This window comes from Granulicella pectinivorans (assembly GCF_900114625.1).
GTDB classification, from domain to species: Bacteria; Acidobacteriota; Terriglobia; order Terriglobales; family Acidobacteriaceae; genus Edaphobacter; species Edaphobacter pectinivorans.
The window spans coordinates 2,415,922-2,473,592 of sequence record NZ_FOZL01000001.1 but is presented as its reverse complement, the minus strand read 5'-3'; the positions used below and the strand labels follow the sequence as shown (position 1 = coordinate 2,473,592).

52 protein-coding genes (2 of these 52 only partly in view) are annotated in these 57,671 nt (G+C 61.5%); 15 read left to right on the top strand and 37 right to left on the bottom strand.

Going from position 1 to position 57,671, the window contains the following annotated elements:
• From gmk to BM400_RS09885, 8 genes are all read right to left on the bottom strand, one after another.
• Positions 1 to 359, bottom strand: the 5' portion of a protein-coding gene (gmk, locus tag BM400_RS09920; protein WP_089838924.1) for a guanylate kinase. The gene continues 310 nt to the left of window position 1, outside the view; 359 of the gene's 669 nt are visible here — the first part of the coding sequence; it begins with the start codon at positions 357 to 359; its stop codon lies off the left edge, out of view.
• A gap of 87 nt (positions 360 to 446) precedes the next feature.
• Positions 447 to 1,322, bottom strand: coding sequence for a YicC/YloC family endoribonuclease (locus tag BM400_RS09915; RefSeq protein ID WP_245781796.1), 876 nt, complete (start codon positions 1,320 to 1,322; stop codon positions 447 to 449).
• On the bottom strand, positions 1,319 to 3,175 hold the full coding sequence (locus BM400_RS09910) for an ABC transporter ATP-binding protein (protein WP_245781795.1): 1,857 nt from the start codon (positions 3,173 to 3,175) through the stop codon (positions 1,319 to 1,321). Before BM400_RS09910 ends, BM400_RS09915 begins: the two co-directional genes overlap by 4 nt.
• Before the next feature lie 253 nt (positions 3,176 to 3,428).
• Complete coding sequence (gene rapZ / locus BM400_RS09905) at positions 3,429 to 4,334, bottom strand: RNase adapter RapZ (RefSeq protein ID WP_089838923.1); 906 nt, start codon at positions 4,332 to 4,334, stop codon at positions 3,429 to 3,431.
• Between the two features lie 123 nt (positions 4,335 to 4,457).
• A complete protein-coding gene (gene hpf / locus BM400_RS09900) occupies positions 4,458 to 4,817 on the bottom strand; it encodes a ribosome hibernation-promoting factor, HPF/YfiA family (RefSeq protein ID WP_245781794.1) in 360 nt (119 codons plus the stop codon).
• 136 nt (positions 4,818 to 4,953) lie between these two features.
• Positions 4,954 to 6,531 carry an RNA polymerase factor sigma-54 gene (locus tag BM400_RS09895; RefSeq protein WP_245781793.1) on the bottom strand — a complete coding sequence of 526 codons (1,578 nt, stop codon included), beginning with the start codon at positions 6,529 to 6,531 and terminating at the stop codon, positions 4,954 to 4,956.
• A 276-nt stretch (positions 6,532 to 6,807) separates the two neighbouring features.
• Positions 6,808 to 7,536 (bottom strand): LPS export ABC transporter ATP-binding protein, encoded by a 729-nt coding sequence (gene lptB / locus BM400_RS09890; protein ID WP_089838917.1) that lies wholly within the window; start codon positions 7,534 to 7,536, stop codon positions 6,808 to 6,810.
• A gap of 2 nt (positions 7,537 to 7,538) precedes the next feature.
• Positions 7,539 to 10,061: an LptA/OstA family protein gene (locus BM400_RS09885; protein WP_089838915.1), complete on the bottom strand. Its 2,523-nt coding sequence runs from the start codon at positions 10,059 to 10,061 to the stop codon at positions 7,539 to 7,541.
• Between the two features lie 143 nt (positions 10,062 to 10,204).
• Here BM400_RS09885 and BM400_RS09880 point away from each other — a divergent pair, with 143 nt between their 5' ends.
• Positions 10,205 to 10,957, top strand: a complete 753-nt coding sequence (locus BM400_RS09880) for a hypothetical protein (protein WP_089838913.1) — start codon at positions 10,205 to 10,207, stop codon at positions 10,955 to 10,957.
• Positions 10,958 to 10,960: 3 nt separating this feature from the next.
• Here the strand turns inward: BM400_RS09880 and BM400_RS09875 are convergent, their stop codons facing one another.
• The 3 genes from BM400_RS09875 to BM400_RS09865 all read right to left on the bottom strand — a co-directional run bounded on the left by BM400_RS09875 (position 10,961) and on the right by BM400_RS09865 (position 14,732).
• Entirely contained in the window at positions 10,961 to 11,494 is a 534-nt protein-coding gene (locus BM400_RS09875) for a DUF2199 domain-containing protein (RefSeq protein ID WP_089838911.1), read from the bottom strand.
• A gap of 153 nt (positions 11,495 to 11,647) precedes the next feature.
• Positions 11,648 to 13,741, bottom strand: a complete 2,094-nt coding sequence (glyS, locus tag BM400_RS09870) for a glycine--tRNA ligase subunit beta (RefSeq protein ID WP_089838910.1) — start codon at positions 13,739 to 13,741, stop codon at positions 11,648 to 11,650.
• Positions 13,742 to 13,778: 37 nt separating this feature from the next.
• The gene (locus tag BM400_RS09865) at positions 13,779 to 14,732 is read right to left on the bottom strand and encodes a glycine--tRNA ligase subunit alpha (RefSeq protein WP_089838908.1); all 954 of its coding nucleotides are present in this window, start codon (positions 14,730 to 14,732) and stop codon (positions 13,779 to 13,781) included.
• Between the two features lie 189 nt (positions 14,733 to 14,921).
• Here BM400_RS09865 and BM400_RS22810 point away from each other — a divergent pair, with 189 nt between their 5' ends.
• Positions 14,922 to 15,377, top strand: coding sequence for a cupin domain-containing protein (locus BM400_RS22810; protein WP_089838906.1), 456 nt, complete (start codon positions 14,922 to 14,924; stop codon positions 15,375 to 15,377).
• On the opposite strand, the gene BM400_RS09855 is transcribed toward BM400_RS22810, so the two are convergent.
• From BM400_RS09855 to BM400_RS09840, 4 genes are all read right to left on the bottom strand, one after another.
• Positions 15,374 to 16,465, bottom strand: a complete 1,092-nt coding sequence (locus tag BM400_RS09855; RefSeq protein ID WP_089838904.1) for an acyltransferase family protein — start codon at positions 16,463 to 16,465, stop codon at positions 15,374 to 15,376. The two genes, BM400_RS22810 and BM400_RS09855, sit on opposite strands and share 4 nt — an antisense overlap.
• Positions 16,466 to 16,701: 236 nt before the next feature.
• On the bottom strand, positions 16,702 to 19,008 hold the full coding sequence (metG, locus tag BM400_RS09850; protein ID WP_089838903.1) for a methionine--tRNA ligase: 2,307 nt from the start codon (positions 19,006 to 19,008) through the stop codon (positions 16,702 to 16,704).
• A gap of 168 nt (positions 19,009 to 19,176) precedes the next feature.
• Positions 19,177 to 19,923, bottom strand: a complete 747-nt coding sequence (locus BM400_RS09845) for a FadR/GntR family transcriptional regulator (protein ID WP_245781792.1) — start codon at positions 19,921 to 19,923, stop codon at positions 19,177 to 19,179.
• A 193-nt stretch (positions 19,924 to 20,116) separates the two neighbouring features.
• Positions 20,117 to 21,469 carry an MFS transporter gene (locus BM400_RS09840; RefSeq protein ID WP_089838901.1) on the bottom strand — a complete coding sequence of 451 codons (1,353 nt, stop codon included), beginning with the start codon at positions 21,467 to 21,469 and terminating at the stop codon, positions 20,117 to 20,119.
• Between the two features lie 175 nt (positions 21,470 to 21,644).
• Here BM400_RS09840 and BM400_RS09835 point away from each other — a divergent pair, with 175 nt between their 5' ends.
• The gene (locus tag BM400_RS09835) at positions 21,645 to 22,694 is read left to right on the top strand and encodes a pectinesterase family protein (RefSeq protein ID WP_217644095.1); all 1,050 of its coding nucleotides are present in this window, start codon (positions 21,645 to 21,647) and stop codon (positions 22,692 to 22,694) included.
• Between the two features lie 275 nt (positions 22,695 to 22,969).
• Here BM400_RS09835 and recO read toward each other — a convergent pair whose 3' ends face one another.
• The 10 genes from recO to lon all read right to left on the bottom strand — a co-directional run bounded on the left by recO (position 22,970) and on the right by lon (position 31,653).
• Positions 22,970 to 23,701, bottom strand: coding sequence for a DNA repair protein RecO (gene recO, locus BM400_RS09830; protein WP_089838899.1), 732 nt, complete (start codon positions 23,699 to 23,701; stop codon positions 22,970 to 22,972).
• 3 nt (positions 23,702 to 23,704) lie between these two features.
• The gene (locus BM400_RS09825) at positions 23,705 to 24,157 is read right to left on the bottom strand and encodes a DUF1569 domain-containing protein (protein ID WP_089838897.1); all 453 of its coding nucleotides are present in this window, start codon (positions 24,155 to 24,157) and stop codon (positions 23,705 to 23,707) included.
• 71 nt (positions 24,158 to 24,228) lie between these two features.
• Complete coding sequence (locus BM400_RS09820) at positions 24,229 to 24,489, bottom strand: 4Fe-4S dicluster domain-containing protein (protein WP_089838895.1); 261 nt, start codon at positions 24,487 to 24,489, stop codon at positions 24,229 to 24,231.
• A gap of 115 nt (positions 24,490 to 24,604) precedes the next feature.
• Positions 24,605 to 25,048 (bottom strand): NUDIX domain-containing protein, encoded by a 444-nt coding sequence (locus BM400_RS09815; RefSeq protein WP_175528949.1) that lies wholly within the window; start codon positions 25,046 to 25,048, stop codon positions 24,605 to 24,607.
• A gap of 1 nt (position 25,049) precedes the next feature.
• Complete coding sequence (locus BM400_RS09810; RefSeq protein ID WP_089838891.1) at positions 25,050 to 25,946, bottom strand: inositol monophosphatase family protein; 897 nt, start codon at positions 25,944 to 25,946, stop codon at positions 25,050 to 25,052.
• A gap of 24 nt (positions 25,947 to 25,970) precedes the next feature.
• Complete coding sequence (locus BM400_RS09805) at positions 25,971 to 27,023, bottom strand: VWA domain-containing protein (RefSeq protein ID WP_089838889.1); 1,053 nt, start codon at positions 27,021 to 27,023, stop codon at positions 25,971 to 25,973.
• 2 nt (positions 27,024 to 27,025) lie between these two features.
• On the bottom strand, positions 27,026 to 27,466 hold the full coding sequence (locus BM400_RS09800) for a molybdenum cofactor biosynthesis protein MoaE (protein WP_089838887.1): 441 nt from the start codon (positions 27,464 to 27,466) through the stop codon (positions 27,026 to 27,028).
• Entirely contained in the window at positions 27,463 to 27,714 is a 252-nt protein-coding gene (locus tag BM400_RS09795) for a MoaD/ThiS family protein (protein ID WP_089838885.1), read from the bottom strand. Before BM400_RS09795 ends, BM400_RS09800 begins: the two co-directional genes overlap by 4 nt.
• A 20-nt stretch (positions 27,715 to 27,734) precedes the next feature.
• Positions 27,735 to 28,976, bottom strand: coding sequence for a sensor histidine kinase (locus BM400_RS09790; RefSeq protein WP_089838883.1), 1,242 nt, complete (start codon positions 28,974 to 28,976; stop codon positions 27,735 to 27,737).
• Positions 28,977 to 29,220: 244 nt separating this feature from the next.
• Positions 29,221 to 31,653: an endopeptidase La gene (lon, locus tag BM400_RS09785; protein WP_089838881.1), complete on the bottom strand. Its 2,433-nt coding sequence runs from the start codon at positions 31,651 to 31,653 to the stop codon at positions 29,221 to 29,223.
• A gap of 232 nt (positions 31,654 to 31,885) precedes the next feature.
• Between lon and BM400_RS09780 the strand changes: the two genes are divergently transcribed.
• On the top strand, positions 31,886 to 32,269 hold the full coding sequence (locus tag BM400_RS09780; protein WP_175528948.1) for a hypothetical protein: 384 nt from the start codon (positions 31,886 to 31,888) through the stop codon (positions 32,267 to 32,269).
• A gap of 53 nt (positions 32,270 to 32,322) precedes the next feature.
• A complete protein-coding gene (locus tag BM400_RS09775) occupies positions 32,323 to 33,324 on the top strand; it encodes a hypothetical protein (RefSeq protein WP_089838877.1) in 1,002 nt (333 codons plus the stop codon).
• Here BM400_RS09775 and BM400_RS09770 read toward each other — a convergent pair.
• A complete protein-coding gene (locus BM400_RS09770; RefSeq protein WP_089838875.1) occupies positions 33,321 to 34,142 on the bottom strand; it encodes a prephenate dehydratase in 822 nt (273 codons plus the stop codon). The two genes, BM400_RS09775 and BM400_RS09770, sit on opposite strands and share 4 nt — an antisense overlap.
• Positions 34,143 to 34,303: 161 nt before the next feature.
• On the opposite strand from BM400_RS09770, the gene BM400_RS21625 reads away from it, so the two are divergent.
• Together BM400_RS21625 and BM400_RS21620 are read left to right on the top strand one after the other, a co-directional pair.
• Positions 34,304 to 34,453 carry a lmo0937 family membrane protein gene (locus BM400_RS21625; RefSeq protein WP_141223864.1) on the top strand — a complete coding sequence of 50 codons (150 nt, stop codon included), beginning with the start codon at positions 34,304 to 34,306 and terminating at the stop codon, positions 34,451 to 34,453.
• 93 nt (positions 34,454 to 34,546) lie between these two features.
• On the top strand, positions 34,547 to 34,894 hold the full coding sequence (locus BM400_RS21620; RefSeq protein WP_141223863.1) for a CsbD family protein: 348 nt from the start codon (positions 34,547 to 34,549) through the stop codon (positions 34,892 to 34,894).
• A gap of 60 nt (positions 34,895 to 34,954) precedes the next feature.
• Here BM400_RS21620 and BM400_RS09760 read toward each other — a convergent pair whose 3' ends face one another.
• From BM400_RS09760 to BM400_RS09740, 5 genes are all read right to left on the bottom strand, one after another.
• Complete coding sequence (locus BM400_RS09760) at positions 34,955 to 35,821, bottom strand: UbiA-like polyprenyltransferase (protein ID WP_089838873.1); 867 nt, start codon at positions 35,819 to 35,821, stop codon at positions 34,955 to 34,957.
• A 66-nt stretch (positions 35,822 to 35,887) separates the two neighbouring features.
• Positions 35,888 to 36,643 carry a BON domain-containing protein gene (locus BM400_RS09755; protein WP_342714574.1) on the bottom strand — a complete coding sequence of 252 codons (756 nt, stop codon included), beginning with the start codon at positions 36,641 to 36,643 and terminating at the stop codon, positions 35,888 to 35,890.
• Between the two features lie 104 nt (positions 36,644 to 36,747).
• Positions 36,748 to 41,085, bottom strand: coding sequence for a translocation/assembly module TamB domain-containing protein (locus BM400_RS09750; RefSeq protein ID WP_089838869.1), 4,338 nt, complete (start codon positions 41,083 to 41,085; stop codon positions 36,748 to 36,750).
• Positions 41,082 to 41,810: a peptidylprolyl isomerase gene (locus BM400_RS09745; protein ID WP_141223862.1), complete on the bottom strand. Its 729-nt coding sequence runs from the start codon at positions 41,808 to 41,810 to the stop codon at positions 41,082 to 41,084. Before BM400_RS09745 ends, BM400_RS09750 begins: the two co-directional genes overlap by 4 nt.
• Before the next feature lie 2 nt (positions 41,811 to 41,812).
• Positions 41,813 to 45,127, bottom strand: a complete 3,315-nt coding sequence (locus BM400_RS09740; protein ID WP_245781790.1) for a POTRA domain-containing protein — start codon at positions 45,125 to 45,127, stop codon at positions 41,813 to 41,815.
• 259 nt (positions 45,128 to 45,386) lie between these two features.
• Between BM400_RS09740 and BM400_RS09735 the strand changes: the two genes are divergently transcribed.
• The 7 genes from BM400_RS09735 (at position 45,387) to BM400_RS09705 (ending at position 51,036) form a co-directional block, all read left to right on the top strand.
• Complete coding sequence (locus BM400_RS09735; protein WP_089838865.1) at positions 45,387 to 46,451, top strand: ThiF family adenylyltransferase; 1,065 nt, start codon at positions 45,387 to 45,389, stop codon at positions 46,449 to 46,451.
• Between the two features lie 196 nt (positions 46,452 to 46,647).
• A complete protein-coding gene (locus tag BM400_RS09730; protein WP_089838862.1) occupies positions 46,648 to 47,325 on the top strand; it encodes an RNA polymerase sigma factor in 678 nt (225 codons plus the stop codon).
• Positions 47,322 to 47,612: a hypothetical protein gene (locus BM400_RS09725; RefSeq protein ID WP_089838860.1), complete on the top strand. Its 291-nt coding sequence runs from the start codon at positions 47,322 to 47,324 to the stop codon at positions 47,610 to 47,612. Before BM400_RS09730 ends, BM400_RS09725 begins: the two co-directional genes overlap by 4 nt.
• 248 nt (positions 47,613 to 47,860) lie before the next feature.
• Positions 47,861 to 48,448, top strand: coding sequence for a shikimate kinase (locus tag BM400_RS09720; RefSeq protein ID WP_089838857.1), 588 nt, complete (start codon positions 47,861 to 47,863; stop codon positions 48,446 to 48,448).
• A gap of 57 nt (positions 48,449 to 48,505) precedes the next feature.
• The gene (locus BM400_RS09715; RefSeq protein ID WP_425432404.1) at positions 48,506 to 49,693 is read left to right on the top strand and encodes an AI-2E family transporter; all 1,188 of its coding nucleotides are present in this window, start codon (positions 48,506 to 48,508) and stop codon (positions 49,691 to 49,693) included.
• A gap of 28 nt (positions 49,694 to 49,721) precedes the next feature.
• A complete protein-coding gene (locus BM400_RS09710; RefSeq protein ID WP_089838854.1) occupies positions 49,722 to 50,279 on the top strand; it encodes a hypothetical protein in 558 nt (185 codons plus the stop codon).
• 37 nt (positions 50,280 to 50,316) lie between these two features.
• Positions 50,317 to 51,036, top strand: coding sequence for an RsmE family RNA methyltransferase (locus tag BM400_RS09705; RefSeq protein WP_089838852.1), 720 nt, complete (start codon positions 50,317 to 50,319; stop codon positions 51,034 to 51,036).
• A 5-nt stretch (positions 51,037 to 51,041) separates the two neighbouring features.
• Here BM400_RS09705 and BM400_RS09700 read toward each other — a convergent pair whose 3' ends face one another.
• The 6 genes from BM400_RS09700 to BM400_RS09675 form a co-directional block, all read right to left on the bottom strand.
• Complete coding sequence (locus BM400_RS09700) at positions 51,042 to 52,088, bottom strand: VWA domain-containing protein (RefSeq protein WP_089838850.1); 1,047 nt, start codon at positions 52,086 to 52,088, stop codon at positions 51,042 to 51,044.
• Positions 52,089 to 52,261: 173 nt separating this feature from the next.
• Positions 52,262 to 53,404, bottom strand: coding sequence for a molecular chaperone DnaJ (gene dnaJ / locus BM400_RS09695; protein ID WP_089838848.1), 1,143 nt, complete (start codon positions 53,402 to 53,404; stop codon positions 52,262 to 52,264).
• 90 nt (positions 53,405 to 53,494) lie between these two features.
• Positions 53,495 to 54,049, bottom strand: coding sequence for a nucleotide exchange factor GrpE (locus BM400_RS09690; protein WP_089841701.1), 555 nt, complete (start codon positions 54,047 to 54,049; stop codon positions 53,495 to 53,497).
• Between the two features lie 68 nt (positions 54,050 to 54,117).
• Entirely contained in the window at positions 54,118 to 55,188 is a 1,071-nt protein-coding gene (gene hrcA, locus BM400_RS09685) for a heat-inducible transcriptional repressor HrcA (protein WP_089841699.1), read from the bottom strand.
• A gap of 95 nt (positions 55,189 to 55,283) precedes the next feature.
• Positions 55,284 to 55,817, bottom strand: a complete 534-nt coding sequence (locus tag BM400_RS09680) for a cupin domain-containing protein (RefSeq protein ID WP_089838847.1) — start codon at positions 55,815 to 55,817, stop codon at positions 55,284 to 55,286.
• Positions 55,818 to 55,849: 32 nt separating this feature from the next.
• Positions 55,850 to 56,674: an Mrp/NBP35 family ATP-binding protein gene (locus BM400_RS09675; RefSeq protein ID WP_089841697.1), complete on the bottom strand. Its 825-nt coding sequence runs from the start codon at positions 56,672 to 56,674 to the stop codon at positions 55,850 to 55,852.
• A gap of 65 nt (positions 56,675 to 56,739) precedes the next feature.
• Between BM400_RS09675 and guaA the strand changes: the two genes are divergently transcribed.
• Positions 56,740 to 57,671: the 5' portion of a glutamine-hydrolyzing GMP synthase gene (gene guaA / locus BM400_RS09670; RefSeq protein WP_089838845.1), read on the top strand. Its footprint extends 646 nt past the window's final position; 932 of the gene's 1,578 nt are visible here — the first part of the coding sequence; the start codon lies at positions 56,740 to 56,742; its stop codon lies off the right edge, out of view.

Genomic DNA, 57,671 nt, shown 5'->3' with positions numbered 1-57,671 from the left:
ATAAAGATCGACACGGCCTCCGGGGCCTTTTCCATCACCTGCATCGCGCCCTTCACATCAATATCCAGCAGTAGATCCTTGCCCTTACGCTCCGCATGCTCCAGCGCCGAAAGCGCCGTGCCATAGTAGTTGCCAAACACCTCAGCCCACTCCAGAAAGTCGCCATCCGCAATCATCCGCTCGAAGGCCTCACGCGTCGTGAAGTGATACTCCCGGCCATTCTTTTCAGAACCCCGCGGCGACCTGGTCGTATAAGAGATCGAGAAGTCGAGTCCCCCCACCAGCGTCTGCAACTGGCTCACAATCGTCGACTTCCCCGAGCCCGAAGGCGCCGAAATAATAAACAAAATCCCTGCCATAAAACTCCCGCCATCACTCTCTTCTGCTGGTGCCCTTTTGGTTGCTATTCCCGAAGGGAATCTGCTTCTGCCTTTGCGTGTTTTTCTTTACTCCAGATTCTGAACCTGTTCCTTGACCCGCTCAATCTCCGCCTTCATCGCCAGCCCCACATCCGTCAGCCGAATCCCCCGCTCACCCAGAGCCCCGTTCACCTTCGAAACCATCGTATTCGACTCGCGGTTCATCTCCTGCAGCAGAAAATCAAGCCTCTTTCCCACCTCGCCGCCTTCCACGAGAATCGCGTGGAAGCTCTTCGCATGCGTCCGCAGGCGCACGATCTCCTCCTCCACATCGCTCTTCTCCGCCACAATCGCAGCCTCGGCCATCACGCGCTCTTCCGGGATCTCAAACCCCGCCAGCCTCTCGCGAAACCGTTCCATCTGCGCCTCGCGCACACCCACCCGCAGCCCGGCCATCTCCTCGGTCAGCTCCAGCAGCCGCTCCATCGAGGCCGACAACTCCCCGGCCAGCGCATCGCCCTCAAGACCACGCGACACATTAAACCGCGTCATCAACTCGTCAGCCGCCTCATGCACCAGATGCGGACCAAGCTCCACGACCTTAGGCCCGTTCTCCAGCACCACCACTCCAGGCACCCGCAGCAACACATTCAAATCCGGATCGCCCAGCAGCCCATGCACCTCTTCCGCCTCGCGATGCGCCTCAATCAAAGCCGCCAGCAACGCATCGTTCCGCCGGACGGTCACGACAGAAGACGCACTCCTCTCCACGTCCAGCGTTACCTCCACATGCCCGCGCTTCACCCGGCTCCGCACAATCCCCCGCAGCACCGCTTCGATCTCCTCACAACCGCTCGGCACCCTTACCTGCAGGTCTAGAAAGCGATGATTCACGCTCTTTGCGGTCAGCGTAAACCCTTCACCCGCCATCGTCGCAAAGCCCGTCATCGAGTACACGCTCACGCCACGCCCTCCACCACCGTCACCGGTTCCTTGTCCCCATCCTTGAATTGCAGATCGTGCAGCCGGCGATACGTCCCCGAGTGCGTCATCAGCTCCTCGTGCGACCCGATCTCCGTAATCTGACCCGCCTCAATCACCACGATCCGCGTCGCTCTCCGCACCGTCGAAAGCCGGTGCGCAATCACAAACACAGTACGTCCCTGCATCAGGTTCGCGAGCGCCGCCTGCACATACGCCTCGCTCTCTGTGTCCAGCGCGCTCGTAGCCTCATCCAGAATCAAGATCGGAGCATTCTTTAAAATCGCCCGCGCAATCGCCAGCCTCTGACGCTCGCCCCCGCTCAACCGCGCGCCCTTCTCGCCGACCACCGTGTCATATCCCTCCGGCATCCGCAGAATGAAGTCGTGCGCCAACGCCATCTTTGCTGCCTCGATCACCCTCTCCATCGGCACATCCGGCTGGCCATACGCAATGTTGTTCCGCACCGTATCGTTGAACAGCACCGTCTCCTGCGTGACTTTCCCAATCTGTTTGCGCAAACTCTCCAGCGTCAAATTGCGCACATCATACCCATCGATCCGGATCGCCCCCGACGTCACATCGAAGAACCGCGGAATCAGGTTCACCAGCGAGCTCTTCCCCGCGCCGCTCGGCCCCACCAGCGCAATCACCTCACCCCGCTCCACCTTCAGGGTGATGCCCCGCAGCACTGGCCTGATCTCGCCGTCGACCTCATAGCCAAACTCGACGTTGTCGAACTCGAAGCGGTCCTGGAACTCCTTCAGCACCGCGGCCCGTTTCTTCTCCCGCACATCGTCCTGCGCATCCATAAACCGGAAGATGTCTTCGCTCGCTCCCAGCGCCTGCTGAAAGCTATTGTAGAACTGGGCGAATTTACGAACCGGATCATACAGCGTAAACACGGCGATGATGAACGACATGAACGATCCGATCGACATCTCGCCGCGCAAAATCTCCGTCCGGCCCAGGTACAGCAGAAGCGCAATCGCCACCGACCCCAGCGCATCCATCAGCGGCGAGCTGATCGCCTGCACACTCACCGATTTCAGGTTGGCCCGGAACAGCTTCCGAGCCGCCCCGCGAAATCGGTCCATCTCCCAAAGCTCCATCCCAAACGCCTTCACGATACTGTTACCTGTGATCGTCTCGTGCAGGATGTTCTGAATATCCGCGAGCTTGTCCTGCCCACGCCGCGTTGTCTGCCGCACCCGCCGTCCAATGCGCCGTGCCGACGAGATGATCACCGGTACAAACAGCAGAAGCACCCAGCTCAGACGGCCGCCATAGAAGATCGCCACGCCGATCAAAAACACCAACGTAAAGAACTGCTGCAGGAACTCGCCCAGAACCGCCGACATCGCGACCTGAACCTTCTCGATGTCATTGATCAGCGTCGAAAGCAGTTGCCCCGTCGAATGCTTCTGAAAGAAGCTCATCGACCGCCGCAGAATCGCGTTATACAAGTCGTTCCGCAAATCCGTAATCATGCCGAACCCGGCATAGTTCACCAGGTACGTGCCCGCATAGTCGCACACCGACTTCACCACCGCAGACATCACCAGCGCATAGGCCATGATCGTCCACGCATTGTGGAAGTGCGAAGGCACAAGGAAATGCAGATCCAGCGTCCTGTGCATATGCGGCACCTCGAACACCAGCACTTCGTCGTTCGGAATGTCCGGCTTCAACACCTTGTCGAAGATGGGTTTGACCAGCAAGAGGCGGAACGCCGCCATCGCCCCCACGGTCGCCATCAAAACAACCGAGGCCAGCGAATACACCACATAAGGCCGCATGTACTTCAGCAAACGCAGGATGCGCTTCACCCCCATGACAACGCACCTCCCTGCATACTCATAACCATCATTCTACTGGGCCCAAAAGCGAGGCGGGCTAGGATAACGAGGACAAAACGACCGGTTCTGCGGACGCGATGCCCAGTTTACGGTCATTGCGGAACCTTACTCGACAGAACCGTGCAACATCTCCAAAGTTCAAAATTTGGAGTATGCGCCGTTGTCCTTGCTGTTGTCTGTAGTTATCCGTCTTTGATCCAGTCATCTTTGTCTTTAGTAAGCCACAGCCCTAAACGGGCATATCCCGGTGCGCCGCCGTAACTCGGTACCCCGCCTGGCTGAGCCTCTTCCGCATCTCCTCCGCGATCATCACCGAACGGTGCTGCCCGCCAGTGCATCCAAACGCCACCGTCAGATAGCTCTTCCCTTCCTTGATGTAATGCGGCAAAAGAAACAGCAGCAGATCCGTCGTCTTCTTCAGAAACTCCTCCGTCTGCGGAAACCCCCGAACATACTTCGCCACCTTTGGGTCCTTCCCTGTCAGCGGCCGAAACTCCGGAATAAAGTGCGGATTCGGCAAAAATCTCACATCGAACACCAGATCCGCGTCCGTGGGCACACCCGCCTTGAACCCGAAGCTCATCGCCGCGATCGTCAGATGCTGCTCATGCGCCGCGTGGTCGAACTGCGCATTGATATGCGCCCGCAACTCATGCACATTGAACTTCGTCGTATCCAACACGATGTCCGCGACATTCCGGATCGGGTCCAGCCTCTTCCGCTCGGCCCCAATCGACTTAAGCACCATTTCGCCACGCCCCATCGGATGCGGTCGCCGCGTCTCCGAGTACCGGCGCACCAGCGCCTCGTCGTGTGCCTCCAAAAACAGCACCTTCGTCGCCAACACCTTCTGTACTTTTTTCAGAATCGCCGGAAACCGGTCCAGCCGAATCCCCTCGCGCACATCGATCACCAGCGCTGCCCGTTCAATCTCACTCGAGCTTCGCACCAGCTCCGCGAACTGCGGAATCAGCTCCAGCGGCAGATTGTCGACCGCATAGTACCCAAGGTCTTCGAACGCCTTCAGCGCCGACGCCTTGCCCGCTCCTGACATTCCCGTCAGGATCACCAACTCTCCAGCGTTATCAGGAGACTTGGTTCCTGCCTTCTTCTTCGCCGCACGCTTCGTGGCCATGCAGGAATCCTAGCACTCGCCGACGGCATAAAGCCCAAAACGAAGCGGCGGGCTTCCGGCTCACTCTTCGAAGTCCATCTCCGAAGCCCGGAATACCCGCCGCTGCTCTTCTACCTCTGCGCGCTACGCTGAAAGATCCAGCGGTTCCACCAGCGCCGTCTTGATCGACTCCGCAGGATGCCTCATCCGAGCAGTCAGCTTCTGGTTATGCCTCACCCACTGCTGCTCCAGCTTCGTTAGCGCCCCATGAATCGCCGTTTCCATATCGGTCGATTGACACGTAGCCACCAGCGTCTGCCCGGAACAGAGCACCGCAATTTCAGCGATCTTCCTGTACTTGTCTTCGCTCAGAATCACGTGCGCGCTACAGAACGCACGATCCATCATGTTTCCTATCTGCTCCAGCCCAGCCTCTGCCTGGGCCTTCTGTTTGTTAGTGATCGTTGTATGACGTCCGGTGTACTCGATGTTCATTCCGTTCATTCATTCACCTCACACCAACATAAGACGCCTGACCTGCCCCCCGTGTCCACCCCCAACCGGTGCAAAAACTCACGGTCCATTCACAAAATTAACAAAACGGGACCTCATCCCTCTTCCCTGATCCCTGTTCCCTGCCTCACCGCACCCGCCTTTGGTGCGTCGACGGAATCGCCATGTCCTCCCGATACTTTGCCACCGTCCGCCGCGTGACCTTAATCCCTTCCTTCACCAGATCCGCCGCAAGCTGGTCATCCGTCAGCGGCTTACGCGGGTCCTCCGCCTCGATCATCGCCTTCACCTTTTTCTTCAAAAGCACCAGCGGCAGATCCCCGCCCTCCGGTCCGCCCACCCCCTCAGAGAAGAAAAACCGCAGTTCATACACCCCTTGCGTCGTGTGAACATACTTATTTGCCACCGCCCGGCTCACCGTTGAAGGATGGACCCCGATCTCCTCCGCCACCTCTTTGATCATCATCGGCTTCAGTCCCTGCTCGCCGAGCTCCAGAAACTCCGCCTGCCTCTCCACAATCGCCTCGCACGTCCGCACAATCGTGTTCTTCCTCTGCTCAATGTTCCGAAGCAGTTGGATCGCAGACTTATACCGTTCCTTGACGTACTCCTTGACCTCTTTCTCCGTCTGCTTCTCCTTCAGCATCTTGCGATAGCCATGGTTCAGCCTGAGCGTCGGCAGGTCCTCCTCGTTCATCAGCACGACATACACCCCGTCCCGCTTCACAAACGCCACATCCGGCTCAATGAGCCGCGTCTCCGCCTGGTTGTACCTCTGCCCAGGCCTCGGGTCCAGCGTACGGATAAAGTCCACCGCCGCCTGCACCTCCTCCGCCGTACGCCCGCAGCTTTTCGTCAGCTCCCGCATGTCCTTCTTCTGCAGCAGCACCAGAAAGTTCCGGACAATGGCTTCCGCCGTGGCAAACACATCCGTCCGATCCTCCACCGCCCTTCTCTGCGGAGCCAAAACCTCCCCATACTCCTCAAGCTCAAGCGAAGGATCCGAGTGCTCCATCTTCGCGGCCGTCTCATTCTCGTAAAGTTGGACATGTCGCCGCAGCACCATCTCCGCCTCGCGCCTCTGCGCTGACACCTGGATCAGCAGGCACTCTCGCAGATCCCGAGCCCCCACCCCCACCGGGTCCAGGTAATTCACAATCCCCCGCGCCGTCACCACGTCCCGCAGCGCCTGCTCCGGATCGCCATCCAGAGCCTCTGCCATCTCCTCATCCGAAGCCGTCAGATACCCGTTCTCATTCAGATTCCCCACCACCAGCTCAGCCGCCGCCTTTACCCCGCGCGTCAGCGTCAGCGCCCCCAACTGCCACTCCAGATGGTCGCTCAGCGTACTCGGCTGCGACAAAAAATGCTCAAACGAAGGCTTGTCCGACTCCTCGAAGTTCGAAGCCGTCTTATAACCAGGGTCCAGATACTCCTGAAAGTAGCTCCCGAAGTCGACCTCATCGAACGGATCTTTCTCCTCCGGAGCCCGCTCACTCTCCGCCACCACATCCTCCGCCGAACGCTCCCGGTCGCCTTCCATTCCCGACCGTTCATCCAGAGAGAGCGAAATCTCCTCCAGTTCCTCAAGAACCGGATTCTCGATCATCTCCGCGTTCAACATCTCCTTGAGCTCAAGCTTGTTCAGCGCCAGCACGCTGACCATCTGCACCAGCCCTGGCGTCAGCACCTGCCGTTGCGCCACTCGAAGATTCAGCTTAGGTTGCAACAATCTCGACCAACCTCACCCGAAAGCAATTCACGGGCCAAACCCAAAAATCGCCTTCTTGCACCAAAGTCTACACGCAGAATGGCATCTCTGACGCCATGGGAAAGAACCTTGAGCGCATCAAGAAAGTCCCAAATCGGAACTAAAAAGAAAGGCAACACCAGGAGCTCAACGCTGACCGCTCACCAACGGATGGCTCGCGGTGGAAGCAAACAAACGATCGCCCAGGCAAAGCGCCTATCGGAGCCCACCTCAATCCATCGAGAACTTCTCGCCCAGGTACACCCGCTTGACCTCTGGATCCCGGCCCAGTTCCCCCGGAGTTCCCGAACGAAAGATCTTCCCCTCATTGATGATGTAAGCCCGGTCCGTCACCGAAAGCGTCTCGCGCACGTTGTGGTCCGTAATCAGGACCCCAATTCCGCTCGCCTTCAACGCAAAGATAATCTGCTGCAGATCCAGCACCGCAATCGGATCGATCCCCGAAAATGGCTCATCCAGCAAAATAAATGCCGGCTGAATCGCCAGGCACCGCGCAATCTCCACCCTGCGCCGCTCGCCTCCGCTCAACGCATACCCCTGCGTCGTACGCACATGCCCCAGGTTCAACTGCTCAATCAGCTTTGCCGTCCTGGTGCGCCTGCTCTCCCAGCTCAGGTGCTGCGCCTCCAGCACCGCCAGAATATTCTCCTCCACCGTCAGCTTCCGAAAGATCGAAGGCTCCTGCGGCAGGTAACTGATGCCCTTCTTCCGAGCCCTCTGGTACATCGGCATCCGCGTAATATCGTCGCCATCGATCAGCACCCGGCCCGCATCCGGCCTCACCAGCCCGACGATCATATAAAAACTCGTCGTCTTTCCCGCCCCATTCGGCCCCAGCAGACCCACCACCTCGCCCTGCTCGATCGACACCGACACACCGCGCACCACCTGCCGCCCGGCGTACGACTTCCCAATCTCCTCCGTCTCCAGCCGCCGCATCGTCACTGCTTCACTCTCGTCTCCGTCCGCTTGCCCGCGGCCTTACCCTTCCCCTGTTCGATGCTCTCGCCCGTCACAACGACGCTGTCATCGCCCGAATGGAACCGGATCGACTCACCCGTCACCGTCCCGCGCGTCTCATCCTCCATTCTAGGCGGAGTCTCCTTCGTTCCCGTCAGCACAAACATCTGGTCGCTCGCCGTGTACACCAGCTCCTCACCCGCCCCGTGCTTACCCGGCTGATCGATCTCGACCTTTCCCACCGCCACCACACGCTCCACGCTCCCACCAAGAAAGGGCTGATCCGTCTTAGCGGTCTTGTCATTTCGTGGCGCAGCGGACGAACCCACTTCTAAGGTCTTCCCCACAGCTCCCGCCGTAGATGGTGGCTGCGAGAGATAAGCAGTCGCCTTCTGCGCCTTCATGCTTCCACCCGCGTCCTCAACCACCACTCCACCCGAAAACACCACCTCACGCAGCCCATCGGTATAGACCATCTCGCGACTCGCCACCCGTACCACACCAGGCCCCTTGCCGTCCTTCTTCGGGGCATCCGCCTTGGGCACAACGACAGCCTTCGCAGCCCCAACCAGAACCGTATGCACCACCATCCCCGGTCCAGGCCCATTCGCCGTGAGCCTCTTCACCCCCTCCTCAAACTTCAGCACCGGAGCCTGCACCTGCGATCCCCCCTGCCACAGCCGCGCCGGCTTCCCCGTCACGCCATAAAAGAAGGCCACATCGTCCGGAGCGTTCTTCGCACCCTTCACCACCGGCGTCCCCCGCTTCAGCTCTGCATGATCCGCCAGGACATGCACCGGCTCGCCATCCTTCCCATCCTTCGCCACCTGCGCATAGTTCACCCGAACCCCACCCTCGGCCGTAGCGTTCCCCGTCCCACGCTCGACCACCACCTTGCCGCCCCAAAGCGTGCTTCCCACATTCGTCAACTGCACACCGCCCGTCAGCGTCACCTGGTCCAGGTCCGCATCGAACGCCGCTCGATCCGCCGTCGCCCTTTCCTCCACCAGCACCGGAGCCGCACCCACCGTCTTCACCTTCATCCGTTTCCGCACCGTGGACACATGCCCCACCTGCACCGCACTCACCAGCTCCTCGGCTCCAGCCGCAACACTCGAAGCCGTTTTGGCCCTCCCTTTCACCGTAGCTGCGCGAAACAGCAGTTCCGTCGTATCCCCCGAACTCACCTCATCCACGCCCTCCGCATTCAACTGGTGCAATACCGTGTGCCCCGTTCCCTCCACCCGCTCCACCCGGTTCCCTGCCAGGAAGTGCGCCTTCAAATCGTCCCCCGTCATCTCGGTCCGCGTCTTCACTCCCTCGCTCACCGCAACAACCCGGGCTCCGCCTGTGGCCTCCGCATCTCGAATCTGCCTCTTCCCAGCCGGACCCGCGGCAGCTCCCAGCGCCACATCCACCGTCTGCCCACTCACATTCTTCTGGCTCCACGCATCGCTCGCCGCAGCCTTCTGCCGCATCTGCAGCTCAGCCCCACCCGTCATCACCATCCGGTCCGCCAGCCCCGCACCATCGAACACCACATGAGCCGCGTCGGACGTCCCCCGCGCATGCTTGGCGTCGTCATCATCCGTATAGACCACACCACCGTTGAACCGTGCGTCCTTGGCCTTCCCATTCGGCCAAAACGCCACGTCCGCCCGTGCCGACTGCAACAGTCCTCCCTCCGCCCGTGCGACCGACACATGTCCGTCCGCTTCCATCCTCTGCGGCTGCCCCGCCTGCGTCAGGTTCACCACCGCATGCTCAGCCTCGATCGTCTCCCCGGTCGTCACCGACTTCACCTGCGTCAAGTTCAGCACCTGCTGCCGGCGATTCCACTCCGCGCGGCTGGCCGTCATCACCACAGGCCCGCTCTTCGTCAGTCCATTCATCCTCACCGCCGACTGCAGCACCAGCACGCCGGAGTCCGCGTTATAGTCCGCCCCATGCGCCCAGCCCTTCATCTCCTTCTGTGAAAACTCGATATCCTCGCTCGTCGCCGCCACCCCCAGCTTTTCCAGATACACCAGCCCACTCGTCAGCACATGAATCATCCCGGCCTCGTCGCCCCCCACCGGCTGGTCTTTGCGCTCCCCATTCGCACTGGAGGCAGGAGCCTGCAGGTCCATATGCACCTCACCCACCCCCCTTACGATTCCCGCCTGCTGGTCGTACTCGAACTCGTTGCCATAGATCCGGTCGGTGCGGTCCTGCTTCCGCCCGTACAGCACGATCCCCACATCGTGCAGCGTGTACTTGCCATCCTGCTTCTGCTCCAGCTTGGCCGCATGCAGCGTAAACACGGTCCGCCCCTGCACCGTCTGCGACCATGTGTAGCCGTTGGCCTCCCGCGTAATATTCGCGCCCAACGTCTTCGGCAGGTTCTTGATAAAGTTTTTCGAGCGATAGTGCGCATAGGACAGAAATCCCGCGACCACCAGCACGAGCAAAGCCGCGACCGCGACCAGACCCAACCGAAGCTTCTCCACACTCGTACGCATCATTCGCCCTGACTATCTTCTCATCCGCATCCGATTGGACTCGTTTCGCCCCCTGTAGTTGCAGCCGCCATTAGTTTCCAGGCGGCTTTTCCGGATCCCTACTCCCGATCCAGCCTCCATGCCTTCACAGGAGTAAACTAGCCTCTATGGCCGATCAGCTCTACCTAAGCCTCTGGTTCCCGAACTTCCGCCTCGAAACCCTTCCGCAGGCTCTTACCGGCGTCCTTCGCCAGTTCGCGACCATCTCCGCCGACCCACGCGTCGCCGCGGCCTCGGCCTACCCCATCGACTTCACCGAGTCACCCACCTACCAGCGCATCTACGTCACCGACGACCGCGCCGCCGAGACCCCCGACACCCTCGCCGCAGCCATCGATTCCGCCGTCGCCGAAGCCACCGAGGGCCTTCACGACGACATGGCCTACGAGTTCGAGATGAAGTGGAACCTCTGGTTCCCCGAGGCCAAGGCTCCCGACGAAGAAGCCCCGGAACCCGACGATCTCCCCGACGACCTCGAAGACTCCTTCGAGGACATCGCCCCCCGCAAACAGCCCATTCCTTTCCCCTCCAAACCCGGGGAGGAAAAAACCATCGACGCTGGCTGGAAGCGCTACCCCACCAGCGTCCGCTTCATCGGATTCGGCCCGGAGTTCGAACAATCCGGATACGAGCAGAACGGCCACATCCGCGTCGACTTCGGCCTCGACACCCCCTGGGTGCTCGAAGACGAAGAACTCGACAAGAACGCCGCCAAGCACATCCAGCAGAACGTCGAGATGCTGCTCGCCTTCACCCTGCTCGTCGAGAAGCACTGCAACATCTCCAGCCGCCTCCTCTGGACCGAGTCCGGCGAACCCCTCGCCGAAAAACTCATCGCCCGCCTCCAGCGCCTGAACTAACCTTCAGTCGCTGGATTCCTCCCCGCGGTGCAGAATCATCTCGGCAATCTCCACCACCCGTTCCATCGACATCCCCTCTCTCTGGTCCCGCGCCAGCCCATGCGCCGGATCGATCACCGTGAAGTGCGGACGACGCCCCACAACCTGCGTCTCGACCATCACCTCCAGGTTGATCGTGTTCCCAAAGATAAACAGATCAGAGTCCAGGTATCCCTTGAATGCCGGCTCCACCTCGCGCCCCGGAGTCGACCAAAGCTCATTGCTACGGAAAAAGTCCTTGGGCCCAACCTCCGCCCAGACGCCCCAGATAAATGGCTCCTCCAACCCATGCACAGGCACAGGAATCCTCCCTCGGAGATAAAACTCCCTCCCATCGATCACGCACTGATCCGCCGTCATCACAATCCGCTCGTCGATCTCCTCCGGAGCCACCCGTAAAACCGCAAGCGGAGCCTTCACGCTATAGCTCAGCGGAAGCACATCATGGTGCAACCCGCACACCGAACAATCAAAACCCGTAGCCAGTTCACTTCCCATAAATCCCTCAAATCTCAAATCATCCCGACGGGTGCCCCATCCTGGCCCGGCTTTATCGAGCAGGGTGGGGTATCGAGCGCATCAAGCCCGCACTCCCTCAACCCGCCACAAACGCATGCCCCACCCGCGCTCAGGTGGGCCTAGCCGCAGAACCTACCCCGCCACCACAATCTCCGAAAACTCCGCGATCCCCGAGAAATCCCCCAGCACCTTACCCAGCAGCGCCAGCCGGTTCCCTCGCACCGCCTCATCCGGAGACATCACCATCACCGCCTCGAAGAACGCATCCACCTGCGGCCGAAGCCCGGCGATCGCCTCCAGCGCCCCGACATAGTCGCCAGCTCCACGCAGCGAAGCCACCCGCGGAGCCAACTCCGCCGCAGCCTCAGCCAGTGCCAGCTCCTCAGCATCCGTCAGCAAAGCAACATCGACCACCGCAGCAGCGGCGAAGCCCTTCTCCGCCGCCTGTGCAAGAATATTCTTCATCCTCTTGAAAGCCGACGACACCGCCGCAAAGTCCGCGCCGCCACGCACCGCCGTGACCGCCAAAGCCCGAGCCACGGCATCGCGCACATCATCCGCGCGGACCACCAGCACAGCCTTGACGACGTCGTAAGCCTGCCCCTTTGCCTCGCGCAGATAGAACTCCAAACGCTCCGCAAAGAAGACCTCGATTTTGCGCGAGAGCTCTTCCTGTCCGGAGGCAGCACGAAACGCCACATCGCCCAGCGTCAGACCAACGGGCATCTCAGCCAGAATCTTCACAATCCCGTTCGCAGCCCGCCGCAACGCAAACGGATCCTTCGATCCCGTCGGTTCCAGCCCCAGCCCGAACATCCCCGCAATCGTGTTCGCCTTGTCCGCAATCGCCAGCAAAGCCCCCTCGATCGACCGGGGAATCGAATCCTCCATCGACGTCGGTTTGTACTGGTCATAGATGGCCACAGCGGCCTTCTCCGAGATACCCTGAGCCCGCGCATATAAGCCGCCGATCACGCCCTGAAGCTCCGTAAACTCCTTTACCAATTCAGCCGTAAGATCGGTCTTCGCCAGCTTCGCGGCATCATGCAAAGCATTGAAGTCCGCCTGCACCCCACGCGTCTCAGCTTTCTCCAGCAGCAGACGGCAAAGCTGCCAAACCTGCTCCGACTTCTTCGCGTAACTTCCCAAATCCTTCTGAAACGTAACGTTCTCGAGCAGCGACATCCTGTCCAGCAAAGCCGTCCTCTGATCGAACTCCCAGAAGAACCGCGCATCGTTGAACCGCGCTCGCAGCACTCGCTCATTGCCATGCCGGATCACAGCCTGCCCAGCCTCATCGGCCTCCGTATTCAGCACCGCCAGGAAATAAGGAGCCAGCTTGCCCGCGGCATCCTCCACCGCAAAGTAGTTCTGGTGATCCCGCATCACCGTCACCAGCACCTCTTCCGGCAGATCCAGATACGCCGCATCGAAGCTGCCCAGAATCACCGAAGGCCACTCCGTCAGGTGCGTCATCTTGTCCACCAGCGCATGGTCCTCGCGCCACCGCATCGCTGGCACGGTCCTGCACACCCGGTCCAGCTCCTTGCGAATCCTGTGCCGCCGCGCCTCGACGTCGACGATGACCTTCGCCTCCAGCAGCTTCCCTTCATACTCCGCCGGCGCACTCAGCTCAACCCGCTCCGCGCCAAACAGCACCCGATGCCCATACGTAACATCGTTCGATACAAATCCCGCGAAGCCCACCGACAGCCCCTCGCCGCCCAGCATCGCCACCATCCAACGCACCGGACGCACAAACTTCTCCGGCTTTCCAGCACGCCAGTACATATTCTTCGCCCAGTAGATCCCCGCGAGCTCCTTCGGCAGTTCCGCCTGGATCACCTGCGCCGCCGTCTTCCCCGCCTTCACGACAGTAGCCGCCAGATACTCACCCTTGGCCGTCGTAACGGTCCTCAACTCCCCCACGCCTACGCCCGCCTTGCGCGCAAACGCCTCCGCCGCCGGAGTAGCCACGCCGTCCTTGTACGCGATCTTCGCCGAAGGCCCCATCATCTCCTCCGACAGGTCCTCCTGCTTCTCCGTAACATCCGAAACCAGCACCGCCAGCCGTCGCGGCGTAGAAAAGCTCTTGGCGACTGCGCCCGCCGCAACCAGCCTCTCCCGCTCCAGCAGCCCCGTCACCCGCTTCAACAACTCCGCCTCGGCACCCGCAATCATCCGCGCCGGAACCTCTTCCAAACCAATCTCAAACAAGAAATCCATAACCGAAACTCTCCGCCAGCCGTAGCTGTACTGTTCCCTAATCCCTTTTCCCTGCCGTCAGCGCCTCGCCCTGGCCCACATAAGCCTTAGCCACGCCCAGCACCAGCGTCCGAATTCGGGCCATCACACCAACCCGCTCCGTAACGGAAATCGCTCCCCGAGCATCCAGCAAATTGAACAGATGTGAGCACTTCAGCGCCAGCTCATAAGCCCCCAGCACCGGGAAACGCTTCGTCGTCAGCGCATCCATCCCGTCATAGCCCTTCGACGTCTCAAGGATCGCCAGGCACTCCTCTTCATACAGCTCCAGATGCTTCCAAAGCGAAGGCACGGAGGCATAGTCGAACCCATAGGCCGAAAACTGCTCTTCCTCCGCCAGCCGCATCTCCCCGTACGTCACTTCGCGCCCGGTATCCGGCTCCACGGCCCACACGATGTCATAGATCGAATCCACATCCTGCAGGAACCCTGCGATCCTCTCCAGCCCATACGTAATCTCCCCGCAGATCGGGTCCAGATCCATCCCGCCGCACTGCTGGAAGTACGTGAACTGCGTGATCTCCAGCCCGTCCAGCATCACCTGCCAGCCCACGCCCCAAGCCCCGCCAACCGGCCACTCCCAGTTGTCTTCCTCGAACTTGATGTCGTGTTCCTTAAGGTTGATCCCGATCGCCTCGAGCGATTCGAGATACATCTCCTGCACACGCGCCGGTGGCGGTTTCAGAATCACCTGAAACTGCGTATGCCGGAACAGACGGTTCGGATTCTCCCCGTACCGTCCGTCGGCCGGCCGACGCGAGGGCTGCGCATACGCAATCCGCACCGGCTTAGGCCCCAACACCCGCAGAAACGTATCCGGCGACATCGTCCCCGCGCCAACCTCCACGTCATACGGCTGCTGCAACACACATCCCCGCTCCGCCCAGAACCTCTGCAACGTGAACAACAGCTCCTGAAACGTCAACGCCTTCTTCTTCACTTCCACGCTCATAGTCACGCTTTCCAGCTCAAAAAGTTATCCCCTAAGTCTAGCGCACCACCGAAGAGATAGAGCCACCAACCTGGGTGCTACACGCTTGCCCTGAGCTTGCCGAACGGGTTTCGATTCTGAGATGTGGGTCTCTCCGCCGCGAACTCGTTCTCTTTCCCACCCATCCCACCCCGGCGTAAGATTCCACCCATGAACCGCCGCGACCTAATCACCAGCCTCTCCGCCCTGGCTCTAGCCCCCGCCGCCGAATCCCAGCCCCTCCCCAACCCCAGCGACCCCATCCTCGGCACCCCCCGCGTCTTCCTCTACGAAGATCTCCCCACCAGGAAGAACCCCAACGGAAGCGAATCCCGACAGGTCACCCAGGGCACCTTCCTCACCGGCGAGTACGTCTCCATCCACGAGTCCACCATCCCCGTCGGAGCCACCCCCAACCCCCTCCACCAGCACCGCCCCTCCGACATCCTCCTCATCCGCGAGGGCACCGTAGCCTTCGAGCACGACGGCAAATCGGAAAAAGTAGGCCCTGGCGGCGTCATCCTCGCCACCTCCATGACCGCCCACACCATCCGCAACATCGGCAACGTCCCCGCCCGCTACTTCGTCATCGGAGTAAGCCACGAGTCCCCCAAGCAACTCGTCTAGGCCGCGACCGGCGGAACCTTCTTCCGCATCGCGGCCGGCCGCCGCGCCGTCATCGCCTGCGTCATCCAGGCCCGCACCGGCCCATCGTAGAACCGGTCGAGAATCAGTGCCAGTCCCATCAGCGTCCCCAGGTAGAGCGTCCCGGACACCCAACTCGACGTGAGCTCCCCGTGTCCCGGAACCAGCATCCAAACCCGGTTCAAAAACTGGTACCAGGGCTCCTGCACCACATACACCGCGTACGAAGCCACACCAAGCGCACGAAACGTCCCCACCAACACCTGCGGTGGCTCCGTCGAAACCCCCAGCAGCAAAATCACAGGAAACACCACCACCACGCACACCAATTCATACAACGCTATCCTCGCCTGCGGAACCGGAATAACCAGCACGCCCAGCAGAAGAGCCACCACACACACCGAGGGAAGCTTCACCCTCACCCAGCCCGACCTCCACACCCGGTACAGCAACATCCCCGATGTATATCCGAACAGCAGACGCACCAGCCCCCACACTGCATGCGGATTCCGCACCCCATAGTTGATCGATCGAAAGTGGAACAAGAGCGCGCAAAGCCCCAAAAAACCCGCAACCGTGAACGCCGCGACAAACCGCCAACTCCGCCGCCGAAACACGGACGCATGCACCACATTCGCCACGATCTCGAAGATCACCGACCACAGCGGAAAATTCAGCGGATACAAAACCCAGCGGTTCCAGAAGATCGGCACCAGCAGCAGCCCCAGCCCCAGCCTGCTCAACGACTGCGCTTGCCACATCGACGCCATGCCGACCGTCGAGATCATCGCGTACGATACGCATCCCATCAGCATCGCCAGACCATACAACGGATACAACCGCACCAGCCGCACCTTCAGAAACTCCCTCGTCGGCCAGCCGCTATCCAGCCTCTTCTGGTACGCGAACGTCAACACAAACCCGCTCAGCAGAAAGAAAAAGTCCACCGCCAGGTGCCCATGGGATGCATGAAATCGTCCCAGAATTCCTGCACGATGAAGCACCACAACGCCCAGAGCGGCGATGCCACGCATACCATCGAGCGTCGTGAAAAGCCGAGGCTGATTCAAGCCTCTTCTTATAGGGAATCACGGCCAGGAAAGATGGTTTGTATTGCTCACTCTGAGAAAAGAACACGCCTCGCGTCTCTCCATGGAGGCCGCACCTCCCTACCCCAGAAGAAGAACGCGGTCGTCCTTACCGGCAAAAGAAGACGGGCAAAAAAGGCAGAGAAGAACCAGGCGTTTGCCTGTTTCTCTCTGCCTCTCATTCCATCGTACATTTCACTTACCGAAGCAGCGAAGACCTACCGCAGCCGGGTACCCACGGCGATCTCTTCCCCGAACGTAGCCAGCACCGGCTTCCCGTTCTCGCCCTCGCTCGCCGCCAGCAACATCCCACGCGACTCCAACCCCCGCATCTTCCGCGGGGCCAGGTTCGCGATAATCACGATCTTCCGCCCAATCAGATCCTCCGGCGTATACCACTCCGCGATCCCCGAAAGAATCTGCCTCTTCTCATACCCCAGGTCCACCTCCAAACGAAGCAGCTTGTCGGCCTTCGGAATCCTCTCCGCGACCACAATCTGCGCCACCCGCAGATCCACCTTCACAAAATCGTCAATCGCAATCTGCGGAGTATCCGGCACAGCCGAAGCCAACGCTGAGGCCGCAAACACCCCCGAAGCCACAGCCTCCGTATGCGAAGGCGTCCCCACCCGCTCCGTCGACTCTGCGGCCGATCCCCCAACATGCGCACCCGCGCCCTCTTCCCCAAACGTCCGTGGCCCAGCCGCCGGATGCGTCGCATCCACAACGGGAGCCGCCGGCACAACCTCATCGGTAAACGCAGACTTCGGAACCACCTTGTTCGCTTCCACTTCACTCATAACCTGAATCAATCCTTTATCCGCTCGCGGAAAAATAGGGGCAAGCACCCCAAGCTTCGTACCGGGCTTCAAACCGCCCCACTGCAAATCCTTCAACTCACCGTTTCTGGCGGCCTCTTCAATATCCCCAAGCCCAAGCTGCTCCCAAACCTTAGAAGTCGCATACGGCATTACCGGATACAACAATCCGGTAATGATCTGGATCGCCTGTGCGGAGCAGTACAGAACTTCTTCAAGCTCACGTCGCGCTTCAACGCTATCCTGTTTCGCCAATTTCCAAGGTGCCCTGGAAGAAATGTATCCATCAGCCAAGGCAATGATCTTTTGAATCTCTGCGAGCAGAGCGTTCAGTGCAAACCCAGAGTAGAGTTCGCTCTGAAATTTCGACAAGCTGACCGTGTTTCGCACTAATTGATAAAGCGTCTCAAAAGGCGTTTGGTTGCCTGACCACATCGCCTCAGGATTCGACCTTCCGAATGCATATGACTCCCAAGCTTCCTCATCACGATCTACGTCAGGAACTGCTGGAAGATCAACATAAGGAATCACAGATTGAAGGCTTTGTTCAATCAGCTTCAGCGTCCGGCTCACCAGATTCCCATACCCGTTCGCCAAATCCGCGTTATACCGCGTCACCAGCGAGTCGAACGAGAAGCTCCCATCCTGCCCAAACGGAATCTCCCGCAGCAGAAAATACCGCAGCACATCCGCCCCAAAAAGATCCTGCTCCTTCTTCGGCAGATCCGGCTTCAAACCACCAAACGCATCCAGAATCGTCTCCGTCCGAACGACGTTCCCTTTGGACTTCGACATCTTCGACTCTTCAAACAGCAGCCACCCATTCGCCACAATCGACTTCGGAATCGGCAGCCCAGCCGCCATCAAAAACGCCGGCCAATACACACAGTGAAACCGGATAATCTCCTTACCGACAAGGTGCAAATCCGCCGGCCAGTACTTCTCAAACTTGGCAATCTCCGCCGGCTCATCCGAGCCATACCCAACGCCCGTCATGTAGTTCACCAGCGCATCGAACCACACATAAATCACATGCTCTTCATCGCCCGGAACCGGCACGCCCCACTTGAAGCTCGTCCGTGAGATCGACTGATCCTTCAGTCCGCTCTTCACAAACGAGAGCACCTCATTCCGCCGAGCCTCCGGCTGAATCAGCAACTCACCCGACTCGATCAGCCCCGCCAGCCTCTCCCCATACTCCGAAAGCTTGAAGTAGTAGTTCGACTCCGTGATCGTCTCCGTCATGTTCCCGCAGTCAGGGCACCGCTCCCCCTGCGCAACATCGACGAACGCCTCATCCGACACGCAATACTGCCCCGTATACGTATCCAGGTAAATCGCCCCGCGCTCCTTCAGCGCGGCAAACAGCTTCTGCACGCCCTTCTTATGCCGCTCCTCGGTCGTGCGAATGAACCCATCATGCGTAATCCCCATCCGCTTCCAAAGGTCCGAGAACGTCTTCGACACCCCATCGGCAAACTCCTGCGGAGGCACACCCGCCGCTGCCGCCGACCGCTCGATCTTCTGCCCGTGCTCATCGGTCCCGGTCAGGAAATACGTGTCGTCCCCCAGCAGCCGGTGACGCCGCGCAATCACGTCCCCCACAATCGTCGAGTAGGCATGCCCGATGTGCGGCCGGGCGTTCACGTAGTAAATCGGGGTCGTCAGGTAAAACTTCTGCGGGGCGGACTGTGCAATATCAGACATGGGAACCCTAAGTTTATCAGTCCCGTCCAGAAGCACAGGTTGGACGTGATCGCCATGCAAAAAACCATGGTTGCATGGACCGAAAACTGCTGGTAAATGCCGAAAACACCACGGATGGGTCTGACCTGTTTGAAGGAGAGGATCGAAGCGGTCAGACCAAACGCGGCGTTAGACCGTCGCCGTCTCGGTGGCTGAAGCCCCCTCGAGAGCCGCAGCCTCGATCTCCTGCGCCGTCCTGGCCATCTTCAAATGCTGCTCCATCGTGGACTTCGCCAGCGCCGCGTTCTTTGCCCGGATTGCCCGGAAGATCTCCCGGTGCATCTCCGACGACTCCTTCAAATCGGCCGCCTGGCCCACCGTCGTCTGGCGCGAATCGTACATATTTGCCGTAATCGTCTCCATCAGCGCACCCAGAATCGGGTTGCCCGAGGCCCGCGCAATGGTCCGGTGGAACCGCACGTCGTGGATCAGATACTCCTGCGGATCGTCCAGCGCCGCGTACATCTCGGCGACCTCTTCGGCCAGCTCCGTCAGATGCTCCTCGGTCGCCCGCTCCGCAGCCAGGGCCGCCACATTGGCCTCCAGCACCAGACGCGCCTCGAACATCTGCTCGGCCTTGAAGCCATGCAGCGTCCCGAGGATATTCAGCGAGCTCGAATCCAGCGCCGGTGGCCCCGAGGACACGAACGTCCCCGCGCCATGCCGCGACTTCAACACACCCATCGCCGAAAGAAACCCAATTCCCGCCCGCAGCGACGAGCGCGAGATCTTCAGTTCTCTCGCCAGTTCCCGCTCCGGCGGCAGCCTGTCGCCCGGACGAAGCTGTCCCGAACCGATCAGCGCGCGAACGTGCTCGACCACCTGGAGGGTAAGTTGGCTGTGAGAGGCGGGCTCGTCATGGTGCTCTTTTTTCACGGAAGTCAGTGCTCCTGAACACAATCGAAATCAAACAAAACAAGCGCGCACTCGCGCCCCGGAACCGGTAGAAAACGACACGGAATCGAGGGCAAAATCGAGTGAACCAAAGGGTATCACGCGACTGTCGTCTCTGGCGAAGCAGGAAAGGGGCGATTCCGAACCTCGGTCGAAACCGCCGCCCTCCACGCTCCTAAGCCTCGACCATCTCTTTCCGCGCGCCCAGCTTCGGAACCAGCAACTGGAAGATCGCCAGCGCCACCACATACGCGCCCGCGGCCATCGAGAAGACCAGCAACTGGTGCAGCGAAAGGTTCTTCTTGACGATGTACGTGAAGATCGCGCCGCCGATCGCACCCGCCGCGCCGCCCAGGCCCACGACCGTCGAAACCGCCGACGACGGGAACATATCCGCCGGCGTCGAGAACAGGTTGGCGCTCCAGCCCTGGTGCGCTGCCGCCGCCAGGGCAATCAGCAACGTCGCCGGCCAGGCGTTCGAGGGGAACAACGCGCTCATATGCGGCACGAAGACCACCGGAATCACGCACACCGCCATGAGCGCCATCGCGAACTTGCGCCCGCCATTCACCGACGCACCACGATTCATCCGCCATCCCGAAAGCGAGCCGCCCGCGATCGAACCCACCGAAGAAACCAGGTACACGGTCACGATGTACCAGTACGCATCCTTGAGCGACAGTCCATAGTTGCGATTCAGGAACTGCGGCAGATAAAAGAGATAGAACCACCACACGCCGTCCGTCAGCCCCTTGCCGACGCAAAACGCATACAGCCCGGGCGTCGAAAACAGCCGCAGATAGAACTTCAACCCTGAGTTCGCGCCGCTCAGCACGGGAGCCAGATTCGCCTGGGTTTCGGTCGATCCCCTGCGCAGGCGGTTGTATGGAAACAGCAGCCAGACCACCAGCCAGAGCATGCCCAGCGAGCCCGTCGTGATGAACGCCGCCTGCCACCCGTACTTTGCCGTCACGAACGCGACCAGCGCCGGAGCTACCAGGGCCGAGGCGTTCGAACCCGAGTTGAAGATGCCGACTGCCTTCGCCCGTTCCGCCGTCGGGAACCACTCCGCCACCGCCTTGATCGCCGCCGGGAAGTTGCCCGATTCGCCGATTCCCAGGAAGATGCGTGCGATGCAGAAGCCAAGCACCGACGTCACCAGCGAGTGCCCCATCGACGAGATACCCCAGATCAGGATCGCAATCGCATAGCCGACCTTGGTTCCCAGCTTGTCGATGATCCGTCCCGCGAAGAGGAAGCCAAGGCCATAGGCGATCTGGAAGTAGATCAACACGTTGCCGAAGTTGTTGTCGAAGACCGGCTGGTGAAACTTGTCCGCGGCATGGTTCCAGCCCATGAACGCCGCATCGTGCAGCATCGGCTCAATGTAGCCGAAGACGTTGCGATCCATGTAGTTGATGGTGGTCGCGGCAAACAGCAGCGCACAGACGAACCAGCGCGTACTCGGAGCAGCCGGAGCGTCCTGGGTATATCCGGACGGCGGCAGGGAAACAGTTTTACTGGACATGAGGCGTACGCTCCGGAAAGTCGCTCGAAAAAAAGTGGCTGGAAATTGGTCCGATCACACAGGTGTCTGCGGTTGAGCATATCTGCTCTCACGCCACACATGTCAACCCCTCGCCTCCCGCGCTGCCCGCGCACCCGTATCTATGGAAGAATAAACGCGGTAGACAGACACCACGATGATGCTTGCAACCCTGAAAAACCGCTCCGTTCTGCTCCTCCTGGCGCTCGTTGCGCCCGCGCTCTTCGCGCAGAAGTCCGACCAGATCCGCACGCGACTTCCCTCCCCCACCGTCACCTTCACGGTCGGCGGCGAGCACAACGGCTTCACGCCCGACTACGGCTCGATCCACGAAGCGGTCGAGGCCGCCCCTGCCAGCGGAGCCATCATCCTCATCCGGCCCGGGGTTTACCGCGAGGTCGTCCACGTCGACCGCCCCAATATCCAGCTCCGCGGCGTCGATAAAGATCCGACCAAAGTTGTCATCATCTACAACAACGGCGCGGCCAACACCTGCGGCACCTTCTGCTCCGCCACCATGTTTGTGACCGGCGACGACTTTTACGCCGAAAACCTGACGATTGCCAACGATTGGGGCAAGACCGGCAAGCCGCGCACCCAGGCCGTCGCGCTCCAGATCACCTCCGATCGCGCCATCCTGCGCAATGTCCGCCTGCTCGGCGAGCAGGATACTCTGATGGCCGGCTCCAAACCCTGCAAGGGAGGGCCGTGCCAGGCCTCACGCCAGCTCTTCCAGCACTGCTACGTCGAAGGCGAAGTCGACTTCATCTTCGGCAACGCGAAGGCAGCGTTTGAAGACTGCGAGATCCACTCGGTCCCGCATCCCGCGGGAGGCTACATCACGGCACAGAGCCGCCAGCAGGGCGAAGACTCCGCGTATGTCTTCGATCGCTGCCGCCTGACGGCCGATCCCGGCGCGGGCAAGGTGTATCTGGGCCGTCCCTGGAGGGACTACGCCACGGTGATCTTCCTGAGCACCGCGATGGGCCCCCACATCGCCCCGGAGGGCTGGTCCGAGTGGCACAAGGGTGAGACCGACCGTCTGAAGACAGCGACGTACGCTGAGTTCCACTCCACCGGCCCCGGAGCGAATCCGTCCGCCCGCGAGCCGCTCTCCCACCAGCTCACGGCCGAGCAGGCCCAACCGTGGCAACCCGCAGCTTTTCTGGCCGGCGACGACCGATGGGATCCCTCGAAGATCCACTAGAGGTCCGACCACGCACCGCGAGCGTGGAGCTTTGGGAGGACCTGTCGGAGGGCGGCGCGATCAAAAAGCGCAGACAAGGAACACCCGTAAGTGATTGAAAATAATCAACTTTGGCATTTGTGGGGATTTGTGGTGCGTTTTAGGGTTTTCTTGGGGTTTTATGTCTGTTTCTTTGGCATTTCCCTGTAATTTTCGGGACGGTAGAACGTGGGAAAATGCATGGAAACTGTGGCCAAATGGATGGAAGATGTGGCCATTGGACCGTACCCATTCCATTAGCCTCGATTGAGGGCGCGGGCCGAGACCAGACGCCGCTCCAGGTGGCGTTCCAGAATCTCGATCGCAAATCTCCGCAGGTCAGCCGACCGGGGCCACTCTTCGGCGGCAAGCTCACGCACCGTGCCGCGAAAGATGCGTCCGGCCAATGCCACCGACGCCGCGTTCAGGGGGAAGCTGCCGGGACGCCGGTCGTCGTGACAGGTTACGCCGTCGCTGGTGGGGGAATACCAGACCGTTTGCCCTCTGAGATCGATGCCGCAGACGACGCAGTGGCCGAGTGCGGGCATCCAGCCCATAAGACGGTTCATCCAGAGGGCGAAGTAGGTGATGGGGAGGATAACGCGACCTACGGTCAACTCGTCCAGGACGGCGAGGGCGAGGCGAAAGACCGCGTCGTCGGGGGCGCCGTCGGGCATGGACTCCTCCAGGACCTCGGCGACGAACTGGAGGGCGGCCGTGCGTTCGTAGTCGATGGCACGCGAGAGGGGGGAGCTGACGATCTCGAAGGCGTCGAGCCGGACGAGCTCCTGGCGGGGCCGCTCGGCATAGGTGGCTCGGACGTGGGTCATCGGCTCCAGTGCGCCACCGAAGCGTCTACGGGACTTCAGGGCGTGGCGCGCCACGCCGCGCACACGGCCCGCATCGCGCGTGAACAGGCTGACGAGCAGGTCCGCCTCCTGGAACGGCCACACGCGCAGCACGAGCGCCTCGCCAACCCGCTGGATCATCGTCTACCGGCCAAACTGGCGGAGGTGGTGGTCCGCGTGCAGGTAGCCCCAGCGCAGCCAGTCTGCGGGCTTCATGGCACCGAACATGGGGTGCGACGGGGCGTAGCGCAGTCCGCTGGCGAGTTCCTCCATCCGGGCGGCAGTCTCCATGATGTCGGCGTCGAGGGAATCCTGCGGGACCGCTTGTTGGATCGCTCGTTTCAATTCAGGCGTGGTCCTCACGTTGGGGGGCCAGTTCATGTTCACCTTCAGGGCGGCAAACTTCAGGAGCCAGGGCGGTGGTCCCTTTACCGGCGCCGCCACGAAATTGCCAAGGGACATGTCATAGGCCAGCCCCAGATGCCGGATCATCTGCCCTACCGACATCGTCCCCCATCTTGGCAGGTCGCCGGGCTCAACGGTCCACAGCCTCTCGCGCACTGCGTGCAGGGTTTCCGGCTCGCCGAGATTCTTCATGCGGGATCGCCCTCAAAAGCGAAGACCGCGCAGCCAGGGGCCACGCGGTCGTTCGATGCTCGATGCCTGGACTAGCGACCGAAGTGGGTCGCGGCCTTTTCCTGGAAGGCTTCCCACTTTGCCGGCAGGTCGTCGCCGGCGTAGATGGCCGATACGGGGCAGACCGGGACGCATGCGCCACAGTCGATGCACTCGACCGGATCGATGAAGAGCTGGTCGCTGTCCGCGTGGCCGGTCTCATCCTTCTTGGGGTGGATGCAATCTACCGGGCACGCATCCACGCAAGCTGTGTCCTTCGTGCCGATACAAGGTTCCGCAATTACATACGCCATCTTTAGAATCTCCCTTTTGCTTTCGTGCTTGAACTGAACTTAGAAGACGATTCTAGCAGTAGATTTCGCGAAAATGCGCGGAAAAGGCTTGACACCCTATGGACATTGGCCGTAACTATCGGGGACCAAAATGGTCGCGAATCAACTGCGGCAGCGATGCGGGATAGATTCTTTCGTTGGTGATTTCGAGTTCGCCGGCACTCCACCAGCGAATCTCCTTCATGATGGCGATCTCGTCGGCGGTGAAGCCGATGAGGACCGGCGCGTCTGGGTCGCAATGGGCGGTGAAGAAGAAGTCGGTGTTGGCTCTCCACTCCCCGAGGTGGACGAACTGGTTCGAGTCTTCGAAGACGGGTCCACGCAATGCGAGGTCGAGGCCGAGTTCTTCGCGGAGCTCGCGCCGGGCGGCCTCGAGTTCGGTCTCGCCCTCTTCGATCTCGCCGCCGGGTGTGACCCAGAAGACGAATTCGCCGTCCGGTTGCGGGACGGCGAATCGGATGAGCAGGACCTCGCCGGTGGGCGCGAAGAGAAGTACCCGGGCGGAGCGGCGTGGCCGCACGTTATTTTGCCCGCTCAGCGCGGCGGGCGGCGAACTCAGCCGGGGTGGGGATGCGCTCGAGTTCGCGGCCGGCGAAGAGTTCCGTGAAGACGTGCTGGATCTCGTCGTGGATGAGGCCGTTCGAGGCGAAGACCTCGACGGAATCGAGGGTGAACTTGCTGCCATCGAAGTGGGTGATCCTGCCGCCGGCCTCTTCGATGAGGAGATAACCCGGTGCCGTATCCCAGGGGTTGAGCTTGAACTCCCAGAAGGCGTCGAGACGGCCGCAGGCGACATAGGCGAGGTCGATGCCAGCGGCACCGGCGCGGCGGACGCCATGCGAACGCAGGGTGATCTGCTGGTAGAAGTGAATGTTCGGGCTCTCGTGGCGCTTCTGGGAGGGGAAGCCGGTGGCGGAGAGGGCTTCCTGCAGCCTGGCGGTCCTGGAGACGTGGATCCGGCGGCCGTTGAGCCAGGCACCCTTGCCCTTCTCGGCCCAGAACATCTCGTCGCGGAGCGGGTCGTAGCAGACTCCGGCTACCATGACACCATCTTCGTCAGGCTGGAGGCCGGGGGCGCGGTGTTCGAGTCCCATGAGGACGCAGAAGACCGGGAAGCCGTGGGCGAAGTTGGTGGTGCCGTCGAGCGGATCGACGTACCAGCGGTACTCGCGCTCAAGGCCGTCGCGGGTACCCTCTTCGCCATAGACGCCATGGTCGGGGAAGACCTCGGCGAGGCGCTGCACGATGAGCTTTTCGCTGGCCTTGTCGGCGACGGTGACGATGTCGACGTCCCCCTTGTACTCCGCGGTGACGCCCTGGTGCCAGTACCCTTTGAGCAGTGCTCCTGCCTCGCGTGCGATGGTGCCGGCGGCCTCTACAAACTGAAAGGCTGGTTCTTCAGAAACAAACTCGGACATCAGCATTCTCCCTGCGCGAAAAATCTAGCGCGCATCCGCATAGTACCCGTTCCGGTAGCGCAAGTTGAATTTGGCGGCGAGGCCGGGGTCGATGAGGGTGAGTTTGATGGAGCGGAAGGAGGTGTCCGCACCGCGCGTGGGCGCGTAGTAGCCGAGGAGGTACTGTGTCCGCAGATCGTCCGAGACGTGCTGCAAGGCCTCCACAAGATCTTTCTTATCCTGCACATAGAAGTACTTGCCGCCGGTATCCTGCGAGAGCTGGATCAGCGCGTGCTCTCCGCCGGTGTTGCGGCCGGCGTCGGACCAGATGGGCACGATGATGAGCGAGTAGACCATGGCACCCACGCGCTGCGCCTGCTCCAGCGCCTGGGCGTACCGGGTGCCCTTCTTGGTGTTGTCGCCGTCGGAGATGAGCACGATCACGCGGCGGCGGCCACCGGCGGGGTTAGTGTCCTTGAGACGGTCGGAGGCGAGGTAAATAGCCTCGTAGAGGGCGGTCTCGTCGCCGTTCTGGAGCTGGCCAAGGCCTTCATCGATCTTTTTAGCGTCGTTGGTGAACGGGACGACTTCGCGGACGGTGTAGGCGAAGTCGAGGAGGGCGATCTCGTCCTGCTGGCGCACGAGGGCCTTCACGAACTTCTTCCCGGCCTCCCGCTCCAGCTTGTGATAGCTGATGAGGCTCTCGCTGGAGTCGATGCAGAGGACGATGGAGAGCGGCGTGGCGGATTCGCGCTCGAAGATGGCGATCTTCTGTGTCTTGCCATCTTCTTTGATCTCGAACTGATCCTTCTCGAGGCCGCCTACCGGTGCGCCCGACGCATCGACGACGTTCAGGGGGATGTTCACCAGACGCGTCTGGACACGGAGGGTCTCGACCTGGTCGCCCTGATCGACGGGCTTCTGCGTCTTCGGCTCTTCGATCGGAATCTCGTTGCCGGTGGGGGCCTGGGGCGGCTTGCGCACCACGGGAGCCTGCGCGAGGGACGTTGCGAGGAGCGTGGGAACGATGAGGCACGCCAGAAACCCATGTCTCCAAAGCGAGACGTGATACACCCGGGGTTGCGGCTGGTTGCGCATTGCTAGACCTCGACCCGCAACGCTTCGGGGAAGGGTTCGCCATCGGCCCAGACCGCGCCATCGATGAAGTGTTCCTTCTTCCAGATCGGCACCGTCTTCTTGAGGGTATCGATCAGCCAGCGACAGGCCTCGAAGGTGACTCCGCGATGCGCCGACGCGACCGCGATGAGGACGCTGGTCTCGCCGATTTCGAGCTTTCCCAGACGGTGAATCAGCGCGACGTCGCGCACGCCGAACTTCGTGACTGCCTCGTTTGCCAGCGCCTGCATCTGTTCGAGGGCCATTTCACGGTAGGCCTCGTAGACCAGATAGAGCGTCTCGCGACCGCGGGTGTTGTTGCGCACGATGCCGTCGAAGCAGCAGACTGCTCCGTCGGCCCCGGCTTTGACGCCGGCCATCACGGCGGCGGTGTCGATGACGCTGTCGACGATCTCGATTCTCATGCGGTGCCCCCGCTTACGGGCGGCAGCAGTGCGACCTCGTCGCCCTCCTGGAGTGCGTGGTCCACGCCTACATATTCCCGATTCACGGCCACGGCCAACGCCCTCCAGACCACACTGTGTTTAGACGCGTTTTTTTCTGAAAGTCGCAGCAGACCACCCACCGTCTCGCCCTCGGCGAGTTCCAGGGTGGAACGGTCGCCGGTAAAGAGGTCCTTCAATACTCCGAAATAAAGCACGGTCACTCGCATCCAGCCAAGGATATCCTCCGCTAGCGGCTTCGCGAAAGTGTGCCGCCATCGGAGGCGATCGCGGTGAGGCCGGGACGCTCGACTGGCGAGCCGAGGGGAAGCCACACATTGAAGACGGTGCCGTGGGTCGCGCTCTCGGCGGCGGTGCGCGACCGGAACCGGATGCGGCCACCGTGCTTTTCCACGAGCGACTGCACGAGCCACAGACCGAGGCCGGTTCCGTGCTCCCCCTTGGTGGTGAAGAAGAGGCTGAACAGCCGCGCGCGGTGCGCCGCGTCGATGCCTGAGCCGGTGTCGGCTACCGTGAGGGAGTAGCCTGCGTTCGCGGGGTGGACACGGACCAGAATGCGCCCGTTCGCGCCGATGGCTGCTGCCGCGTTCTGCAGCAGGTTGATCAGAATCTGCCGCAGTTCACTGGGGTAGCCGTACATCTGCCGCGGAGCATTCACGCGGGTCTGCACATGGATGTTGTGCTTCACGAAATCGCTGGTCTGCAGCTCGATGACGCTCTCGAGCAAAGGACCGAGGAGGACCGGCATGGGCGCGGACGACTCGCGATAGAGCGACAACGTGCTGCGGGCGATGTGGCCGGCGCGCACGATCTCACTCTGCGCCGTGTCGATGAGCGAGAGAGCTTCTTCCGGAACGGCGGGGTCGAACCGCAGGACGTACAGCAGGTTGCCGACCGTATCGAGGGGGTTCTTGATCTCGTGCGCGATCGAGGCCGAGATGCGTCCGGCGACCGCCAGCTTCTCGGCCGCGATCAACGATGCGAGGGCCTGATCCTTCTCCTTCTGGGTGGTCGACAGCATGAGCATAAAGCGCTCGATGTTCGCCGCGAGGTCCGGAGCGCTGCGGATGAAGAGCACCGCGGTCGGCACGGAGGCGAGCGCCGCGATCACCTTCATGGCGGCCGAGACGCGATAGACCGCCCACCAGATCGTCACCATCTCCATGACGTGGGTGAGGCCGCAGGCGATGATGAAGGTTCCGAAGGCGATGAAGATCCAGAGATAGCCGCGCAGATCCTCGACGCCGCGCAGCTTGAACGCCATCCAGAAGAGGGCCAGAAAGATGGCCAGGTAGGAGGCTGCAATCAGCCCGTCCATGACGACGTTCGTCCACACCAGGCCGGGCTGCGCCAGATAACAGAACTGGTGGGGCAGGTAGTTGGCCGACATCAAAAACGAGTATCCGCCCGCATATCCCACTGCGGCGACCACGACGAAGAAAGCGACAATCGACCAGACGATCTTCTTCACAGGCTCAATAGGCTCGACAGTTACTCAGACGGGAATGGGAGACAAGTGTGTACGGTTGACTTCAGTGATCATACTCCTCCACAAGCCGCCTGAAAGTCATGGGCCCGGCACTTTTCGTCGCTACGCGGCGGCAGCCAGCGATAAGAGTATGTGGTGGAAATCGACCGGGTCATGCGTCGATTGCGCAACAAAAAAGGGCGGCCCGCTTTTCAGCGAACCGCCCCCATTGATCCGAACTTAAGCGTTACAGGGCTGCGCTCAGGACTTCCTCACGGACTTCTTCGTCCTGCACCACATCCTTGTTCGTCTGCGGCAGGGCCACGGCGAGTACATCCTCGATCCGGCGTGCGTAGTGGATCGCGATGCCCTCGGTCTGGTCGGGCGTCAGGTCCTCATCAACCTGCTGCTTGCAGTCCGCGGGCATGATGACGTCGCGGACTCCGGCGCGCTTGGCGGCGAGGAACTTCTCTTTGATTCCCCCTACGGGTAAGACATCTCCCGAAAGGGTGATCTCGCCGGTCATGGCCAGCAGAGGCCGGACGGGCTTGTCGGTGAAGAGGCTGACGAGGGCGGTTGCCATCGTCACGCCTGCCGACGGGCCGTCCTTGGGGATGGCGCCGGCGGGGACGTGGATGTGGACGTCGATATCCTTCATGACGTCTTCGTCCAGGCCCAGCTTGAGGGCGTTCGAGCGGACCCAGGTGAGCGCGGCCTGCATCGACTCCTTCATCACGTCGCCGATCTGGCCGGTGATGTTGAAGCTGCCCTTGCCCTTCATCTTGTTGGCTTCGATGAAGAGGATGTCGCCACCGGCCGGTGTCCAGGCGAGACCGACGACGACGCCGGCCCGCTTGGTGCGCTCGGCGATCTCGGTGTCCACGCGGACCTTGATGCCACCAAGGAACTCGTGGATGATCTCCGGGGTAATCGTCAGGGGCTCGGTGCGGCCCTCGGCGATCTTGCGCGCCAGCTTGCGCAGGACGGTGCCGATCTGCTGCTCCAGCTTACGGACGCCGGCCTCGCGCGTGTAGTGACGGGCAACCATCGCTACGGACTCGGTCGGGAAGACGATCATCTCCACTGGGACGCCGTTTTCCTTGATCTGGCGCGGGATGAGGTACTTCTCGGCGATCGCGACCTTCTCCTCCTCGGTGTAGCCGGTGAGCTCGATGATCTCCATGCGGTCCAGGAGCGGGCCGGGGATAGTGTCGAGCTGGTTGGCGGTGCAGATGAAGAGCACCTTGGAGAGATCGAAGGGCTGATCGAGGTAGTTGTCGCGGAACGTGTTGTTCTGTTCCGGGTCGAGCGTCTCAAGGAGCGCCGAGGCGGGGTCGCCACGGAAGTCGCGGCCCAGCTTGTCGATCTCGTCGAGCATGAAGACGGGATCCTTCACCTCAACACGCTTGAGATGCTGAATGATCTGGCCGGGAAGAGCGCCGATGTAGGTGCGCCGATGTCCGCGGATCTCGGCCTCGTCGTGCATGCCGCCGAGCGAGATGCGCGAGAACTTGCGGTCGAGGGCGCGGGCGATGGAGCGGCCAAGCGAGGTTTTACCCACGCCCGGAGGTCCGACGAAGCAGAGGATCGGGCCCTTCATGTCCGGCTTGAGGCGACGCACGGAGAGGTAGTCGAGGATGCGGTCCTTGACCTTCTTGAGGCCGTAGTGGTCCTCATCGAGGAACTGCTTTGCCTTGAGGATGTCGACCTCTCCGGAGCTGGTTTTGGACCAGGGGAGAACGGCCAGCCACTCGACGTAGTTGCGGGTGAGGCCATAGTCGGCCGCGGCCGGGTTCATGCGGCTGAGGCGTCCGAGTTCCTTGAGGGCGTCCTTCTTGGTCTCTTCCGGCATGCCGGCGTTTTCGATCTTTTCCTTCAGTTCGGCGATGTCCTTCTGGGTATCGTCGACGTCGCCGATCTCCTTCTGGATGGCCTTGAGCTGCTCGCGGAGATAGTAGTCGCGCTGCGACTGCTGGACGGCGTCCTGGACCTCGGTCTGGATCTTGTTGCGGAGCTGCTGGACTTCGAGTTCCTTGGCAAGATGCTTGTTGACGCGCTCCAGACGGGCAGAGACATCGACGGTTTCGAGGAGTTCCTGCTTGTCGGCGGTGGTGAGGAACGGCAGGGACGAGGCGATGAAGTCCGCCAGGCGGCCGGGCTCGTCGATGTTGATGGCGATGGTCTGGAGGTCGTCCGAGAGGGTCGGGGACGAGGTGACGATCTGCTGGAACTCGCTGACCACATTGCGCTGCAGCGCCTCCAGTTCGGGGGTTTTCTCGGGCTCAACCTCGGCCAGAACCTCATATTCGGCGGTCATGAAGGGCGAGACCTGGGCGAAGTCGCCGAGTTTGACGCGCTCATTGCCTTCCGTGAAGACGAAGAGACTTTGGTTGGGCATCTTGACGACCTTGTGGACGGTCGCGCGCGTGCCGATGGCGTGCAGGTCGGTGCCGACGGGAGCATCCTGTCGGGCATCGCGTTGCGCGACGACGAGGATGGTTTTTTCCTCACCGAGCGATTGGATCAGCTGGATCGAACTCTCGCGGCCGACGGTCAGCGGGAGAACGGCGTGTGGAAAGAGCACGGTATCGCGGACGGGCAGTACGGGGACTGGCCGTGACGAGCCTTTTTCGCCTTTCGCTGCGCTGGGTTTGATTACACTTACAAAGTCGTTTGCCATTTGAGTGTCCTTCTATCAGATTTCCTGATTCTTTTGATGCAGCCCGTCTCAGATAGTTTCAGCCCCATGACAACCCGCCGTCAAATCGCGGCAGCGTCTAACAGGTAGGATGAACCTTACGCCTTAAAGAGTCATCGGCGCATACGACGAGATGCTTCAGGAAAACCCATTGCGGGAACGTGTCAAGGTCAGGAGCGGGTCGCGACGTCCGTTTGCCATTCGACTGACCCTTGTGCTGCTCGGACTGCTGGCGATGCTTTCGCTGGCGGCGTGCGCGGTGGGGGTGATGACGGAAGGAAATCTGATCCCGCTGGTGCTGGTCGTTCCGGCGGTGTGCCTTTTTCTTGTCGCGATGGGGATTTCGAAGTACCGGGGCTGGGCTCGCGGGGTGATTCTGCTGATCGCAGGGGCGCTTGCTGCGTTTTGCCCGATCGCGATTGCGATCGACGCGGTGGTGCTGGGTAAGCAGCTTTACCTTGGACTTCCTACCGTCTATCTGGTGACGTACGCGGCTGCGAATGTGATCTATATTTTTCTGGCGGTGCTGGGAATCTGGTGGCTGGTGTACTTCAACCGGCGGTCGACGAAAGCGCTGTTCGGCAAGAGTCCGTTGTAAGCGCGAAAGTTCCTGCTGGACGTTCGCGTTTCCGCGCTACACTGCTCGCACCCATGAGACGCCCAGCCGGCCTGATCCTCGCACAGATCGCCCTTGCAGCTCTTGCGTTTTTCGAGCTTTGCGGCGTCGTGGGGATGGTGGCGATGGCCGCTTTCGGCTCGCGCATGCAGCCGCCCTCATCCGCAGCGACCCACCTGCTGCTCGGCATTGCGGCGGTCTTCGGTCTTCTGTTCTCCGCGCTGACGACCTGGTCTATCCTGACCATCGTCGGACTGGGCCGCCTCCGTTCCTGGGCGCGCTACTCGATCCTGGTGCTTGGAGGGCTGCTCGCTCTGCTTGGCGCTCTGTTTTGTGCAGGAACTCTGATCGTGCGTGCCCTGGCCCCCACACTGCCACACCCGCCTGGACAGACGCCGGAAGCCATGGCCGTGAACTCCTACATCCTGCTGGGGTCCGGCATCTTTTACGCGCTGGTCGCGGCTGTGGGCGTCTGGTGGCTGGTCTACTTCAACCTTCGCGCCACCCGCGCCCTGTTCACACCGCAACCGCTCTTCGATTCCGCTTACCCGCCACCACCACCGCTGCCACCTGGGCCGCTGGAGGGCATTCCCACGCCGATTCTTGCGCTTTCCATCCTTTATGGGATCTCGGCGGTGGGCACGGCTATTCCCGCCTTTCTCCGGTTTCCGGCTTACCTGATGGGATTCATCGTGACGGGGTTTGCCGCGCATGTGGTGTATGCCGTGTTCACGGTGCTGTGCGGCTATGTCGCCTACGGGCTGTTTCGCCTCGACAACCGGGCTCGGATCACAGCTCTTGCGTACTCTGCCTTTGGGGCCGTTCACCTGGGGTTGAATATGCTGCCGTCCTCGCAGGCACGCATGCTCGTTTACCTGCAACAGGTGAACGCAAGGATGGGAGTTCCTCCAAATCCGGCCACGACGAACCTCAACGCAAGCTACCAGCTTTTTATCAGCGTCTTTGGGCTGGTGCTGATGGCGGTGGTCGTCTGGGTCCTCATCCGGTACCGTCCAGCGTTCAAGCCAGCCGCCTAGCTGCCGATCGCGGCCTTGTAGCGTCCGAGCACCTTGAGCCATGAGCAGTGGTGGCGCAACGACGCGACGGCTGCGTCGGCCTTCTCTGCATCTTCGAAGCGCACGTCGACGTAGAAGTGGTACTCCCAGGGGCGGGAGACGACGGGGCGCGACTCGATCTTGGTGAGGTTGACGCCGGCGTCGGCAAGGAGCGTGAGCGCGGCGACCAGCGTGCCGGGGCGATGCTCGACCGAGAAGGCGAGGCTCATCTTGTTGGCTTCGGGATCGGGGCTCGCGGCTCCGCGTTTCTTCAGGAGGTAGAAGCGGGTGAAGTTTTCTTCGTGGTCCTCGATGCCCGCCTCAAGGACCTCGGCACCGTATTGCTTCGCGGCGAGCTCCGGGGCGAAGCCGGCCGCGTCGCGCCAGCCCTCGGCCATGAGCTTCTTGACGCTGCCCGCGGTGTCGTAGACGGGAAAGACCTCGATGCCGGGATGCGCCACAATCCACTTGCGGCACTGCGACAGAGCCACGGGATGCGACATGACGCGCTTCAGGTCGGCGACCTTCACGCCCGGGGCGGCGATGACGCAGAAGCGGATGCGCAGCAGGCTCTCTCCGCAGACCTCGACGGCGCGTTCCCGCAGCAAGTCGTAGTGCTCGGCGACCGAACCATGCAGGCTGTTCTCGATGGGCAGGACGGCGGCGTCGGCGCTTCCATCCTGGATACGGTCGAAGACCTCGGCCGACAAAGCGCACGGGACGATTTCTACGTCGCCCAGCATCCCCAATGCAGCCATGTGGCTATTCGATCCAAGCTCTCCTTGTATGGCAACGCGCAATCGTCACAACTCCTTTTCAAATCGGTACCTTCGCTGGCAACCAGATTCCATTTTGCCGCAACTTATGGTATGTCGGCCGAGATGGCCAGCGAGTTATACGGGCTTAGTTACAACGCTTATGGAAGAGATCATTTCCGAGCGACTCAACAGGAGAACGATACATGCTTTGGACGATCACCATTGTGCTTTTTATCCTTTGGATTTTAGGCCTTGTCAGCAGCTACACCCTGGGCGGGTGGATCCATGTCCTTCTCGTCCTCGCCATCATCGTTCTTATCTTCAATCTTCTTTCGGGCCGTCGAGCTCTGTAGTCTCACGGCTCTCACACTCACGCCGCACGCAACCGTAGCACAAGTCTAAACGCCCCTCCGCAGGGAGGGGCAACCGACTGAAGGGACAGGACCATGAACAAGGATACCGTTGCAGGAGCACTGAAGAACGCAGCAGGACACATCAAGCAGGCAACCGGCGAAGCGATTGGAAACGAGAAGCTCGCGAACTCCGGAGCTGCCGATCGCGTCACCGGCGCAACGCAGGAAGCATGGGGCAAGACGAAGGATGCCGCGCAGGCCGTTGGCGATCATGTCCGCACCAATGAGACCGTGGCCCGCGACGAGAGCCACGACACAGCGCATAACGTGCGCGAAAAGATTGCTGAAGCTGCCGAGCATGCGAAGGATTCCATCAGCCGCGGCGTCGACAAGTTGAAGGCTGACCTGCACCGTGACCACGAGACAACCAACTCGCGCTAGTCACTCCGGATGCGAAAAGAAAGGCCCGCTCTCCAGCGGGCTTTTCCTTTTTGGACTCGCTTATCTGCGCAGGAGAACATCGCCTGCGAACGCCAGAAAGAAGACGACCGCGATGACACCGTTCAAGGTGAAGAAGGCGGCATTCATGCGGCGGAGATCGGTTGGCGAGACGATGGCATGCTCGTAGATCAAGAGCGCCGCAACGATCGCCAAGCCTACCCATGCGACCGGGCCGAGCGCGAACAGCTTGACGAGCCAGAGCAGCAGAATGAGAGCGGCGACGTGCATCGTGCGCGCCATGGTGAACGCGGTCTCCATGCCGAAGGCTGCCGGCACGCTGAAGAGGCCCACGGAGCGGTCGTGGGCGAAGTCCTGGCAGGCGTACAGGACGTCGAATCCGGCGACCCAGAAGAGCACAGCCGCCGTGAGAACGATGATGCGGGGATCAAGGCTACCGCGTACGGCAACCCATGCGGCGGTGGGTGCAATGCCCAGAGCCAGCCCAAGCACCACATGCGACCAGCGGGTTACGCGCTTCATGTAGCTGTAGCCGAGCACCACGATGAGCACGATGGGCGCCAGTTCCAACGTCATGCGATTGAGCAGGGCGCAACAGGCCAGGAAGACGAGCACCATGAACAGCGTGAAGCCGCCGACGAATCCCCTGCCGAGCGCGCCGGCGGGAATGGCTCTCATCTTCGTGCGCGGATTGGCTGCGTCGAGATCGGCGTCAGCCAGCCGGTTGAAGGCCATCGCCGCGGACCGCGCCGAGACCATGCACGCCACGATCAAGAGCAGCACGCGCCCTGTCGGCCACCCGCCCGCCGCGAGCACGGCGCCGGTCAGCGCAAACGGCAGAGCGAAGATGGAATGTTCCCACTTGATCATCTCCAGCGTGGTCGCGGTGCTCTTCCATAGATTCGTCATAGATCTATCGTAAAAGAGAAAGGCCGTCCGCACGAGGCGAACGGCCTTTGTAAGGCTGGCAGACGGTTATCCGCGGGGGCGCTTGCCGGCCACTTCGAGGTTGTTGGTGACCTTGAAGACACCCGGGACACCGTTGGCGCGAATGTTTGCGATATCCTTGTCGCCCTGGCTATCGACGACACCCGAAAGCGTGACGTTGCCGTTGACGACGGTGATCCGGATGGGTTTGGCGGGATCCATGGCGTAGCGATTCAACTGCGGTGCGCCATAGACGGCACGAGCGGTCGCGATGCGGATGCGGTCATCCATGGGCGAAAGCGGGGCCACTTCGATGTTGTCGACCACATCCTTCACACCCGGGTAGTTGGCGACCAGGCTGAGAGCGGAATCCTTATCCATGGGTCCGTAGGCTACACCGCCCAGCGTCACCACACCGTTCTGCACGCCGATGGTCAGGGCGTTGAAGGCCGTCGTGCCATAACCGACACGGTCGTAGGCGAGCTTCTCGGCCAGCTTCGCGCGCAGGGTTGCATCCTCAACGGGTGCGCCGCCGACCTGGATTTCGTTATCGACTGCCTTCACGTTCTTGCGATGATGCACCTTACGGTCTGCATCTTCCTTCTCGCTGTACACGTCCACCGTACCGGTCAGCGTGACCACGCCGTCGTGTACCGCGGCCTGGACATCCTTGAACTGCTTCTTGTCCAGAGCCTTCATCACATCGCTCTGGATCTGCCCATCGTTGTTCTCCTGCGCACGCGCGACACTGCTGAAGAGCAGCGATCCGGCGAGCATCAGGCTTCCGGCAAACATTGGTTTCATGGCTTTCATAAAAGCTCCTGCACCGGGTCTCTCCCGGCAAAGGGCTCGGACAATTCAGGCCCTTTCCTCTACCTGATTAGACGCAAAACGGGCCCAAAAGATTCCTAGCGGTAGCGCTGCCGAATCTTGTAAACGATACTGAATACACCGGTTTCGTCGCGTGTCGCCACCACGGACATGCGGGGGTTCAGTTGGTATTGCACCTGGATCAACTGCTGCGCCGAGGAGTTCACGTTGGTCGCGTAGGTCAGGGTCAACTGCCGCGACAACTGCTGTTGCACGGTGATGCGCGCGGCCGATGTGCCGAGCGTACCGACGAACGCCGGATCGATCTTCACACTGCCCACGCCGAACAGCTTCTCGACACGATTCGAGACAGTGGCGTTCAACGCGCCACCCAGGAGAGCGCTCGTGGTGGGATCGGTGCCAGCTTGCACCTGCTGTTCCTGGTAGAGTTGCGCCTCCTCCTGCGTGCGTCCAAGCGCCAGCAGGTTGAAGACGTCGGCCTCGCTGAGCGGCGGCTCGGAGCGGTAGGTCGGCTTCAGGCTTGTGGTCGTGCCGTGGAGGCCGATGGTGACGTCGTAGTTCTCCACGCGGGCGGTCGCGTCGAGATCGATCACGGGATCGATCCGAACCGGATTGGTGAAGTAGATATCTCCGCGCTGGAGCTGGTACTTGGTGCCGGCGAACGTGGCGCTGCCGTCGGTGATCTGAATGCGGCCAAGGACCGTGGGCACGGCAATCGTGCCGCGTACGGTGAGATCCACGGTGCCGGCGAGCTTCGCGTAGGAGTTCTGGAAATCGAGCTGCGGAGAGCTGGTGACATGGACGTCCAGCTGGATCTTGTTCGTCGCCGCGTCAGGGTCTGGCGGTGCCGCGACACCACCCGCGCCAGCGAAGGCGGCGAAGTCCACATCCGCGCCGATACCGAAGCGCGTGAGCAACACGGTACCGCTGAGCAGGGCGTTCTGCGCACCACCCTGCAGCCTGAACTTCGCGTTCGCCGTGGCGCTCAATCCATACAGACGGACACGGACCACGTCGCCTGTGGCCGTAAGGTCCGCATAGACGCCGTTGCGGTAGGTGAGGAAGCCGCCGATCTTCAACTGTCCACCACCGGTGGTCGCCGTCAGGCTCTGCACCTCAAGGCGGTCTTCATTGAAGATGAGGGTGCCGTTCATGTTGGTCAGGCCGTTGGGGATTCCATCGACCGCGGCGTTCACCTGGTCGAAGATCACCTTGCCGGTGAGCGCGGGACTCTTCATCGTTCCACCCGCGGCTACCGTGAACGTGACCTTGCCACTGGCGATGATGTCCGGATCGAAGGTGTGGGCCAACTGCGGGCTCACCGATCCCTTCGCGTTCAGGTTCAGCGTGCCGCCCTTGGGATTGGTGACGCCCAGCACCTGCGCTGTGCCACCCAGATGCAGGTCCGTATCCTGCCCGGTGATGTGGACCTGCTCAAGCAGGGCGACGCCGTTCTTCAGGCTCACGCGCAGAGGCTCCGCCGCCTTCAGTTCATACCCGTTCAGCTTGACGACGAAGTTCTCGAAGTTCGCCGAGCCCGCCATGGCCAGGGGCGTCTTCGCCGGCCCACTCACGTCGACCACGCCGTTGATGGAAGAGCTTCCCTTCAGGCTCGAGTCGCCAAATAACGCGAGCGGTTTACCGACATCGAAGCCCGCGACGGTCAGCTTGGCGGTTGTCTGATAGTCGCCGGTCAGGGCGGTCTGGCCATCGGCCGTTACACCGGCACCCAGCACCGTGGACTTGGCCGTATAGAAGACGGTGCTGCCCGCGCTGTGGAGGTCGGCTGTCAGTTCACCCACAGGCTTGCCCTGTATGGTGACGTTGGCGACGCTGACATGCGCCTTGAGATTCGGCTCCGTCATCGTGCCGTTCGCATCGGCTACGAGACTTACTGTGCCATCGCCGTTCAGGTTCGCCTTCTGCACCGTCGTGAACTTCGACAGCATCAGGTTGTTGCCTTCGAGATGGCCATGCAGGTGCTTCGAGCTGAGATCGTATCCGCCATTGCCGGCGATCGTCATGCCGTGCAGTTGCAAGGCAATCTGGCTGGCTTCGATATCCTGGCCGGTCACACTCATGGTCACATGGGCAGCTTCATAGGGCTCGCCATAGGCGACACCGTTGGCGAGCGAGACATGGCCGCTTCCGCTGAGGTTCTGGAAGGTTCCAACGAGGTGGCCGTCGATCCCGACCGTGCCCGTCACAGGAATCTTGTCCTGCTGCCCTGCAATCTTCAACAGGTCGAGTATGGGTGCCGTCGCGAGTTGCACATTCGCGTCGACGGTGGTGCCTTCATCCCAGACCCAGTCCTCCACGCCACGCTTCGAGACGATGCGCCGTGGTCTGAACGATCCACCGAGATGCAGCACGGCCGCGCCCTGCTTGATGGTGGACGATGCTACTGAAAGCCCGCGCGGCGAGTAATCCGCATCGCCCACCAGGGAGTCGATCTGCACGTTCGCGGCGGTGCCCAGCTTGACCTGCAACTGGTCCCCTTCAAGGTGTCCTTTCACATCGAGATTCCTGATCGGTCCCGATGCGGTTCCATGAAACACGAGAGCACCATGCAGATCGACGGGGATGGCCGCGCTTCCCTTCTTGCCATTGGCCTCGAAGCCAAGCGTCTGCAGCAACTGGTCATACTCGCCGATATCGCGCACCGTCGCATCGGCCTGCAGGTTCGTGAGGCGATCGCCAAGATTGACGCCCAGCACGCCACTCGCGTTCAGGATGGTTCCCGGCGTCTGCAGCAGGATGTGCTGGATGTTCACGACCTCGGTGCGTCCGTCGTAGTGCGCCAGAGTCTGGCCCGTGACGGGAATGTTGTTCAACGCGCCCTTGCGCACGACGCCGGTTGGAGCGAACTTCAGATCGCCCTGCACCTGCACGGAATCCGCGATTTGCGCAGCGGGCCCGCCCCACTCCACCTCCACCGGTCCCGACACCGCGGTATCGAAGCCCAGGTCGCCATAGCCCTTCGGAGCGGTCACATCCATGATGGTGCGCAGGGGAATCCTGTCGATCGTCGCCTTGAGATAGGCATGCGCGTACTGTACCTGCGGGATGTTCGTCGAGAGCTTGACGGGAGCCTTCGCACCCATCGCGACGGCTGTCTGGTTGGTCGTGGTGACCGCGGCCTTGGCAGTCGGTGAAGCCGTGGGCGTATTCGCCGGCACTTCACCAAGCCAGTTCACAATGCGCAGCTCTCCCATGGCGCTTCCGCCGCCGGGAAGATATCCCGTCAGCGCCGTCAACAGGAGTTCCGTGGGAGTGATATGCAACTGCGCTCCGCCATTGATGTCATGCAGGCGCACATACTCATCCTGATAGGAGGCGCCATGCACCTTCGCCGAACCGATCAGCAGGTACCCCGCCTTGCAATCCGGATCGGGAGGCAGGGTCTTTACGGAAGCGTTGATCTCTTCGTTCTTTCTCCTGCGAAAGATGCCCGGCTTCTTCTGCGCGGTGGCGGGACTCACGTTGCAGTTGTGCCCCTTGATATCCAGGTCCACCGTGCCCGGGCCGAGGCCGTCGAACCCAGACAGCACCGAAATCTGCTTCAGTTCGAGCGTTCCATCCGCGGCGGCCCACCACTCCGGATTCGCGAAGTGCGTGATGTTCGCACTGGCGCGCAGGTCCGAACTCTTGCCGGTGTGCAACTCCAGCTTGTTCAGCGCCGCCATGTCGCGACCGAACTCGGCCTCCACATGCACCTTCGACTGCGCTTCGGGCTCCTTCGCCATCTTCGTGCGCAGGTCGTTCAGATCGAGAACGATGCCATAGCGGTCCGTCGACGTGATGTAGTTGACCTTGGCCTGTAGATCGTTCGCAGAAAGATCGAAGGGGATCGCTCTGTTGTTCAGGAGCACAACGCCGTTGACCAACTCAACATCCTTCGCTTTCAGGTCCAGCACCGTGTCCTGGAACGGCTCGGTGCTGGTGCTTGGATGCTTTGGCGTCGGCTGATTGGTCTTGCCATCTTTATCGACGATGAGGTGCGCATGCGGCTGCTCGACACGCAGCAGATTCAGGCCGATGTGCGAGGCAAGACCACCGGCCGTATGTTGGAAAAAGCTGACGATCTTGAGACGAATGAGGATCTTGTCGGCGGCGAGATAGGGAGCTTCTCCCGGACCTTCGAGACCATGAATCACGAGGCCATCTGCCTCGATTGCAAGATGCCAGAGGTTGAAGGTGATTCGGCCCAACTCAACGCGGCCGCCGGTTGCGTCTTCGAGCACGCTGACGACCTGCTTGCCGACACGCCTTTGGAAGTCTCCGGTGGTCGTATACCAGGCGCCAAGGCTGAGTACCACGAGAAGAAGGCCCACCACCCCACCAAGCACCCATGCGCACTTGCGCCCGATGTGGAGACTCTTCCTCTTTTTCTGTTCTTCGTTCGTTGCGCTCACGGTGCCACCTCACCGGGCTTCAGAATCTGTACCGTTCCCTGTACCCTCAGACTCGTCAACCAATCCTGCAACAGCTTGCTTACCTGCTGCTGGAGGAGAATTTCCTGAATACGATCGCTCAGTTCATCGAGAGGCGGTGCCACCGCCTTTGCCTTCGCATACTGCGGCAATAAATCCTTCTTGTAATAGTCGCTGATCTCTTCCGGCGTGACGCGGATGCCCATGCGGAAGCGGTTCTCGATGTACGAGAGCACCTCCATCCTCTGCTTCCAGCGCTGCTGCAACTCCGTCTCCGTAAAGCCCTGGTCTGCAACGAACTTCTTCCATCCCTCGTCCGTTTCGCAGTGATACTGTTTGCAGGCCGGGATGTCCTTGCGCAGCGTCTGAATCTGCGCTGCCACAGCCTCATCCTTCACGCCGCCGATTGTCTGTAACCGCGACTGTTGCAAGATCAAGGTTCGGTTGATGAGCCGCTCGACTGCCTTCTCCCGGGTAAAGTCCTTGCCGCCCGTCGAGAACGGCTGAAACGCGGCGAAGCGCTTCTCTTCATCGACATCGCTTTCGAGGATGAGATCCCCATTGACGATCGCGATCACCCGGTCGATGGTCTGTCCGGCTTGTGCCGGCGTTACGGGCCGTACAGACTTGTTGGCGGGCACCTGCGCGACGCACGCCTCTGCCAGGATTGCCAGCATCGCCACACGGATTAGCACATGTTTTGTCATGTTCAGAAGCTCTGTCCGATGCTGAAGAAGAAGTTGAAGTGGCTGGCTGTGCCGTAGTGCGGGACGCTGCCGTTGAAGTCGTAGATGACCGGGTAGATGGGCGGGTTGAGATTGTAACTAAAATCGACACGTACTGGCCCGACCGGCGTCTTGTACCGTGCGCCGACGCCCACCGCGTGTGAGAAGTAATTGAAGTTGCAGGTGCCGACCGACTCGCCCGGATTGGTGACGACCTTGCAGGTATCACGATCGGGCTGCGAGAACCGCTTGGCGCTCGAGAGGACTTCATTGACGTTCTGGAATACGTTGCCCATGTCGTGAAAGAGGACGAAGTTGACGCTATCGCCGACATAGGGAAGAGTGGGTGGCGGCAGCCGCAGTTCCAGTGTGTTGATGAAAACCGCCGAGCCGCCGACGGGATAGCCAGTCTGCAGATCGCGCGGACCGGCTCCGTTGATGGGGAAGCCGCGATGCGACGATGCGCCACCGGCATAGAGGCGCTCCGGCAAGGGCACGGCATTGCAGCTTGCATTCGTATCCAACAGCACGCCGGCGCATTCAGGGTTGGTCGCATTCGGGTTGGTGCCGAACGGGGTCTCGACCCCGAAGCGTGTGTTGCGCGCAAAGGTATAGCGGCGTCTGCTGTTCTTGCCGAACTGGTAGTACGTAGAGTTCGTGACGTCCACTTTGTTGAACGAGGTTTGTGAACCGAACTTTGACGACGCGATGAACTCCTGAATCGACGTGTACGAACCTTTCACGGCATCGAGCGGCGAAGGATCGCGGCGATCGTGAAGCCATGTGATGGATGGGCCACCCACACGGACCGGCTGCGAGAGCAGAGGAATCAGGTTCGCCGAGACCTGCAGGCTGTTGGGATCTACGGCCACGCGCCTGTACTGAAAGTCGTAGATGAACGTGTCGGTCTTGCGCCACTTCTGCGTGATGCGGAGGTCGAACTGCAGTGTCGAAGCAGTAAAGGTGGAGATGTTCGAGACATTCGAATAGCCGCCCGAGACCGAAGCGGAGAAGTTCGGACTGCCCTTCAGGTGAGGATTCAGGAAGCTGAGCGTCGCGATCTTTTCGAGCAGTCCATACGTCGTATGCAGGGTCAGCGACTCGTCCTTGCCGCGCAGGTTGATGCGGGAGATGTCGAGCGAAACGCGCGGGCTGACGCCGGTCTTGCCCTCCTGCGTGTATTGCTTGTTCGGATCGAGGCCCAACTGGATCTTCGAAGCGGTCGAGATATCTCCCTGTGCGGGCGTGCCGGTCTGCGCCTCGAAACCGAAGCCGTACGTCACATCCCAGCGCTTTGCTTCTGTCACCTGAACCAGCACATTCTTCGTGGGAGCCTGCCCCGCAGGATTCTGGACCGCGGCGATCACCTCGTTGAACAGAGCCAGGTTGTAAAGATTCCGCTGCGTCTGCAGCAATGCGCTCTGATCGAGCGGATCACCCGCGCTGACCTTGATCTGGTCCTTCACCACCTGCGGCTTGGTGCGCTCGATGCCCGAGACCAGCACTTTGTCGACAAAGACCTGCTGGCCCTCGGTCACGTTCAGCGTGACATCGGTGGCCGTCGCGTCCGCCGTTTCGACCGCCTGCTTGATCTCCACCTTGGCCTGGTCGAAGCCGTGGCTCACGTAGTAGCCGAGCACCGCGTCGCGATCGCCCGAGAGCGTAATCAACGAGAACGGCTGCCCCTTCTCGGCATTCAGCAGAGCTCGCACATCCTTCTCGCGCGACGCGTCGACACCGGCAAGCAGGACCGGCCCAAATTTCTGCTGGGGTCCCTCATCCACTTTGAACGCCGCGCTGATCAAGGCTTTCGACCGCGGCTTCGCGCCACCCGGAGGATCGACATCCTTCACGGACGAGCTGACCTTCACGGCATTGAATCCGTTCGCGCGATAGATGGCCGCAATCGAGTTCTCGTCGGACTTCACCAGCGCTGCGCTGTATCGGCCACTGCGCAGGTATGCGTCCGCCTTCTGCACCTGTAGACGCTCTTTCAAGACATCCGTGCTGAAGTACTTGTTGCCGGCAATCGTGACGTCGACAACCTTATGCGCGCGTCCCTTGTCGACGGTATAGGTGATCGTCTGCTGTGGCGTTCCTTCGCCATCGACCTTCACCGTGACCGACGCATCGAAGTAGCCCTGCTGCTGCATGAACTCCTTGATGTTGTGCGTGCCTTCGTTGAGCAGATCGTTGTCGACCGTGCTCTCCTCAAACACCGGGACCAGAAGATGCAGTCTGCTCTTCGAGACCTTCGCGCCATCCACCACGACCTTGACGATGGGACCCTGGCTCGCCTTGAAGTCGTAGTCCAGCATTTTGCGCTTCGTATCGTAGGTCGACTTCTGCAGCGAGACCGTCGCCTCCAGCCTGTCCTTCTTCTGATACTGCGTCCGCAGCTTGTCCAACGCGTTGCTGGTCGTATCCCGCGTCACCTTCGAGCCCGCCTTCAACTTGCCCTTCTTGCGAAACTCCTCGGTCGTCAGGCCGATGTCGGTCCCTTCCACGACGACGTTCCCCACCTTGGCCTGCGGACCGATCGTAACGAAGTACGTTACATTCATCTGCTGGTTCGCGGCGTCTTCATCCGTCTTCACCGTGACCTCGGAGGCCAGGTATCCATTCGAGCTCAGTGCCTGCTTGATGCCTTCCACGCCCGCCGGCACGGACGCCTCGGTAAACGCAGTCCCCGGCGACAGCTTCGTGCCATACTCAGCCAGCGAACTCAGTCGCTCGTTCTTGATCCCGACGATCTGCACCCGGCCCACGTAGAGGCGCGCCGGTCCTTCGAAGACCAGCGACACGGTATCGCCCGTTCGTATTCCGCGCACCGAAACGTCCCGGTAGCGTCCACTCGCGTAGAGACGCCGCAGGCTCGCACGCACCTTCTCCGGATCGAGTGGCTGCCCGGGCTGCTGCTCGAGCGACTTCGGCAACGTATCCTCGCCATCGAAGCTAACGCCCTCAAACTGGATTTTCTCGACGCGCAAACCCTTCCAATCCCACACGTTGACCGCCAGCGGAGCCCGGACCGGGCCGATCGACTGATCCGCCGAGGTCCCCGGAGATCCCTGCGCCGCCGGTCTGGCCTTGATTGCCGGAACAGACGGCACCGGAGCGGACGTGGCGGGAACCGCCAGCGCCGGAGCAGACTGGGTTGGAGCGGACATCACCGGTGCGGAGGTAATCGGCGCAGGAACCTGTCCCCATGCGCAAGGCACCGCGGCCAGTGCGACCACCAGGCCAACGCCGCAAACTCCGTTCCTCAACCGCCCCAGCGGCTTAGCAGCTCGAAACAACACTCAGTTCTTCCTCGAGACCATGCGCTCGCTTCCCAGAGAAAGCGGGCCTATTTTCCGTGCATCTTCCGTGAGATGCGCGAGACCGCGTATCCGTCACCCGCCCCACAAAACGGAGCCATCTCTCTATACTACGAATATCCGGCCCCCGATGTGTCATCAAGACCGGGGACCGATCGAATGCCTTTCACCCAGGCGGCAAAGCCGAGGGGAAGGTTCTACCTTATCGCCATCCGACCGTTTCGCCGTCCCGAGTTGCATGCCTCCTGAAGACGCCTCACACCTCGCACCCGACTTGACGGACCGCTACTCCCGCCAGATCCTCTTCCCCGGCATCGGCGCCGACGGTCAGCGGCACCTGGCGTCCGCGCACGCCGCCATCATCGGCACCGGAGCCACCGGAGCCGCCACTGCCGCACTGCTCGCCCGGGCGGGAGTGGGCACCCTGACCCTGATCGACCGCGACTATGTCGAGCCCTCGAATCTCCAGCGTCAGATCCTCTTCGACGAGGCCGACGCCCAGGCCTGCCTGCCCAAGGCGGAGGCCGCCCGCCGCCACATCGCCCTCTTCAACTCATCCGTTACGGTGCATGCCGCGATCGCGGACCTGATTCCCGCGAATATTGGCGAACTGCTGGGCGCTGAAAAGAGGATCGACGTTTATCTCGACTGCACCGACAACTTCGAGACTCGATACCTGCTGAACGATTACGCCGTCCAGCAGGGCAAACCGTGGATCTACGCCGCCGCCGTGGGCGCGTACGCCGCGACGATGAACATCCTCCCGACCGAGACGGCATGCCTGGCATGCGTCTTCCCCAAGCCTCCCTCCGGCCCGGTCGAGACCTGCGACACGGCCGGCATTCTCTCCACCGCCGTCAACCTGGCTGCGTCCCTGCAGGTTACCGAGGCCCTGAAGCTGCTTACGCGCCAGCCCCACCTCATGCGCCGCTCGCTTCTCTCCTTCGACCTCTGGACCGGCGACCGCTCCGAGATCAAGACGGGCAAACCCGATCCCGACTGCCCGGTCTGCGCCGGACGCATCTTTACCCATCTGGCAGGCGAGGGCCGTCCCCATATCACGCTCTGCGGCCGAAACTCCGTGCAGATCCACGAGCACCACCGGCCCGTCTCGTTTGCGGAGATGCGGAGCCGCCTGGAACAGCATCCGGATATCGAAGATCTCCGCTCCAACGATCTTCTGCTTCGCTTCCGGCGCGGGCCGTACACCGTGACGCTCTTCCCGGACGGTCGCGCCCTCATCCAGGGAACGACCGATATTGCGCAGGCCCGCACGCTCTATGCCCGCTTCATCGGGAGCTGAAGGCATACGCTCTGTTCATCCCCCGCAATACAAACGCCTTTGACTCAATTTCTGAAACAACCATTCGCGCGCGCTGAGTCTCCAACCATCGAACGGAGGCAGAATGTCAGCAATTACGTTACCCTTGAGTCTGGCTACAGCCGGCACCAAATCCAGCGAACCACAGGCTGAGCCGCAGGTTCAAAAAGGCCCCTCTATGACCCTTGTTCCACCCGCAGATGAACCCTCCGCAAAGCCGAACTCCGGACTGTTCAAACGGAATCCGCCCATTGCCGGAGAAGCCGAGGCTATCGAGGCGGCAAAGAACGGCGACGCCGAGGCGTTTTCCAAGCTCTACGCCCTGCACAAGCGCCGCGTCTACACGCTCTGCCTGCGCATGCTCGGCAACGTGTCCGAAGCCGAGGATATGACTCAGGAGGCGTTCCTCCATCTCTTCCGCAAGCTCGGCAGCTTCCGCGGCGAGAGCGCCTTTTCGACCTGGCTGCACCGCCTTACGGTCAACCTTGTGCTGATGCATCTGCGCAAGAAGGGCCTGAATCTCGTCTCGCTCGAAGAGACCATCAACCCGTCCGAAGATGACGCGCCCAAGCGCGACTTCGGCAGCCGCGACCCCATGCTCACGGGTTCGGTCGACCGCGTTGCCCTCGAGCGCGCCGTCGCCTCCCTGCCTCCCGGCTACCGCATGGTCTTCGTGCTGCATGACGTGGAAGGCTTTGAGCACAATGAAATCGCCACCATGCTGAACTGCTCGACAGGCAATAGCAAGTCCCAGCTCCACAAAGCACGGCTTAAGTTGCGAGATCTGCTGCGTCAGACAGGCCACTCCAACCCAGCCCTTAGCCCAACCGATGGGTTCAAGGAGACCGCTCTATGAACGACCAAAACACGCTTGACAACTTCAACTTCGACACCATGACGCAGGCCGATTTCGAGGAGCGTCTCCCCGAAATCTTCGCAACCCATACCACCGGCAAAGTCTCCGACGACCCACGCCTGCAGCCGTTTCTGGCCGCACACCCGGACGCCGCGGCGCTGGTGCGCGACCTTGAGACCATCGCCGAACACGCACGCAGCCTCTTTGAACCCGTCCACGAGCCCAGCGAGGACCTCTGGGCCAAGATCCAGAGCCGCATGGGCGAAGACCCCGAGCCTGAATCCTAAACGGAACTTGCAACCAGAACGAAGCCGTTGTAGTCTTTTACTCCAGATGAGCATGTTTACCCAGCCCGTGTCGTTTACCTCCTGCTACTGGTGGCAACCAGCGGCTCAGGCGGGCATGCCTCTCGGACGAAAGACACAGTAAACTCCGGGAAACATCGAAACCTCCTAAGCCGCGATCCCCACAAGGGTCGCGGCTTTTTCTTGTACCAAGGCCTTTGCTCTCCATTCCAGGCACCAAGGAAAACATTATGTCCGTCCAGTCCGCCAAGCCCGAAGAAGCCACGATGCCCACCACGCCCGCATCCCTCGGAAACGTCCGCCGCATCGTCCTTACCGGCTTCATGGGCGCCGGCAAGTCCACCATTGGCCGTGAGCTCGCCGCGCGCCTTGGATGGAAGTTCCTCGACCTCGACCACCACCTGGAGCAGCGCACCCAGGCGACGATCCCCGAGCTCTTCGAGCGCCACGGCGAGCCGCACTTCCGCCGCCTCGAATCCGCCGCTCTCGTCTCCACCCTGGCCCTCACCGACACCGTGATCGCCCTGGGCGGAGGCACGCCCGAGATTCACACCAACCGTCTCCTCATCGAGCAGGCCCCTGGCACCCTCACCATCTTCCTCGACGCGCCCTTCCCTGTTCTCTTCGACCGCTGCGTCCTTCAGGCGCTCAACCCCGGCGCCACCGACCGGCCCGTCCTCAAGGATCCGGTGCTGGCCGAGTCGCGTTTCCGGCTGCGCCAGCCGCTCTACCGGCGACTCGCCCGCCTGACGCAGCCCACGGAAGACCAAACGCCGGCCGAAACCGTGACCGCCATCCTGGAGCGTCTGCCGAAATAAGCAGCCTCAAAACGAATCTTCCGCGGCTGGGAACTCCTGCGCTCGCACCTGCATCTCATTCCGTACCATCATCTTGAGAGCACCTCCCAGGAGCACGACCTGTCCACCTCAATTACCACCACCCATCAGGATCCGGAAAAGCCTACGCCCACCACGCTCGCGCAAAGTCTCGTTGAAACCCCGGCCCAGCGCCGCGCCGCCGTTCGCGCCCACATCCTCTTCGGCCTCGGCGCCATCCTTCTTGTCCTTCTCGCCTGGACGCTGAACAAAGAGCTGCGCATCATCTATGTCGCGGCCCTCTTCGCCGTGGTTCTCATGCCGGTCATCGAGTCGATCCGGAAGATCGATGTTCGCGGCTGGCGCCCCTCGCGCCCCGTCGCCATCGTCATCCTCATCGCCGGTATCGCTCTTGGCATGGCGCTCTTTCTTACCTTCGCCCTGCCTCCGGTGATGCGCGACCTGCGCGAGTTCCTCACCGACCTTCCGCAGCGCGTGCCCGAGGCCGTCGCGAAGATCAAGCACATTCCCATGGCCGACAAGCTGGGTGTCGACGACCTGGCAGCCAAGGCCGAGAATGCAGCAACCGCCATCGGTGGCTACGTCTTCTCCGCCCTGCCCAAATGGCTGGCGCACATCCTCGACGTTCTGACCGCCGTCTTCCTCTGCATCTACTTCATGATCGAGGGCGACGACGCCTACGAGTTCCTGCTCTCGCTCTTTAAGCCAGCCTCCCGCATGCGGCTGGACGCCACGCTCCAGAAGGCTGAACTGAAGATGAGCAAATGGCTCCTGGGACAGGGTCTGCTGATGCTCTCTATCGGCGTCTGCAGCACCATCGTCTTCGGCATCCTGCACGTGCGGTACTTCGTCCTGCTGGGTGTACTGATGGGTCTGCTCAACATCATCCCCATCGCCGGCGGCGTCATCACCATCGTGCTCGTCGCGGGAGTGGCGGCGCTGGACTCCTGGCCCAAGATGTTCGGCGTGCTCATCTTCTACCTCATCTACGTGAACTTCGAGAACGCCTTCCTGACGCCGCGCATCATGAAGTCGAGCGTGGACCTCATGGGCCTCACCGTACTGGTCGCCCTCATGATCGGGACCGCGCTCGCTGGGATCGTCGGCGCTCTGGTCGCCGTCCCCACCGCGGCCCTCATCTCGGTCCTGCTGGACGAGTATGCGGTCCAACGGACGGACGGTGAAGACCCACCACCCATCCTGTTATCCTCAGAGTCAAAGCCCTAGGGCACTCTTGACCCTGAACGCTGCCCTTATGCCCGATCTGAATTTCTCCCAACCCGAGCGCACCAACCCGTTGAAGAACATCCTCATCGCGGCAGTGGTGCTCGCCGTCGTCGCGGCGCTGGTCTTTTACTTCAACCCCCGCGATACCGCAACCCTCTCGCTTTCGAACACCAACGTGGTGGGGACGCGCACTCACTTCAAATCGGACTCGATCGTCGTCAGCCAAACCCCAGCCGGTCAGGATGATCTCTACATCCTGACCACGCTGCAGGTCGACGACCATCTGCGCCTCCCGATCCAGATCAACACCATCACCGCGACCATCACGTCCAAAGACGACGCGCAAAGCACAACGAGCGCCATCAACGTCACGGACCTGCCCGCTGTCTTCGGTGCGTTCCAGCAGCTCAAGCCGCTCGCCGCACCGCCGCTTTTGCGGGAGACGGTGGTCAACCCCGGCAACTCCGCCTCCGGGCAACTGGTCTTTCACTTCCCTTTCAGCAAAGCCATGTATGACGATCGCAAGTCCGCCGTCATCACGCTTGAGCTGTACCACCAGAAGCCGATCAGCATCACCATTCCTTAGAACTGAAACGTAACACTGACACCTTAGAACTGCCCTTATGACTCGCCGCCGCTGGATCGCCGATACCTGGACTCTCCAGGGAGACCGCCCGAACACCGCCGCCCTCACCGGCGAGCAGGCCTCACATCTTGCCCGCGTTCTCCGCGCGCAGCCTGGACAGATCTTCGACGTCGTTGCTGGAGGGTTCCTGCACCGCGCCGAAGTCACCACCGTCTCCCCGGAAAAAGTAGAGTTCACCATGCACGAGGAGCTCGAGGCAGATGCGGCCCTGCCGCTCCATCTCTATCTGGCTGTCTTCAAATTCGATCATCTCGAATGGGCGATCGAAAAAGCCACCGAGCTGGGCGTCGCAACCATCACCCCCATCCTCGCCCGCCGCACGGAAAAGCACCTCGCCCAGGCTGCCGCGAAGCGCGTCGAACGCTGGCGCCGCATCGCTCACGAGGCCAGCCAGCAATCCCGGCGGACAGACGTGCCGACCATCACCGACCCCATCGCGCTCAAGCTCGCGCTCGAGAAAGAGCAAAGCCCCACGCGCATCCTTCTGTCTGAAACCGAGCAGAACACGACCCTCGCCGAAGCGCTCTCGCAAGGCACCGCCACCGCCCTGGCCATCGGCCCCGAAGGCGGCTGGACGCAGGATGAGATGAATCTCTTCACGCAGCATCAGTGGATTCACGTCACACTCGGCCCACGCATCCTTCGCGCCGAGACCGCTGCCATCGCCGCCATCGCGATCGCCGGCACCTACCTCTAACGCACCTACTTCTTGTCGTCCTTATCGTCCTTCAACTCATCCTTCGTCTCCGGCACTACCGGCACATCGAGCGCGCCCGACCAGTAGCTCTCGCGCGTCCGGATCTTCGCATCCGGATAGTCGGGGATCTTGACCGTCAGCTTATGCAGCCCGGGCTCCTTGTCGTTGCTCGGTGGCTGAAAGCTCAACAAATAGTAGTTGTGGATATGGTTCGAAATCGTGTGCAGGCCGTTATCGAATCCCTTCTGCGACCCGAAGTTGATGTACTCCCCGCCCGACAGCGCAGCCAGCTGTTTGGACACGTTCTTCCGCATCGCATGGACCGCCGCCACCAGAAGCCCAATCGGCCCCGGCCCATACTGCCCATGGAACAGGCTCAACGCCATCTCATTCTTCGCGGGCTGGAACGACACTGCATCGACCACCGTGTTTGTCCGTCCCAGTGAGGCAATCACCTCTTCCGCGCGGATCTTGCTGCCGTGATCGCGTGTCTCCGAGATCAGCAGAATTGCATGGCGATAGTGATTTTTGCGCGCATCCAGCATCTTCGCCGCAAAGGCCACCGCATCGAGCGTCGCCGCTCCGGTGTCTTCACAGGGTTGCAGATCGGCCAACGCCCGCATCGTGCCATCGGGGCTCGACGTAAACTTTCCGATGACATCCGCATCGGAGCCGTACTCGACGATCGCCACCTCGCGCGGCGCGCCCCCCGCGATCTCGTCGATCATCGTGCCCAGTCCCTGCAGCTTCTGAAACTCCATCACCGCCGACCGGCTGCACTGCACCGCGACAACCAGAGAAAGCCCCAACGAGTCGGTGTCTTCGTCGAGCTTGACCTTCTGCCGTACGCCGTTGTCTTCCACGACGAACTGGTCGGCCGTCAACGTGTATAGCATGTCGCCATGCTTGGTCTGCACCTGTGTAGGCATCAGCACGACATTCGAGGTCGTTCGCAACGTGTAGTCCGGCTGATCCTGCTCTGCGGGCGCTGGAGTCTGCGCCATTCCCACACCACCGGCCACCAAGCAAAGGACACAACCCAAGAGCTTCATCCGAAGATTCTACCCCGCATGCCTTGCCGGACGAGCGCCCTGAGCGTGTGATGGCCACGTCGTGACGTGGATCTCGGCGTTGCTGACGCCAACGACAGTGGTCCTCCCGCTGGCCGGAGTTGAGCTTCCGAACAACGAGAGGACCACGCGATGCCGAAAGGCAGTGCCTACGCCTACGAGAACATATCCTTCATCTTGTCGAAGAGTCCGCTCGAGTGCGGCGTATTCTCCACACCCATCGTCTCCTCAAGCTGCCGCAGCAAATCCTTCTGCTGCTTCGAAAGCTTCGACGGCGTCCGCACCCGCACCTCGACGATCAGGTCACCCTTGCCGCGCTCGTTCAGGTGAGGCACTCCCTTATCGCGCAGCTTGAACGACTTGCCGCTCTGCGTGCCTTCGGGAACCTTGATCGTCTCGCGCCCATAGAGCGTCTCGATCTCGAGCTCCGTACCCAGCGCCGCCTGCGGAAACGAGATCGGCATCACACAGTGCAGATCGTCGCCGTCACGCTCGAAGAACTTGTGCGGCTTCACATTCAGCACCACGTACAGGTCGCCGCCGGGCCCGCCATACTTGCCCGCCTCGCCCTCGCCCTGGTAGCGAATCCGCGTATCCTGCTCCACGCCCGCCGGAACCTTGACGGTGATGGTGTGCTCCTTCTGGACGGTGGTCTGTCCAGCGCAGGTCTTGCACGGATCCTGCACGATCGTGCCGGCGCCCTGGCACTGCGGACACGTCCGCGCGACCGAGAAGAAGCCCTGCTGCATCCGCAGTTGGCCGCGTCCGCCGCACTGCGTGCAGGTGACCGGCGCCTTACCCGCCGCCGCACCCGATCCCTTGCAGTCGGAACAGGTCTCCGAACGCCGGATCGTGATGTCCTTCTCCTTGCCGAAGACGGCGTCTTCGAACTCCAGCGTCATGTCGTAGCGCAGGTCGCGCCCACGCTGTACGCGCGAACTCTTCCGGCCACCGCCGCCCATGTTGAACATCTCGCCGAACAGGTCGCCGAAGATGTCGCCCAGGTCCTGCGCATTGCCGCCGGCGAACGGATTACCGCCCGCACCCGGTCCGCCGCCCTGGAACGCCGCATGCCCGTACCGGTCGTAGGCAGCGCGCTTCTCCGGATCGCTCAGGATCTGGTACGCCTCGCTGCACTCCTTGAACTTCTCCTCGGCCGCCGGATTGTCCGGGTTGCGGTCAGGATGGTACTGCATCGCCAGCTTGCGATAGCTGGACTTCAGCTCCTGGTCCGTCGCCGTCCGGGTTACCTGCAACACTTCATAAAAATCGGTCTTAGTCACGTTAGCCGTAGCCATCTCCAACTCTCTCTCATCTCAACCTATCGGCAGAACTTCGTCCTTGCCGCAGTCGGCACCTGCTGACCCCTGTTTTCGGAATGCGTTCCCTTACTCTGCCACCTGCGCGGAGTTCGAAGCAATCCTGACCAGCGCGGGCCGCAGCAGCTTCTCGCGGATCTTGTAGCCCTTGCGGATCTCTTCCATCACCTGGTGATCCGGAAACTCCACCGTTTCGATGCTTCCCAACGCCTCATGGACGCGCGGATCGAACTGCGACCCGATCGTCTCGACGGCTACCACGTTCAACCCCTTCAGCGCATCTTCCATCTGCTTCAGAATCAGCTCGACGCCCGAACGCAGTTGCTCCGCGGTGCCATCGGCCTTCAGCGCCAACTGGAAGTTGTCCATCACGCCCAGGAACGGCTCAACCGTCGAGGTGATGGTGTAGTCGCGCGCGTCCTGCTTCTCCTGCACCTGGCGCTTGCGGAAGTTGTCGAACTCCGCCTGCAACCGCGCCAGCCTGTCCTTCATCTGGTCGCGCTCGCCCTTCAACTGCGTCAGCTCCGCTTCGAGGCCCGAGTTCTCTTCACCCGCTTCAACCGCTTCGCGCGGGCTCTGATCCAGCACTTCACCGTTCAACTCTTCTACCTGTGGTTCACTCATATCTTGCTCCATCTCTCTATTGTTGCCGATTCCAGCCCAACGCGCGACCCTGTTCCAGCTCATACCGCTCAACCCGTCCCGCCCGGCGTCTCCAGCATCCGGTCGAATACCCTGGCCATGTACATCACGGCGCTCATGGTCTGCTCATACTGCATCCGCTTCGGACCGATCACACCGACCGTCCCGCGCGTCTCTCCCTGCATCCGAGCGGGCGCCGCAATCAGCACCAGCCCGGCCATCTCCGGAGCCTGCTCTTCCAGGTCGAAGACCACCCGCACGCTCTCCTGCCGGGCGTCGATATACGCATTCAGCAGCTCCACCAGTCTCTGCTTGGCCTCCAGCGCCGACAGCAGATCCCTCAGCCGAGCCCCGTCCTGCCCGCCGATCAGGTTCGCGACACCCTCAACATACACCGTCTGCTGTACCCCGGCTGAGCCCTCCGGCACAGCCTTCGCCCAAAGCGCACGGGCCTCCAGCATCCTCTGATACTCCATCCGCTCGCCTTCCACCAGGCGCGTCAGCTCGGAACGCACGGCTTCCATGCTCCACCCACGAAAACTCTCGTTCAAAAACCGAGACGCAGTCTCCAGCGCCAGCGTGGAGAGGTCTTTTTCGAGTGCGAGCACCCGATCGCGCACCTGGCCGCTCTGCGTGACCACCACCGCCAGCACTCTGGCGGGCGCAAGCCGTGAAAAATGAATATGTTCCAGCGTGTCGACAAGTCCGGCCGCAGCCGTCACCGCAAGCCCAACCCCGCTCGAGAGCGTAGCCAGCACATGCGAAGTCCTCTCCAGGACCTCGGAGGTTCCATTCACTCCGGCAAACTTCCTATCGATCTGCGACCGCGAAACCGCCGAAAGCCCCACCAGTCCGCCTCCGTCATTGACGCGCAACTGCTCCACATACATCCGAAAGGCCCGTGCCGTGGGAATGCGGCCCGCCGACGTGTGCGGCTGCTCCAGAAGCCCCGCGTCCGCCAGATCGGCCATCTCGTTGCGCACGGTCGCCGAACTGAGATTGGTCGTTCCCAGCGAAGCCGCAATCGTGCCCGAAGAGACCGGCTCCCCGGTCGCGATATAGCGCTCCAGGATTGTCATCAGGATGGCCCGTTGCCGCGCCGTAACCCGCTCATCCGACATCGCAAAGACCTCCTTTAAGAAGTCTACGCTGCCCGTCAAGTCACTTCGCCCTCGACTCCCCCATAAACCTTTCCTTTTGAACGAAGCGAGTGCTTCTACGGATGCACCATTTCGGTGCGGTACTTGCCGAGAAGCGCTCCCGCCTTCTCCCGAAACGCCTTCTCCCCCGCCTCATCGAGATTGGGAGGCGCAGTCGTCCGCGTCGACACGGGAACTCCAACCTGCTCGAAGAACTCCTCCTGCCCCGCGGGAGAGCAGATACAGAGCATCCTCGTCGCGGCGGCAGAGACGTTCCGGAACTGATGCGGAGCGTTCGCCGGCACATGCACCGTCTCGCCCGCGCGCACCGTCACCTTCTCCCCGCGAAAAGTAGCCTCCAACTCGCCTTCAAGCAGGAGAAAACTCTCCTCGAAGTCATGCCGGTGGGGTGGAGGCCCACCGCCGGGCGGAACATGCATGTCGATCAGGCAAAAGCGCCCCGCCGTGTCCTTGCCCGAAAGCAGGATGGTGTACGTATCCCCCACAACGCCCAGGTGCAGAAGCCCCTGGTCCGTCATCGGTTTCGCAATCGTCAGCGTGCGCGCAAGATCATCGGCAGGAAGCGGCGGGTAGATCGTCTCGGTCGTCATACGACATCATATGCTGCCCGCCGCCGAGCGCACTACGAGATCTCTAAAACATCCGACTCCGACCGCGAGATCTCGATCGCCCGGCTCACCACGCGATGCGCAATCTCAAAGAACGGCTTGCCGAGGTTGGATTCAGGACCGGCCAGCGCAGCCGGCATTCCGCGATCGCCGCCTTCGCGCACGCTCGGATTCAGATCGACCGATCCGAGGAACTCGAGGCCGAACTGCGCCGCCGTCCTCTCCGTGCCGCCCGCGCCGAAGACGTCGAGAACCGTCCCATCCGGCAGCACCATCTGCGACATATTCTCGACCAGCCCGATGACCTCGACCTTCACCTGGTGAAACATCTCAAGCGCCTTCCGCGCATCCTGCAACGCGACCGACGACCCCGTCGAAACCACGACAGCCCCGGTCAGCGGCACTGTCTGGACCAGCGAGATGACCACATCGCCCGTTCCAGGAGGCAGGTCGACGATCAGAAAGTCCAGCTCGCCCCAGAGCACCTGCTGCAGAAACTGCCGAATGATCTGGTGCAGCATCGGCCCACGCATCACCATGGGCTTGTCTCCGGGCGAGATCAGCCCGACCGAGATGAACTTCACCCCATGCGACAGAATCGGCTCCATCATGGAGTTGTCGGTGATGTTCGGCTGGCGCGTCACGCCCAGCATGGTGGGCACGTTCGGCCCATAGATGTCGGCATCGATCAGCCCGACACGGTAGCCAAGCTTGCCCAGCGCCACGGCCAGATTCACGGCCACCGTGGTCTTCCCGACCCCACCCTTACCACTGCCAACAGCGATCACATGCGAAATTCCCGGCAAAGGCTGCGGTCCCTGCATTCCCATCGTTCCCATCCAACACACTCCATTTCCGAAATCCTGAAACTCCATTCTAACCGCCGACGGTTACACTTATCTTCGTGGACACCTCGACAAGCACGACCTCCTCAACCATCGTCATCCTCGACTTCGGCTCGCAGTACACGCAGCTGATCGCCCGCCGTATCCGCGAGTTCAACGTCTTCTCCGTCGTCATCCCCTGCACCACGCCGCTCGAGAAGATCCTCGCGCTCGACCCCAGGGGCATCATCCTGTCGGGTGGTCCCAGCTCGGTTTACGACGCCGACGCCCCCGCAGCCGACCCCGCCATCCTCGAGCAAAACCTCCCCGTCCTGGGCATCTGCTACGGCCTCCAGTTCATCGCGCATCACCTCGGCGGCAAAGTCGTCCCGTCCGACCGCCGCGAGTACGGCCACGCCGAGGTCGAAATCCTCGCCGAAAACCAGCTCTTCCGCGGCCTGCCGCAGAACATCGACGTCTGGATGTCCCACGGCGACGAGGCCCAGACGCTGCCCGAAGGCTTCACCCGCACCGCCCAGACCTCGAACGCGCTCGCCGGCATCGCCAACGAAGACGCCCGCATCTGGGCCGTCCAGTTCCATCCCGAGGTCGCCCACACCCGGCAGGGCATGGAGCTGCTCAAGAACTTCTGCCTCGACATCTGCGGCGCCGAGCCCAATTGGACCCCCGAGCACTTCATCCAGACCACCGTCGAACGCGTCCGCGCACAGGTCGGCAACGGCCACGCCATCTGCGGCCTCTCCGGCGGCGTCGACTCGTCCGTCGCCGCCGTGCTCGTCGCCAGGGCCATCGGCGACCGCCTCACCTGTATCTTTGTGAACAACGGTGTTCTGCGCAAAGACGAGTTCTACAAGGTCCAGAAAACTATGCGCGAGCAGCTCGGCCTGAACGTCGTCGCCGTCGACGCCGCGCAGCGCTTCCTCGATAAACTCGCCGGCATCACCGACCCCGAGCGCAAACGCAAGATCATCGGCAACGAGTTCATCGCGGT

Coding starts and splice junctions, on each gene's coding strand:
- BM400_RS09910 (WP_245781795.1), bottom strand. CDS start 3,175: ATGGGGGTGAAGCGCATCCTGCGTTTGCTGAAGTACATGCGGCCTTAT.
- rapZ (WP_089838923.1), bottom strand. CDS start 4,334: ATGGCCACGAAGCGTGCGGCGAAGAAGAAGGCAGGAACCAAGTCTCCT.
- hpf (WP_245781794.1), bottom strand. CDS start 4,817: ATGAACGGAATGAACATCGAGTACACCGGACGTCATACAACGATCACT.
- lptB (WP_089838917.1), bottom strand. CDS start 7,536: ATGCGGCGGCTGGAGACGGAGGAGATTGGGAAGTCGTACGCCGGGCGG.
- BM400_RS09885 (WP_089838915.1), bottom strand. CDS start 10,061: ATGATGCGTACGAGTGTGGAGAAGCTTCGGTTGGGTCTGGTCGCGGTC.
- BM400_RS09880 (WP_089838913.1), top strand. CDS start 10,205: ATGGCCGATCAGCTCTACCTAAGCCTCTGGTTCCCGAACTTCCGCCTC.
- BM400_RS09875 (WP_089838911.1), bottom strand. CDS start 11,494: ATGGGAAGTGAACTGGCTACGGGTTTTGATTGTTCGGTGTGCGGGTTG.
- glyS (WP_089838910.1), bottom strand. CDS start 13,741: ATGGATTTCTTGTTTGAGATTGGTTTGGAAGAGGTTCCGGCGCGGATG.
- BM400_RS09865 (WP_089838908.1), bottom strand. CDS start 14,732: ATGAGCGTGGAAGTGAAGAAGAAGGCGTTGACGTTTCAGGAGCTGTTG.
- BM400_RS22810 (WP_089838906.1), top strand. CDS start 14,922: ATGAACCGCCGCGACCTAATCACCAGCCTCTCCGCCCTGGCTCTAGCC.
- metG (WP_089838903.1), bottom strand. CDS start 19,008: ATGTCTGATATTGCACAGTCCGCCCCGCAGAAGTTTTACCTGACGACC.
- BM400_RS09840 (WP_089838901.1), bottom strand. CDS start 21,469: ATGTCCAGTAAAACTGTTTCCCTGCCGCCGTCCGGATATACCCAGGAC.
- BM400_RS09835 (WP_217644095.1), top strand. CDS start 21,645: ATGATGCTTGCAACCCTGAAAAACCGCTCCGTTCTGCTCCTCCTGGCG.
- recO (WP_089838899.1), bottom strand. CDS start 23,701: ATGATCCAGCGGGTTGGCGAGGCGCTCGTGCTGCGCGTGTGGCCGTTC.
- BM400_RS09825 (WP_089838897.1), bottom strand. CDS start 24,157: ATGAAGAATCTCGGCGAGCCGGAAACCCTGCACGCAGTGCGCGAGAGG.
- BM400_RS09820 (WP_089838895.1), bottom strand. CDS start 24,489: ATGGCGTATGTAATTGCGGAACCTTGTATCGGCACGAAGGACACAGCT.
- BM400_RS09810 (WP_089838891.1), bottom strand. CDS start 25,946: ATGTCCGAGTTTGTTTCTGAAGAACCAGCCTTTCAGTTTGTAGAGGCC.
- BM400_RS09805 (WP_089838889.1), bottom strand. CDS start 27,023: ATGCGCAACCAGCCGCAACCCCGGGTGTATCACGTCTCGCTTTGGAGA.
- BM400_RS09800 (WP_089838887.1), bottom strand. CDS start 27,466: ATGAGAATCGAGATCGTCGACAGCGTCATCGACACCGCCGCCGTGATG.
- BM400_RS09795 (WP_089838885.1), bottom strand. CDS start 27,714: ATGCGAGTGACCGTGCTTTATTTCGGAGTATTGAAGGACCTCTTTACC.
- lon (WP_089838881.1), bottom strand. CDS start 31,653: ATGGCAAACGACTTTGTAAGTGTAATCAAACCCAGCGCAGCGAAAGGC.
- BM400_RS09775 (WP_089838877.1), top strand. CDS start 32,323: ATGAGACGCCCAGCCGGCCTGATCCTCGCACAGATCGCCCTTGCAGCT.
- BM400_RS21625 (WP_141223864.1), top strand. CDS start 34,304: ATGCTTTGGACGATCACCATTGTGCTTTTTATCCTTTGGATTTTAGGC.
- BM400_RS21620 (WP_141223863.1), top strand. CDS start 34,547: ATGAACAAGGATACCGTTGCAGGAGCACTGAAGAACGCAGCAGGACAC.
- BM400_RS09760 (WP_089838873.1), bottom strand. CDS start 35,821: ATGACGAATCTATGGAAGAGCACCGCGACCACGCTGGAGATGATCAAG.
- BM400_RS09755 (WP_342714574.1), bottom strand. CDS start 36,643: ATGAAACCAATGTTTGCCGGAAGCCTGATGCTCGCCGGATCGCTGCTC.
- BM400_RS09745 (WP_141223862.1), bottom strand. CDS start 41,810: ATGACAAAACATGTGCTAATCCGTGTGGCGATGCTGGCAATCCTGGCA.
- BM400_RS09735 (WP_089838865.1), top strand. CDS start 45,387: ATGCCTCCTGAAGACGCCTCACACCTCGCACCCGACTTGACGGACCGC.
- BM400_RS09730 (WP_089838862.1), top strand. CDS start 46,648: ATGACCCTTGTTCCACCCGCAGATGAACCCTCCGCAAAGCCGAACTCC.
- BM400_RS09725 (WP_089838860.1), top strand. CDS start 47,322: ATGAACGACCAAAACACGCTTGACAACTTCAACTTCGACACCATGACG.
- BM400_RS09720 (WP_089838857.1), top strand. CDS start 47,861: ATGTCCGTCCAGTCCGCCAAGCCCGAAGAAGCCACGATGCCCACCACG.
- BM400_RS09710 (WP_089838854.1), top strand. CDS start 49,722: ATGCCCGATCTGAATTTCTCCCAACCCGAGCGCACCAACCCGTTGAAG.
- BM400_RS09705 (WP_089838852.1), top strand. CDS start 50,317: ATGACTCGCCGCCGCTGGATCGCCGATACCTGGACTCTCCAGGGAGAC.
- BM400_RS09700 (WP_089838850.1), bottom strand. CDS start 52,088: ATGAAGCTCTTGGGTTGTGTCCTTTGCTTGGTGGCCGGTGGTGTGGGA.
- dnaJ (WP_089838848.1), bottom strand. CDS start 53,404: ATGGCTACGGCTAACGTGACTAAGACCGATTTTTATGAAGTGTTGCAG.
- BM400_RS09690 (WP_089841701.1), bottom strand. CDS start 54,049: ATGAGTGAACCACAGGTAGAAGAGTTGAACGGTGAAGTGCTGGATCAG.
- hrcA (WP_089841699.1), bottom strand. CDS start 55,188: ATGTCGGATGAGCGGGTTACGGCGCGGCAACGGGCCATCCTGATGACA.
- BM400_RS09680 (WP_089838847.1), bottom strand. CDS start 55,817: ATGACGACCGAGACGATCTACCCGCCGCTTCCTGCCGATGATCTTGCG.
- BM400_RS09675 (WP_089841697.1), bottom strand. CDS start 56,674: ATGGGAACGATGGGAATGCAGGGACCGCAGCCTTTGCCGGGAATTTCG.